Genomic DNA, 57,425 nt, shown 5'->3' on the forward strand with positions numbered 1-57,425 from the left:
CTGGGCGCTGATGCAGCCGGTGCAGGTGGGCGGGGTCACCGTCACCCGCGCCACCCTGCACAACGCCGACCACGTGGCGCGCCTGGACGTGCGCAACGGCGATACGGTGATCGTGCGCCGCGCGGGCGACGTGATCCCGGAAGTGGTGCAGGTCGTGGTCGACCGGCGTCCGCCCGACGCCTCGCCCTGGGCGATGCCGATGGCCTGCCCGGTGTGCGGCTCGGAGGTCGTGCGCGAGGAAGGCGCGGCGGTCTGGCGCTGCTCGGGCGAGCTGACCTGCCCGGCGCAGCTGGTCCAGTCGGTGTTCCATTTCGCCAGCCGGCGGGCCATGGACATCGACGGCCTCGGCGAGCGCTACATCGAGTCGCTGGCCGAGTTCGGCTACCTCAAGGACGTGGCCGACCTGTATGCGCTCACCCTGGACGACCTGCTCGAGATGAAGCGCCGCGCGGACGAGCGCGACGGTTCCACGCCGGCCGCTCTCGCCAAAAGCGGGGTGAAAGCCGGCAAGGTCGCCACCAAGTGGGCCGACAACCTGATCGAGGCGATCGACCGCAGCCGCGATACCACGCTCGCGCGTTTCCTCTACGCGCTGGGGATCGAACATGTCGGCGAGAGCACCGCAAAGGCGCTGGCGCAGTGGTTCGGTGACCTGGAGCTGATCCGTCGGCTGCCGTGGCCGCTGTTCAAGCGGGTGCCGGACATCGGTGGCGAGGTGGCGCGTGCCATCGGCCACTTCCTCGACCAGCCCGGCAACCAGCAGGTGATCGACCGGCTGCTCGAGCGCGGCGTGCGCATCGGCGATGCGCAGGCGCCGAACCCCAAGCTGGGCGAGGGGCTGGACCTGGCCACGCTGCTGGTCGACCTGGAGATCCCGAAGGTCACGCCGGTGCGTGCTGCGCAGCTGGGCTCGGCTTTCGCCGACGCGCAGGCACTGCTGGATGCCCCCGCGCACAACCTGGTGACCGCCGGTTTGCCGCACGAGACTGCGAACGCCCTGGTCGCCTGGCTCGAAGACGAGGCCAATGCCGGACTGCTGCTGCGAAGCGCCGAGGCGCTGGTCGAGCTGCGTGGACGCCTGCCTGCGCGCGGCGCGGCGTCTGCGGGGCCGCTTGAGGGCAAGACGGTGGTCCTGACCGGGACGCTGGTATCGATGGGTCGCGACGAGGCCAAGGACCGGCTGGAAGCGCTCGGCGCGAAAGCCGCAGGCAGCGTATCGAAGAAGACCAGTTTCGTGGTCGCCGGGACCGAGGCCGGCTCCAAGCTGGCCAAGGCCGAGGAACTGGGCATCGAGGTCTGGGACGAAACGCGCCTGCTCGCGTTCCTGGAGCAGCACGCGTGAGCGATGCCGTCGACTGGCGACCTTCTTCCGGTATCGAGGCGCTGCGCCTGCGCGCGCGCGTCTATGCGCTGGTACGCGCGTTCTTCGCGCAGCGCGACGTACTGGAAGTGGAGACCCCGGTGCTGTCGGAGGCCGGCAACACCGAGCCCAACATCGAAAGCTTCACCACCACCTTCAGCGGCCACCGGGACGCCGGCTTGCCGCAGCGCTGGCTGCGCACTTCGCCCGAATATCCGCTCAAGCGCCTGATCGCTGCCGGCATCGGCGACTGCTACGAGTTGGGCCGGGTGTTCCGCAACGGCGAGGCAGGGGGCCGCCACAACCCGGAGTTCACCATGCTGGAGTGGTATCGCGTCGGCTGGGACCACCGGCGCCTGGCCGCGGAGACGGTCGACCTGGTCCAGCAGGCGCTGGCCCTGGTCGGGCGACAGGCGGACGTGGTCTCGCTGACGTATCGCGAGCTGTTCGTGCAGGGAGCCGGCGTGGACCCGTTTACCGGTAGTGACGCGCAACTGCGCGCGCCGCTGGAAGGGGTCGATATCGAGGGCGCCGGCCTGGGCCGGGACGACTGGCTGGACCTGCTGATGACCCATCGCATCCAGCCGCAGTTCCAGAGGGACCGGATCACCGTCGTGCATGACTGGCCAGCCGCGCAATGCGCGCTGGCCAAGGTCCGCGACGGTGATCCCCCGGTGGCCGAGCGCTTCGAGCTTTACCTGGGGCAGTTCGAACTGGCCAACGGCTACCACGAGCTCACGGATGCGAGTGAACAGCGCGCGCGCTTCCGTCGCGATAACCAGGTCCGCGCGGGCCGCGGAACGGCGCAGCCGCCGCTGGACGAACGCCTGCTGGCGGCGCTGCAGGCCGGCATGCCCGACTGCGCGGGCGTGGCGCTGGGCGTCGAGCGGCTGCTGATGGCCCTGTCCGGTACCGGTCGTATCGCCGATGTGCTGGCCTTCGACTTCGGTCGGGCCTGAGCGCGACGACCCGTGCCGCCGGGCGCTTTCACCGTGCCTTCCGCCGCGCGCGTCAGAATCTTTTTTGCGTGAACCAGTCGAGGGGGCGGCACGGATGGAGGCAGGACGCGGTCGAATGACGGGCGGCACGGCGCGGTGGCGCATGGCGGGCATGGCCGCCGGCGCTTGCGCGGCATGGATGGCCTGGGCTGGTACGGCATCGGCGGCCGAAGGCGTCGTGCGCTGCGAATCGGACGACCTGCGCCGCGTGCATTGCCCGATGGATACCGGCGAGGGGGTCGACCTGGTGCGCCAGCTCTCCGGGAACGCCTGCATCCGCGAATCCGACTGGGGCGTGGACGGCCAGGGCGTATGGGTCGCGCGCGGGTGTCGTGCCGAATTCCGTGCGCGCGCGGCGGAAGCGGTGGTGAGCCGGAGCATGATCCGCTGCGAATCCAGCAGTGGTCGCACCCGCAGTTGCGCGGTGATGCTCCGGGGCGCGCCGGTGCGCCTGCTGCGGCAGCTGTCGGCGCTGCCCTGCAAGCGCAACGAGAGCTGGGGAGTCGGCCGCAACGAGATCTGGGCCTCGCGCGGCTGCAAGGGCGAGTTCGAGATCGGTGACCGCGACAGCGGCTTCCCGCCGGGGCGGCGGCTGGTGACCTGCGAGTCGAAGGACCGGCTCAAGCGCAGCTGCGGCACCACCATCGACCACGGCGCGGTGCTGCATCGCCAGCTTTCGGGGATGGATTGCGTGGAAGGCCGCAGCTGGGGTTGGGGCGCGGAGGGCATCTGGGTCGACAAGGGCTGCCGCGCCGAATTCAGCGTCGAGTAGGCCGGGCAACGGCGGCGAAGGTGCCGGCAGCGGCTAGAATCCACGCATGGAAAACGCCTTCGATTTCGACCGCTACGACCACATCCGTCCGATCCTGTGGACCGGCGAAGCGCTGGAACTGCTGGACCAGCGCCGGCTTCCGTTCGCGGTGGAGCATGTCACCTGCCACGACAGCGACGAGGTCGCGCAGGCGATCCGCGACCTGGCCGTGCGCGGTGCGCCAGCGATCGGCATCTCCGCCGCCTGGGGCGTCGTGCTGGCTGCGCGCACGGTCGAGGCCGACGATGGCGCGCAGGCCGCACCGAAGCTGGAGCCGGCGCTGCAGCGACTCAACGCGGCGCGGCCCACGGCGGTCAACCTGGCCTGGGCGCTGGCGCGTATGCGGCGGGCGCTCACTGGCACGGGTGCCGACTGGCGCACCGTCCTCGAGCGCGAGGCCCAGGCCATCGCCGATGAAGACCTCGCGGCGAACCGGCACATGGGGGCGCTGGGCGCCGGGCTGGTGGAGCCGGGCAGCGGCGTGCTGACCCACTGCAACACCGGTTCCCTGGCTACCGCCGGATTCGGTACCGCGCTGGGCGTGGTCCGCGCCGGCGTCGCCGAAGGGCGCATCGCGCGCGTGTTCGCCGGCGAAACCCGGCCCTGGCTGCAGGGCGCGCGCCTGACGGTATGGGAACTGCAGCAGGACGGCATCGATGCGACCCTGATCGCCGATTCGGCCGCATCCCACCTGATGAAGACCGGTGCGGTGCAGTGGGTGGTGGTCGGTGCCGACCGGATCTGTGCCAATGGCGACACCGCCAACAAGATCGGGACGTACCAGCTGGCCATCGCCGCGCGCCACCACGGCGTGCGATTCATGGTCGTGGCGCCGTCCTCGACGGTGGACCTGGACACGCCGGACGGGGATGCGATCGAAATCGAGCAGCGCGATCCCGGCGAGTTGCACGGCGTGGGGGGCGTGCGCACCGTCGCCGAGGGCATCGCGGCCTGGAACCCCGTGTTCGATGTGACCCCGGCTGCGCTGATCGATGCCATCGTCACCGAGAAGGGCGTGGTCGAGCGTCCCGACACGGCGCGCATGCGCGCCGTGTTCGGCGACTGAGCGACTGGCAGGGTTGCGGCGCCGCCGCGATCGCCCGCCCCCCAAGCCGACGCATGGGAGCCGCCGCCGGGCTCGACGGCTGTGTATGTTCCACGATCACCCGCTCGTCCGCCGGCTCGCCGTCGTGGCCATGCACGCGAGATCGCCGGAGGCACCCGTCGCGTCCGCAAAATCGTCCGCAAGTGCTTGTTTCTGCGTGGGAATAAGAGTCCTTGGCGGCGCTCGTTGTGCTAGAATCGACCGGTTGCGCGAAGTCCGCTTGCGCAGCACCGCGTGCAGCCCCCGTGGCGGCCGCCCGGCATGCCCGCCACCGCCCCGCAATCGCCCCCGCTGAAGAGTCCTGATGACCGATCTCGCCAAAGAAATCATCCCGGTCAACCTCGAAGACGAAATGCGCCGCAGCTACCTCGATTACGCGATGAGCGTGATCGTGGGCCGCGCGCTCCCCGACGTGCGGGACGGCCTGAAGCCGGTGCACCGCCGGGTGCTCTTCGCGATGGATGAACTGGGCGCGCACAGCAACAAGCCGTACTACAAGTCCGCGCGAATCGTCGGCGACGTCATCGGCAAGTACCATCCGCACGGCGACCAGTCGGTGTACGACACGCTGGTGCGCATGGCCCAGCCGTTCTCGCTGCGCTACATGCTGGTGGATGGCCAGGGCAACTTCGGTTCGGTCGACGGCGACTCGGCCGCGGCGATGCGATACACCGAGGCGCGCATGTCGCGCCTGACCCACGAACTGATGGCCGACATCGACAAGGAAACCGTCGATTTCCAGCCCAACTACGACGAGAAGGAACAGGAGCCGACGGTCATGCCGACCCGGTTCCCGAACCTGCTGGTGAATGGTTCGGCCGGTATCGCGGTCGGCATGGCCACCAACATCCCGCCGCACAACCTGACCGAGGTGGTGAACGGCCTGCTTGCCCTGATCGACGAGCCCGAGCTCGATATCGACGGGCTGATGCAGTACATCCCGGGTCCGGATTTCCCGACCGCGGGCATCATCAACGGCGTGGGCGGCATCCAGCTGGCATACCGCACCGGCCGCGGCCGCGTGCGCATGCGCGCCAAGGCCGACGTGGAAGTGGCCGACAACGGCCGCGAGTCGATCATCGTCACCGAGATCCCCTACCAGGTGAACAAGGCACGGCTGATCGAGAAGATCGCCGAGCTGGTCAAGGAAAAGAAGATCGAGGGCATCTCGGAGTTGCGCGACGAGTCCGACAAGGACGGCATGCGCATCTACATCGAGATCAAGCGCGGCGAATCGGCCGAGGTGGTACTGAACAACCTGTACCAGCAGACCCAGCTGGAATCGGTGTTCGGCATCAACATGGTGGCGCTGGTCGACGGCCGCCCGCAGCTGGTCAACCTCAAGCAGATCCTCGAGGCGTTCCTGCGCCACCGCCGCGAGGTGGTGACCCGCAGGACCATCTTCGAACTGCGCAAGGCGCGCGCCCGTGCGCACGTGCTGGAAGGCCTGACCGTCGCGCTGGCCAACATCGACGAGATGATCGAACTGATCAAGACCTCCGAGAGCCCGCAGGTGGCCAAGGAGCGCATGCTCGGCCGCAGCTGGGAGCCGGGCCTGGTCGGTGCCTTGCTGGGCGCCGCGGGCGCCGAGGCTTCGCGACCGGACGACCTGCCGGCCGGCGTGGGCTTCATTGATGGCCAGTACCAGCTGACCGAGGTACAGGCCCAGCAGATCCTGGAAATGCGCCTGCACCGCCTGACCGGGCTGGAGCAGGACAAGCTGACCGACGAGTACCGCCAGCTGCTGGAAGCCATCCGCGGCCTGATCGAGATCCTCGAGAACCCGGACGTGCTGCGCCAGGTGATCCGCACCGAGCTGGAGAACCTGAAGGCGGAGTTCGGCGACGAGCGGCGCAGCGAGATCCGTGCCAGCGAGGAAGACCTCGACATCCTCGACCTGATCGCCCCTGAAGACGTGGTGGTCACCCTGTCCCATGCCGGCTACGCCAAGCGCCAGCCGGTCTCGGCGTATCGCGCGCAGAAGCGTGGCGGCCGTGGCCGCAGCGCGGCGGCGACCAAGGAAGAGGATTTCATCGACCAGCTGTGGCTGGTCAACACGCATGACACGCTGCTGACCTTCACCAGCAACGGCAAGGTGTTCTGGTTGCCGGTGCACCAGCTGCCGGAAGCCGGTTCCAATGCCCGCGGGCGGCCGATCATCAACTGGATTCCGCTGGAAGAAGGCGAGAAGGTCCAGGCGGTGCTGCCGGTGCGCGAGTATGCCGAGGGCTACTACGTGTTCTTCGCCACCCGCGACGGCACGGTCAAGAAGACCCCGCTGACCGAATTCGCGTTCCGCCTGGCGCGCGGCAAGATCGCGATCAGCCTGGACGAGGGCGACGCCCTGGTCGGCGTGTCCCTGACCCATGGCGCCAGCGACATCATGCTGTTCGCGTCCAACGGCAAGGCCGTGCGTTTCGACGAGTCCGAAGTGCGTTCGATGGGCCGTACCGCCACTGGCGTGCGCGGCATCCGCCTGGCGCAGGGCGAACAGGTTGTCAGCCTGGTCGTGCCGGAGGACGAGGGCGACATCCTCACCGCCAGCGAGCGCGGCTACGGCAAGCGCACGCCGCTCGACGAATACCCGAAGAAGGGCCGCGGCACCCAGGGCGTGATCGCGATCCAGACCACCGAGCGCAACGGCAAGCTGGTCGGCGCGATCCAGTTGTCCGAGCAGCACGAGGTCCTGCTGATTTCGGACGGCGGCACGCTGGTGCGCACGCGTGCCTCGGAGATCTCGCAGGTCGGCCGCAACACCCAGGGCGTGACCCTGATCCGGCTCGGCGAGGGCGAGTCGCTGCAGGCGGTCGAGCGCGTCGATGCGTCGCTGGACGACGAGGACGAACAGGCCGGCACCCGGACCGGTGGCGATGACGTCGCAGCGGAAGTCGTTCCGCAGGCCTGATCCACGCCAGGTGCTACAAACGCGAACGCCGGCCCAGGGCCGGCGTTCGCGTTTGTGCGGTGGAACCGACGCAAGGCGAGAACGCCTGTGCGTCGATAGTCGCGATCACATGGTCCGGCACTGCCTCCAGCGCACCGCGTCTTCGCTGCCGGGGCGCGGATTGAGCTGCACGCGCACGTTGCGCAGCGGCGGGTAGCGCTCCAGTTCGCTGCAGATCAGCGGCCAGACCATCTGGTCGCTGCCACTGCGGTCGATCACCAGCGTCGCGCGGGTCAGCCAGTAGGCGCGGGTGATCCCGGGCACGACCGAAAGCGTGCGTGCGATATCGCCCTGGTAGCGTGCGAACGTGGCGTCATCGGGATTGTCGAGGATGACGTTTTCATCCACGGCGGGCGCCTCGGTGGCAGCGGGCGCGGCCACGGCTTTCTGCGTCCCGGCCGGGCCCGATGGCGCCGTGGCTGCGGTGACGGCCGGTGTTTCGGTCGCGGCCGATTCAAGGCGCGGCAGCAACACTGCAACGACAAGGCCCAGTGCCAGCGCACCGCCCAGTGCGATCGACGTATGTCGCTTGGCCTGCGCCTTGGCGGCGGTTTCGATCCGGTGGGTCACGTCAGCCGGAAGGAAAGGCTTGAGCAGTGGCCACAGGCGCCGGCCATCGATCACTTCGATTCCGCGCGCGGCGGCGGCGGCGAGGGCGTCGCGTTCGGCATGTCCCTCGGTAAGCAGGATGCCACCCCGAGCGCCGGCCAGGTCCATCGCGCCGGCAAGCTCTTCCACGCTCGCTTCACCGAGGCGATAAGCCATGCCGTGCTTGCACGAAAGCAGCCAGCGGCTGTCGCCATCGGTCATCAGCAGCTGGCTGCTGGTGGAGTCGCCACCCTGGTCCAGCCCCTGGTTGGCGTCGCGCAGGCCGCGCTGCTGCATGGCCTGGCCGATGATCGTTGCGAATTCGCGCCAGCGCAGGTTGGCCAGCGCGCGCAGGCCGGCGGCCGCTTCCGTTTCCGGACGCCGCACCAGCCAGATGTAAAGCACCGCCAGCACGGCTGCGAGCGCAGCCAGGCCCAACCCCAAAATCCAGGAAGACATGCCGATCCCTGTGAAAACCCCTGTACCGGCCGCGATGTTACCCGGTTTCAAGTGGCGGTCGGCTGCGCGCGAATGAAGGCGTCGACAGGCGAAGGTGGCCCGCCAGTCCGGTAGCCGTGAGGGGAGGGGAGCAAACGGCGGTTGGACTGGCGGGCCGGCTCCGATTTTGCCGCGTTGTCTTGTGCTGTGCAACAAAACGGGCGGCAGCGAACCCGCGGCCGATCATCCCGCCGATGGCGTGCTCTCGTTCCCGCTTGCGGGGCTGGAAGTACCTGCGTGCGTGCGCTGGAGTTCGCGGGTCAATGCGTCGATCCGCGCACCGAGTGCGTCGAGGTCGTCCCGGGTGGGAACGTCGAGCTGGCGCAAGGTCTGTTGCACGCGCTGTTCGAATACGCGGCCCATGCTTTCCCAGGCCTCGCCGGCGCGGGTCTGGGCACGGCCCATCGCTGCATCCAGGTTCTGGCGCAGGCCTTCGAGGCGGCCCGCCGCGCTGCTGGCGGGGGTCTCGCCATCTTCCACCTGGCGGCCTTCCTCGGCCAGCTGCTCGAAGAGGCGGCTGCCCTCGCTCTGCGCACGGGCCAGCGCACCGATGCCGGCGAGCCATACCTGGTGCGCGTTGTCGCCCAGTTCGCGGGCCACGCGTCCTGCCTGTGCCTGGAGGTCGGCGACGCTGGTGAAGCCGGGGGTGCGGGGATCGGCGCTCATGGGCGGTCCTTGTAAGTTCGCGTCCGGGCAGTGTGTGGGGCGGGGCGATAAGGAGGCGTGAGCTCGCCGGCTCAGTCCAGCCGTTCGCCCAGCACGCGCCGGATCTCGCCTTCGACCTGGCCGCGCAGCGCCGACAGCAGGAAGCCGAGTTCGGCGCTGACGCGCACCTGCTGCGGCAGGACTTCGACCAGGCCCTGCAGGCCCGGCCCGGACAGGACCACCGCATCGCCCTGCCAGGTGCCCGACAGTCCGTAGCGTTCGCGCAGCTGCGCGGCGATGCCTTCCACGATGGTGCGGGCCTCGTCGGCGCTGCGGGTGTGCGGGTGCAGGATATCGATGCGGGCCATGGCGGAAATCGCGGGGAGGGACGGCAAGGTTAGCCTCGCCCGCGGCACCGGGCCAGCGATGCGGACCTCGGATTTGCTAGGCTTTCGCCGAATGTCCGACCTGCAACTCCATTTCAGCAATCGCCAGCAGGCCGATCACCCGCTGTCCCCCGGGGTGCATCGCGTGGTGCGCCAGTCCAATGGCGTGCTGGGTGTCGGCGACACCCTGCCGGGCGTCCTCCTGGCCCAGCTCTGCCTGGACCGGCGGGGCTTGTGGCTGCAGGTGCCCGGCGGTGCGCGCGCCATCCACGTCAACGGACGACCCGTACTGCGCATGGCGCTGTTGCGTGCCGGCGACGCGGTCTATGTCGATGGCGTCGAGTTGCTGGTGCGCACGCCGTTGCGGGCCGCGCCAAGGCCGCTCGACCCGGGTGAACATGCCGGCGATCCGCGCGTGGTCCTGCGCGGGGTCGGTGGCCAGTACCACGGCCGCAGCTTCACTCTGGGTCCCGAACGGCTGGTCGGCACTTCGCGCGAAGCCGACATCCGCATCGACGCACCCGGCTTCCCGGCGCGGCATGCGTTGCTGGAGCGTCATGGCGACGTGGTCCTGCTGCGCAGCCTCGGCCAGGAGTCGAGCGTGGTCAACGGCGTGACGGTCCGCGACGCGGTGCTGGGCGCTGGCGACCAGGTGGTGTTCGACGGCCAGCATCGCTTCGTGGTCGAGTTTCCCGCCGTGCCGGACTCCCGTCCGGTGGATGCACCCGAGCCGGTGTCGCAGCTCGAGGCGGCGACTCCCCCCGCGCCGGTCCGTCCGGGCACCCGTCTGCCCTGGCTGTTGCTGGCCGCCCTGATGCTGGGGCTGCTCCTCAGCGCGCTGCTGTGGTTCGGCGCACGCTGAGCCGCCGGAACACGCGCCAGCCGAGCAGCACCGCGACGATGCCGGCATAGACCGCCGGCTCGCGCACGTCCGATTTGACCAACCACCAGAAATGCAGCACGGCGAGCACGGCCACTGCGTAGACCAGCCTGTGCAACTGACCCCAGCGCCGGCCAAGCCTGCGCATCCAGCCCAAGGTCGAGGTCACCGCCAGCGGCACCAGCAGCAGCCAGGCGGTGAAGCCCACGGTGATGTAGGGACGCTTGGCGATCTCCTCGAAGATCTGCGCCCAGTAGCCGCCCAGGTCGAAGACCAGGTAGGCGGCCAGGTGCAGGCTCGCGTAGAAAAACGCGTACAAGCCGAGCATGCGCCGGAAACGCAGCAACACTGATTGGCCGGTCAGCTGCCGCACCGGCGTGATCGCCAGGGTGATCAGCAGCAGGCGCAATGCCCACAGGCCGGTGCGATGTTCGATCGCCGCAACCGGGTCTGCGCCGAGGGCGTCGCTGCCGGTTCGCCACACTTCGGCGACCTGCCAGGCCAGGTAGGACGCGGGTGCAAGGGCGGCGGCGTGCACGCCCGCCTTGGCCCAGGCGAGACCTGCGCCCGTCTTCGCGCCCGTCTTCGCGCCCGTCCTGGCACCCGTGTTGGAGGCGGGGCGGCGATTCATGCGTGGCCGGCCGCTGTGCAGGCCGTCAATACCACTTGCGCAGGTCCATGCCGGCATACATCGAGGCGACCTGATCGCCGTAGCCGTTGAACGGTTGCGTCGGGATCCGCTCGGCGAACAGCTTGCTCTTGCTGCCGGCGATGCGTCGCTCGGTCTTCTGGCTCCAGCGCGGATGGTCCACGGCCGGATTGACGTTGGAGAAGAAGCCGTATTCCGATGGCTGCAGCTGGTGCCAGGCGGTCTCGGGCATCTTCTCGGTGAAGCGGATCGCCACGATCGACTTGATCGACTTGAACCCGTACTTCCACGGCACCACCAGTCGCAAGGGCGCACCGTTCTGCTGCGGCAGCGGCTTGCCATACATCCCGGTCGCCAGCAGGGTCAGCGGGTGCATCGCCTCGTCGATGCGCAGGCCCTCCCGATATGGCCAGTCGATCGAACGATAGCGGATGCCGGGCATCTGCTGCGGGTCGGCCAGTGTGGTGAAGGCGACGTACTTCGCCTTCGAGGTCGGTTCGAAGCGCTTGAGCGTTTCGCCAAGCGGCACGCCCATCCACGGGATCACCATCGACCAGCCCTCCACGCAACGCAGCCGGTAGATCCGTTCCTGCGAAGCCTGGCCACGCAACAGGTCTTCCAGGGCGATCCGGCCGGGTTTGGCGCATTCGCCATCCACCGCCACGGTCCACGGCGAGGTGCGCAGTGTCTTGGCGGCGCTCGAGGGGTCGCCCTTGCCGGTGCCGAACTCGTAGAAGTTGTTGTAGGTGGTGGCATCCTCGAAACGGGTCTGCTCCTCGCGGGTGCTGAAACCGGCGTTGGCATCGACGGCGCTGACCGCTGTCTTCGGCGGCGGGGGTTCGGCTTCGGCACATCCCGGGAGTGCGGCGAGCAGCGGGCTTGCGGCGAATGCGGCCAGCAGTCGGCGGCGTTCGCGGTAGACGTTTTCGTCGGTTATCCCGGCGGAGGCGATGTCGGGCAGGCGGAACGTTGGCATCGCATCACTCCCGCGGTGGATGTGGGTTGGACCCCGTGGCGACTATACGGTTCCCGCGTCGCGCATGGCCTGCAGGGGCGGGTCTTGGTTGCGCCCGCAACCGCTGCACTGCGGCATACTACGGGGCCTTTCGTGACGGGTGGTTCATGACGCGCGCCTACAACTTCAGTGCCGGCCCCGCGACGCTGCCGGAGACGGTATTGCGCCAGGCGCAGGCCGAGATGCTGGACTGGAACGGGGTAGGCGCGTCGATCGTCGAACTGAGCCATCGCGGCGCCGAGTTCATGGGCGTCGCCGCGCAGGCGGAAGCGGACCTGAGGAAGCTGCTGTCCGTGCCCGACGACTACGCGGTGCTGTTCCTGGCCGGCGGCGCGACCACCCAGCAGGCGCTGCTGGCGCTGAACTTCGCCGCGCCGGGCCAGGTCGTGGACTACATCGTCACCGGCCATTGGGGCAAGACGGCGATCAAGCAGGTCAAGCCCTATGTCGACGTCCACGTGGCCGCGGACGGCGAGCCCGGGGGTTTCCACGACATCCCGTCGCGCGCCGGCTGGACGCTCAGTCCGGGCGCGGCGTACGTGCACATCACCGCGAACGAAACCATCCACGGCGTCGAGTTCCGCGACACGCCCGACGTGGGCGATGTGCCGTTGTTCGCCGATTTCAGCTCGTCGATCGCATCGGAGCCATTGGATGTATCGAAGTACGGACTGATCTACGCCGGCGCGCAGAAGAACCTCGGCCCGGTCGGCATCTCGGTGCTGCTCGTGCGTCGCGAACTGCTGGAACGCGCGGGCCAGCCGCGCGCCGACATCTTCAACTACGCCTCGCACGCGGCGCGCGATTCGATGCTCAACACGCCGCCGACGTGGAATTGGTACCTGCTCGGCCTGGTGGTGAAGTGGATGCTCGACGAGGGCGGCGTGGAAGAATTCGCGCGCCGCAACGCAGCCAAGGCGGAACTGGTCTACGGTGCGATCGACGGCTCCGGTGGCTTCTACCGCAACCAGGTCGTGCCGGCGGTGCGTTCGCGCATGAACATCCCGTTCTTCCTGCCCGACGAAGCGCTCACCAGCCGCTTCGTCAGTGAGTCCAAGGCCGCGGGGCTGCTGGCATTGAAGGGCCACAAGGCGGTCGGCGGCCTTCGCGCGTCGCTTTACAACGCGGTGCCCGTCGCAGGCGCGCAGGCGCTGGTCGATTTCATGCGCGATTTCCAGCAACGCAATGGCTGAGCACGACGGCTGCATGCTTTTCTAGGAATGCACTCCAGGCGCGACCCACCAGGCTGCTGACGCGGCTGGCCCCAAGCACAACGGAACCCCGCACATGGCAACACCGAAGAAGCCCGCCGCCGGAAAGCCGGCCCGGAAAAAGCCGGCAACGCCCAAGGCCAGCAAGGCGCCGGCAGCCGCGGCGCCTGTACTGGCCGACGTGCGCGCCCAGATCGACGGGATCGATCGCCAGATCCAGGCCCTGATCGCCGAGCGCGCCGGCTTCGCGCTGCAGGTCGGCAAGGCCAAGGGCAAGCTCGCGGCGGCGGTGGACTACTACCGGCCCGAGCGCGAAGCGCAGGTGCTGCGGATGGTGGTCGATCGCAACGAGGGCCCGCTGTCCGACGAAGTCCTGGTGCATGTGTTCCGCGAGATCATGTCGGCCTGCCTGGCCCAGCAGGAGCCACTGAAGATCGGCTACCTCGGACCGGAGGGCACCTTCAGCCAGCAGGCGGTGCTCAAGCATTTCGGCCGATCCGCGCATGGCCTGCCGCTGGGCAGCATCGAGGAAGTGTTCCAGGAGGTCGAGGCCGGCAATGCCGATTTCGGCGTGGTTCCCGTCGAAAATTCCGGGCAGGGCACGATCCAGGTCACCCTCGACATGTTCCTGACCTCGCAGCTGAAGATCTGCGGCGAGGTGGAGCTGATGGTCCACCAGTACCTGCTGTCGCGCAGCGGCCGGATCGAGGATATCGAGCGCATCTATGCGCATCCGCAGGCCTTCGCCCAGACCGCCGGCTGGCTGCGCACCAACCTGCCGAAGGCCGAGAAGGTACCGGTATCGAGCAATGCCGAAGGCGCCCGGCGCGCGCGCAGTGCCGACGACGCGGCCGCCATCGCCGGCGAAAGCGCGGCGCACGTGTACGGCCTGAAGAAGGTCATCATGCGTCCGATCCAGGACGACAAGGACAACACGACCCGCTTCCTGGTGATCGGGCGGCAGATCTTCCCGCCATCGGGCCATGACCGCACCTCGGTGCTGGTGTTCATCCACGACAAGCCCGGTGCGCTGTTCGACGTGCTCAGCCCGTTCGCCAGGCATGGCATCAGCATGAACCGGATCGAATCGCGGCCGTCGCACCAGGCCAAGTGGGAGTACGCGTTCTTCATCGACCTGGCCGGGCACGTGGAGGACCAGGCGATGAAGCAGGCGCTGGCCGAACTGGAGAAGCACGTGGCCCAGGTCAAGGTGCTGGGTTCGTATCCGGTGGCGGTGCCATAACCGCGCACGTGCACCGCAGCGGCACGCAACGGGTTTCGATTGATTGAAAGAGCAGCAGGGATACGGAGCAGAGATGTCGCAGTCGCAGCATTGGGTCGCAACCGCCGGTCAGCCGCTGCGCGGCACGCTGGAGATTCCCGGGGACAAGTCGGTCTCGCACCGCTCGGTGATGTTCGCCGCGCTCGCCGATGGCGTTTCCACCATCGACGGATTCCTCGAAGGCGAGGACACGCGCGCCACCGCGGCGATCTTCTCGCAGCTGGGCGTGCGCATCGAAACGCCGTCGCCCTCGCGTCGCATCGTGCATGGCGTGGGCGTCGATGGCCTGCGCGCGGCGGATGGTCCACTGGATTGCGGCAACGCCGGTACCGGCATGCGCCTGCTGGCCGGGCTGCTGGCGGCGCAATCGTTCGACAGCGTCCTGGTGGGTGACGAGTCGCTGTCGAAGCGGCCGATGCGGCGGGTCACCGCTCCGTTGGCGCAGATGGGCGCGAAGATCGATACGCGCGAGGACGGCACGCCGCCGCTGCACATCCATGGCGCACAGGCGCTCCACGGCATCGAATACACCCTGCCGGTGGCCTCGGCGCAGGTGAAGTCGGCGGTGCTGCTGGCCGGCCTCTATGCACAGGGCGAGACGTCGGTCGCCGAGCCGCATCCGACCCGGGACTACACCGAGCGCATGCTTTCGGCCTTCGGCGTGGAGATCGAGTTCTCGCCCGGCCACGCCCGCCTGCGCGGCGGCCAGCGCCTGCGCGCGACCGATATCGCGGTACCGGCGGATTTCTCCTCGTCGGCCTTCTTCCTCGTCGCGGCCAGCATCGTTCCGGGGTCGGAACTGCGACTGCTCGCGGTCGGCCTCAATCCGCGTCGCACGGGCCTGCTGCAGGCACTGCGCCTGATGGGTGCCGACATCACCGAGGAGAATCCCTCGACCCATGGCGGCGAGCCCGTCGCCGACCTGGTGGTGCGCCATGCGCCTTTGCGCGGGATCGAGGTGCCGGAGGCGCTGGTCCCGGACATGATCGACGAGTTTCCCGCGCTGTTCGTCGCAGCCGCCTGCGCCGAAGGCCCGACCGTCGTGCGCGGCGCTGCCGAACTGCGGGTCAAGGAATCGGACCGCCTCGCTGCGATGGCGGTCGGCTTGCGCACGCTGGGACTGCGGATCGACGAGACGCCCGACGGGGCCACGATCCATCCGGGCCTGCTGGGTGCCGGTACGATCGAAAGCCACGGCGACCATCGGATCGCCATGGCTTTCGCGGTGGCCGCGCAGCGCGCGAGCGGGGAAGTGCGGGTGGACGACGTGGCCAACGTGGCCACGTCGTTCCCGGGCTTCGACCGGCTCGCGCGGGATTGCGGGTTCGGCCTTCGCAGCTAGCTGGCAAGACGCCAGGCGGCCGCGTGTAATCCAGGCTCAGCCGCGGCGGAAATCCACCGGCAACTGCACGGTGGCCGGTACCGCCTTGCCGTCGCGCATCGCCGGCTGGAAGCGCCACTGGCGGGCCGCTTCGATGGCGGCGCGGTCGAAGCTGCGATCGCGCGTGCCGGTGCGTTCCACGACCTGCACGTCGCCGGGCACGCCCTGTGCGTCCACGGCGATGCGTACGACCACCGCCCCTTCCTCGCCGGCGCGCAGCGCGCTCCGCGGATATTCGGGCAGGGGGTTGCCGGCCAGCGGCAGCGGCGCGCGGTCGGCGATCACCGGGCGCGCATGCTCGGCGATCGCCCGGGAGCCGACGACCGGGCGCGCATCCGGTGTGCTGGTCGCGGCCGGCGGCTCGATGGTCGTGACGACGGGGGTTGCGGTCGTGCCGATTCCGCCGTCGTCGCGCTGCGCGTACCACCAGACGCCGGCGGCAACCAGCGCGACGGCCAGGCCGGCCATGAGCACGGGCGAGGTGCGTTCGCGGGTCTCGCCGACCGTATCGCCCTCGACCGGATCGAGATGCGCGTGCTGGGAATGGTTGGTATAGGTCGCCATGTGCGTCTCCTCGGGTGGTTGAACCGTGGCCGAGTTTCCGCACGACGATGTCTGCGCGAGGTCGATATCGGCTGAACCATTCCACAGGCACGGGACGCGGTTCAGCGAGTTGCACGCCGGGTGAGGGGGCCGCTATTCCAGCTTGAAGTCCACTGGAACCGACAGGCCGCCCGGCACCGCGTTGCCCGCGGCATCGAGCGCGGGAGAGAAGCGCCAGCGTGAAACCGCTTCGACCGCTGCGCGATCGAGGTCGCGCGAACCACTGCGCTGGCTCACGTCGATCGATACCGGCTGGCCTTGTGCGTCCACCTGCACCTGCAGGATTACCGTGCCGGTTTCTCCGCGACGCAGCGCGTCCAGCGGATAGCGCGGCGACGGCGACTGCTCGGGCAGTGGCGAGGGCGCCTGCATGGCTTGGCCGGCGACCGGTGCGGCCTCATCGATGCTCGGCGGCAGTGGAGTCGTCTCGACTGGTGCGGGCGCCGGCGCCGGGGCAGGGGCAGGGGCCTGCTCCACCACGCGCGCCTCTTCGGTGGGAGCGGGCAAGGGCGTGGCAGCGTCGCCGGCGGCCATGGGGCGCGGCAGCGGTTCGAAGGCCACCGGCTCGGCCACCGGCTTGGCGGGGCCGGGCGTGGTCGTGTCGTCGCCGCGCCCGGCCAGCCAGACCAGGGCGAACAGCAGCCAGCCCAGCAGGAAGGCCGCACCGACCAGGAGCCAGCGGCCTTGCGGCAGGTAATCGAGCAGGCCGGGACCTGCGGAACGACTGGAGGTGGCCATGAGGGTCCGGCGGTTGGTTCATCCGGATTCTGTCACAGGGTCAGTGAACCGACCGGCGCATCCGGCCGCGATTGGCGATAATGGCCGACCCAATCGCCACGCCTTCTCCCATGCTCGATCCCGCGCTGCTCCGCAACCAGACCGCCGCCCTGGCCGAACGCCTCGCCGTGCGCGGCTATACGCTCGATGCCACCGCGCTGGAAGCGCTGGAAACGGAGCGCAAGGCGATCCAGGTGCGCACCCAGGACCTGCAGAACCTGCGCAACACCCGTTCCAAGGCGATCGGGCAGGCCAAGGCGAAGGGCGAGGACGTGTCGGCACTGATGGCCGAGGTCGCCGGCTTCGGCGACGAGCTGAAAGCTTCCGAGGCGCGCCTGGAGGAAATCCGCGGCCGGATCGAGGCGATCGCGATGGGCATCCCCAACCTGCCGGCCGACGACGTCCCGCAGGGCGACGACGAAGCCGGCAATGTCGAGAAGCATCGCTGGGGTACCCCGCGCGCGTTCGATTTCCCGGTCAGGGACCATGTCGAACTCGGTGCGCGCCACGGCTGGCTCGATGCCGACACCGCGGCCAAGCTGTCGGGCGCGCGCTTCACCGTGCTGCGCGGCCAGTTGGCGCGCCTGCACCGCGCGCTGGCGCAGTTCATGCTTGACCTGCACACCGGCGAGCACGGCTACGAGGAGACCAGCGTGCCGCTGGTCGTCAATGCCGATTCGCTGCGCGGCACCGGCCAGCTGCCGAAGTTCGAGGAAGACCTCTTCGCCACGCAACTGGGCGAGCACACGCGCTACCTGATCCCGACCTCGGAAGTGCCGCTGACCAATATCGTCCGCGACGAAATCCTCGAGGCCGAGCGCCTGCCGTTGCGCATGAGCGCGCATTCGCTGTGCTTCCGTTCCGAGGCCGGCAGCGGTGGCCGCGATACCCGCGGCATGATCCGCCAGCACCAGTTCGAGAAGGTCGAGCTGGTCTCGATCGTCACGCCCGAAGACAGCGACGCCGAACACGAGCGCATGACGCGCGCCGCCGAGACCGTGCTGGAGCGACTGGGTCTGCCGTACCGCAAGGTGCTGCTGTGCACCGGCGACATGGGCTTCTCGGCGCGCCGCACCTACGATCTGGAGGTGTGGCTGCCCTCGCAGGACACCTATCGCGAGATCTCGTCCTGTTCGAGCTGCGGCGATTTCCAGGCCCGGCGCATGCAGGCCCGCTGGCGCAACCCGGCCACCGGCAAGCCCGAGCTGGTGCATACGCTCAACGGTTCGGGCGTGGCCGTGGGCCGCGCGCTGATCGCAGTGATGGAGAACTACCAGAACGCCGACGGCTCGATCACCGTGCCCGACGTGCTGCGTCCATACATGGGCGGCGCGGAACACATCGCCTGACGGCCGCGCTCCCCGAATCGCCTTGGAGCGGGGGAAGCGCGGCTGCGTGTCCGTGTAATGGCGCCGATCGCGGAGCAAGCCCCGCTCTACGAGCGCGGGATGGACGAGCAGCAGCACGCTTCGACGGCTGCCGCTCCCGTTTCCCTCAAGCTGCCTGGAGCAACGGCGCGGCCGGTCGCGGGATCGACGCCTTGGCCGCAGCGATGGCATCGGTGCGGTGCTGGGGCGAATAGGCGACCCCTTCGGCGCGTACGAACTCGACCTCGTCGATGCCGAGGAACGCGAACACCTGGCGCAGGTAAGACTCCTGGAAGTCCGTTGGCGCGCCATGGACGCTGCCGCGGCCGCTGGCCACGATCACCCGCTTGCCGCCGGCCAGGCCCTGCGGTCCGTTCTCGGTGTAGCGGAATGTGCGTCCTGCGACGGCGACGCGGTCGATCCAGGCCTTGAGCGTGGAGGGGATGCTGAAGTTGTACATCGGCGCCCCGATCACCACGACATCGGCATCCAGGAACTGCTGCAGGGTCCGTTCGGCTTCGGCGGCCTCGGCCGGATCGGCCTTGGCCAGGCTTTGGCCGGTCAGGTGGGGCAGGGGTTCACGGTCCAGGTCGCGGTAGTCGACCTGGAGGCCGTCGAGCGAAGACGACCACTGTGCGACGATGGTGGCGCTCAGTTCGCGGGTGACGGAGTTCTGGCCCAGGGCGCTGGAGTCGATATGCAGCAGTTTCATGGCGTGTCCTTGGTTCGGTGCGGCGAGGTCGCCGCGGCAGGGACACTATCCGTCGTTGCATTAATGGGATAAAGGTGGTTAGATGCCACCATCTGTTCCGTACATGGAAATATAGCCATGCAGGACCTCAACGATCTCTATTACTTCGCCATGGTGGTCGAGCACGGCGGATTCGCCGCTGCCGAGCGCGCGCTGGGTATCCCCAAGTCACGCCTGAGCCGGCGCATCAGCCAGCTGGAAACCGACATGGGCGTGCGCCTGTTGCAGCGCTCGACGCGCCGGTTCGCGGTCACCGACGTGGGCATGAGCGTGTACCGCCATGCGCAGACGATGCTCACCGAGGCCCAGGCCGCTCGCGAGGTCGTGGACCGGCTGAGTGCCGAACCGCGCGGTGTGGTGCGGGTCAGCGTCCCGGTCGCGCTGGCCCAGCAGCAACTGCCGAAGCTGCTTCCGCGCTTCCTGGAGCAGTACCCGAAGGTGCGCCTGCAGCTGCACATCGGCAACCGCAGGGTGGACCTGATCAACGAAGGTTTCGACCTGGCCCTGCGCGTGCGTGCGCGCCTGGATGACGACGGCAGCCTGGTGATGCGCAGCTTCGGCCAGATCCAGGAGCTGCTGGTGGCCAGCCCGAAATACCTCGATCGTGCGGGACGTCCGAAGGATCCTTCCGATCTCGCCTCGCACCTGACCCTGAGCATCCACGAGGACGAGGCACACCAGCGCTGGGAGCTGCACGGACCGGGCGGCGAGGTGCGTCGCGTGGACCTGCAGCCGCGCGTGGCCGGTTTCGACTTCCCGTTGCTGCAGTCGATGGTCCGCGACGGTTTCGGCATCACCATGCTGCCGGAGACCGTCTGCGCCGAAGCGGTGCGCCGCGGCGAGCTGGAGGTTGTCCTGCCCGAGTGGTCGCTGCCGCAGGGCATCTGCCATGCGGTGTTCGCATCGCGCCGCGGCCTGCTGCCGGCGGTGCGCGTGTTCATCGACTTCTTGGCCGAGCACCTGCCGCAGCAGATCGAGTCCTCGCGGCTGGACTGCGGCAATTGCGGCAAGGCGGGGGAGAAACCCGTGGAAACGGCAAAGGCCGGCTGATCGCATCGCATATGCGAAAATTCCGCGGCACCCGGCTGCGCGCACCGCAGTACCGTGGCAGGCGGCAGGCCTAGGAGGAATAGCCGGTTAAGAGGCGCTGCTCTGGACCGGGCGCGATCGGCCGTCGAGGGCATCGACGCGACCGGTGCGGGACGCTGGCCGCTGCAGCGGCAGCGTAGAATGCAGACAGCGGAAGTGTGGCCGAGCGGTTGAAGGCACCGGTCTTGAAAACCGGCAATGGGCAACCATTCGTGGGTTCGAATCCCACCGCTTCCGCCACCCTAGTCCGTCGGGGCGGGCGCCGGCTTGGCGTCCAGCGAGCGCAGTCCGTTCTCCAGTACCCGCAGTGCCCGCGGCACGTTGCGGGCATCCAGCTGGTCGATGCCGTCCTGCGGGCTGTGGATGACCTTCATCACCTTCGGCGCCTGCGCCGGCTTCTGTCCGGCGAATACCTGCAGGATGTCGGGGATTTCATCGCCGCCGACCAGCGAGAACGACACCGCGGGCCAGCCTGCCTTGAGGAACGCCAGGTGGTCGGTAGGCGGATACTTGTCGCCGGGCTGGAAGCCGAGCTTCTGCTGCCTGCTCAGCGCTTCGAGGGCGTTGACCAGCGGCGTATCGGACTGTGGCGCCATCATCCACAGCGTGTCGCCCCAGCCGAACACGTCGAAGTTCACGTAGAGCGCCGGCTTCTCCTGTCCTGGCGTGGCGACCCACGCGCGCGAACCGAGCAGGCCCTGCTCCTCGAGGTCCCAGAAGGCGAGCTTGACCCGGTGGGCCTGCAGCGGGCGCGCCTTGAGCGCCTGGGCCAGTTCCAGGACCGTGGCTACGCCGGAAGCGTTGTCGGTCGCACCGTGGCCGACGTCGACGCGGTCGTAGTGCGCGCCGATCAGCAGCAGCGGCGCATCGGCCGGCCCGCCCAGGTCGGCGACGACATTGCGGCCGTGCTTGCCGTCCAGTTCGAACGCCTCCGCGTGCCAGGCGATGCCCAACGCGTCCAGCCGGTCGGTGATCGAGGTGGCGCGCGCGGCGGTGTCGGCACCGGCGCTGGTCTGCGCGACCTGGGCCTGCCAGCGGTCGGGTGGGGCCTTGGCGAGTGCGGTCCCGGACAGGGGGGCAGTGAGCAGCGCAAAGGCGAGCAGGAGTGCAGGTGCAGCGATACGACGACGGGCCCGGAACGACGGGTCAGGCAGGTCCATGAAGGTTTCCCCGGCAACAGGCGTCCAGTATGCACGACCCCGCTTGCCCGCCGGCAGGCGCGGGGATAGTCTGCGCGCGACGGCATACCGAGGGAGCGGCATGACCATCCGCGTTTTTCTGGTGGACGACCATGCGCTGGTCAGGACCGGCCTGCGCATGATCCTGTCGGCTCAGCCCGACATCGAGATCCTCGGCGAAGCCGAGTGCGGCGAGGACGCATTGCCGCTGATCCGCAAGCTCAAGCCCGACGTGGTGCTGTGCGACCTGCACCTGCCCGGTATCAGTGGCCTGGAAGTGACCGAACGCATCATTCGCGGGCGGGTGGGTTGCCGCGTGGTGATCGTATCGGTGCTCGAGGATGGACCCTTGCCCAAGCGCCTGCTCGACGTCGGTGCATCCGGATACGTCGGCAAGGGCGGCGATGCGCTCGAACTGCTCAGCGCGGTGCGGGACGCTGCGCGCGGCAAGCGCTACCTGGGCAGCAGCATCGCCCAGAACATGGCCTTGGCCAGCGTAGGCGGAGAGGTCTCGCCGTTCGACGGGTTGTCGCCCCGTGAGCTGGAAGTGGCGATGCTGCTGGTGCAGGGCATCCGCCAGGACATGATCGCGCAGCGCCTGAGCCTGAGCCCGAAGACGATCAACACGCACAAGTCGCGCCTGTTCGAGAAGGTCGGCGTGCAGGACAACATCGCCCTGGCGCGCCTGGCGGCGCGCTATGGCTTGATGGATCCGGCGACCACGATCTAAGCGCGCGCGGCGCGCGGCGCGCGAATGCCGACATCCTCCCGCGTCTGCGGGAGGATGTTCCAACGATCAGTCAGACCTGCTGGCGGGGCTGCTCGTCGTCGGGTCCAGCAGTGTCGGCATCGGCGGTCGTCATGCCCGGCGCATCCGCTTCGGCATCGACATCCGCCTGTGCGGCGGCATCGGCCACGACCGTCGCGGTCGTCTCCCCGGCGGAAACCTGGTCGAACAGGCCGGCCGTGGTCGGGAACGAAGTGGTCGCCGGGGTCTGCGGCTCGGCCTGCACCACGGGATCGATGGGGCCGGCGACGATGGCCGCGTCCTCTTCGATCGGTGCATGCGCGGGCACGACGGGCACGACGGGCGCGGCGGCTTCGACGGCAACCGCGATCGCAGCGGCTTCGGCGGGGGCAGCGACTTCATCCACCGGCGCCGGTTCCGCTGCGGCGGCGATCGCCGCGGCACTCGCCGGTGCGGCCGCAACGACCTCTTCGGCTTCGTGCGGGACCGCAGAGACTTCGGCCGCGGGCGTTTCCGCACTCGTCGCCACATGGGCAGGTGCGACGGTGCTTGCGTCCTTCACCGCGGTCGCGGGCGCTTCGACGGCAGCAGTCTCGACGACGGGAGCGGGGGCCACCACTGGCGCGGCGGGCGCGACGATATCGTCGAAATCGAACTCGGGCTGGCCGGCATGGGCCACCGTCGCGGCGTTCGCATCGCCGGACCGGGTAGTGTCCTCCCCAGACGCGACGTCGTCCTCGCCGTTGTCGTCGAGGTCGTCACCCGACTCGTTGCCAGCTTCGTCGGCCAGTACGCCGGCGGCCTCGCCACCACGACGGCGACGGCGACCACCCCGGCGACCGCGACGGCGGCGGCTGCCGCCATCGGACGTCGCGGCATCACCGGCCTCGGCATCGATGCCGGTCGTGGCCTCGCCGGCGGCGACCTGCGCGGTCGTCTCGACCGCGGGCACGCCCTCGGCGAGCGCAGCCACGGCGGCCGGTGCGACCACGGCGGTCAATGCGACCTCCGCAGCCGTCTCGGACTGGGCCGGCGTCGTGCGCGGCGCGTCATCGCTGCGCGGACGCGGCGGGTTCTGCTGCGCGGGCTTGCTGGTGTCGACGCTTTCGGTGACCGGCTTCTTCTCACGCGGCGGCTTCTGCTGCTGCGGCTGGCGGTTGCCGGGTTGCTGCGTGGCGGCCTGGCCGCTGGCACCACCCTTCTGCTGCTGCGGCTGGCGTTCCTGGCGCTCCTGCTTCTGCGGCTGCTGGGCATTGCCGCCCTTGGCCTGCGCGTTGCCACGCTGCTTCTGCTGCGGGTTGCCGCGGTTGTCGCGCTGGCCGCCGCCTTCGTTGCGCCCGTCGCGGCGAGCGCGGTCATTGCGATCACCACGGTCGCTGCGGTTGCCACGGCCATCGCCCTGTCGTTCCGGGGAGGGCGCAGTGGCGACATCGCCGCCGCCGAACAGTCGCTTGAAGAAGCCGACGACGCCGCCAGCGGCGGGCGCCGGTGCGGGCGCACGGGGTGCCGGAGCTGCTGCGACCGGGGCCGGTGCTTCTTCGCGCTCTTCGCGAACCGGTGCCGGGCGCGGCGGGGCCACGCGGGTCACCGCCGGCGGTGGCGGGATGTTGAGCTGGGCCTTGGTCAGGGCGTGCACCGGCAGCTTGCGCGGGGTGCCGCGCTGGTAGCTCGGCTTGCCGCTTTCCTCGCCGAGCTCGTTCTCGCGCAGGCGGGTGACTTCGTAGTGCGGGGTGTGCAGCTGCTCGTCGGCGACGATGATGATCGGCGCGTCATGGCGCTGCTCGATCTCACGCAGCGCGCCGCGCTTCTCGTTGAGCAGGAAGTTGGCGATCTCCACCGGGGCCTGGACCAGCACCTGCCCGGTGTTCTCCTTCATCGCGTGCTCTTCGGCGACGCGGATGATCGACAGCGACAGCGATTCGACGCTGCGCATGCGGCCGTGGCCTTCGCAGCGCGGGCAGACGATCTGGCTGGACTCGCCCAGGCTGGCGCGCAGGCGCTGCCGGCTCATCTCCATCAGGCCGAAGCGCGAGATGCGGCCCAGCTGGACGCGGGCGCGGTCGTACTTGAGCGAACCCTGCAGGCGGTCCTCGACCGCGCGCTGGTGCTTGGACGAGGACATGTCGATGAAGTCGATCACCACCAGGCCGCCCAGGTCGCGCAGGCGCAGCTGGCGGGCCACTTCCTCGGCCGCTTCCAGGTTGGTGTGGAACGCGGTCTCCTCGATGTCGCCGCCCTTGGTGGCGCGCGCGGAGTTGACGTCGATCGCCGTCAGCGCTTCGGTCTGGTCGATCACCAGCGCGCCGCCGGAGGGCAGGCGGATGGTGCGCTCGTAGGCGTTCTCGATCTGCGACTCGATCTGGAAGCGGTTGAAGAGCGGGATGTCGTCCTTGTAGTGCTTGAGCTTGCGCAGGGTCTGCGGCATCACCTGTTCCATGAACAGGCGCGCATCCTGGTACATCTCCTCGGTGTCGACCAGGATCTCGCCGACGTCGGCGCGCAGGTAGTCGCGCAGGGCGCGGATGATCAGCCGCGACTCCTGGTAGATCAGGAACGGGGCCGGCTTGCTCAGCGCGGCCTCGGCGATCGCGCGCCAGGCGGCCAGCAGGTAGTCCAGGTCCCACTGCAGCTCTTCGGCATCGCGGCCGACGCCGGCGGTGCGGATGATCACGCCCATGTCGTCGGGGATGTTCAGCGCGTCCATGGCGCGCTTGAGCTCGGCCCGGTCCTCGCCCTCGATCCGGCGCGAGACGCCGCCGGCGGTCGGTGAATTGGGCATCAGCACCATGTAGCGGCCGGCCAGCGAGATGAACGTGGTCAGCGCCGCGCCCTTGTTGCCGCGCTCGTCCTTGTCGATCTGGACGACCACTTCCTGGCCTTCGCGCAGCAGCTCGCGGATGCCGGCCTTGTTCGGGTCGACCCCGGCCTGGAAGTAGTCGCGGGAGATTTCCTTGAGCGGCAGGAAGCCGTGGCGCTCGGCGCCGTATTCGACGAAGGCCGCCTCAAGCGACGGCTCGAGCCGGGTGATGCGGCCCTTGTAGATGTTGGACTTCTTCTGTTCCTTCGACGGCTGTTCGATGTCGATGTCGTACAGGTTCTGGCCGTCGACGATGGCCACGCGCAGTTCTTCGGCCTGCGTGGCGTTGATGAGCATTCGCTTCATGGTGCGTTCCTCGCGCGCTCTACCGCGCGGAACGCCGGGCGTTCGCACTCTGGAATCCCACCTGTCCGCTCGGGGGAGCAGGGGTGGCGGGTTTCGCCGTCCGTCGCGCTGGGCGCGGTCCGGGCGGATCCTGGTTTCCAGCGCTGCAACACCACGGCGGGCCGCGGGAGCGCTTTGCTATTGGGTGTCTTCAATGGGTACAGCGGGCCGGCGGCGCGGACGCCACGCGGGACATGTTCAGCAACCGGTGCTCTGACCCACCGGGCCATGGCCGGGTCTGCCTGCAAGCCGCTAACATGGCCGCCCCTGGGGCGGTGGCCGCGCACTGTGCCGGGATCGCGGGAAGCCCGGGCTTCTGGCCCTGCAACTTCTTCCAGCGGAATCAAACCCTTACATCGCCGGCCGAGTCTAACAGAATTAACAAGTCAATGACCGACCCCCAACCTGCCAAGTCCGCTGCCCGCACCGTGAAGGTTCCGGAGGACCGCGATGGCCAGCGGCTGGACAACTTCCTGCTCGGCCAGCTCAAGGGCGCGCCGCGCAGCCTGGTCTACAAGCTGGTCCGCAGCGGCCAGGTCCGGGTCAACGGCGGGCGGGCCAAGGCCGAGCGCAAGCTCGTGGCCGGCGAAGAGGTCCGCATCCCGCCGCTGCGTCTGGAGGGCGAAGCCGAACGCGGCACGCCCGCGCCGGGCCTGCTGCAGCGGATCGAGGCGGCCATCGTGTTCGAGGACGCACGCCTGCTGGCCCTGGACAAGCCGTCCGGGGTGGCCAGCCATGGCGGCAGCGGCATCTCCTTCGGCGCCATCGAGACCCTGCGTGCGCTGCGCCCGGGCCAGACGCTCGAGCTGGTCCATCGCCTGGACCGGGACACCTCGGGGGTCCTGATCGTGGCCAAGAAGCGCTCGGCGCTGACCGAGATGCAGGCGCTCATGCGTGAAGGCAGCCGCGAGGGCGGGGCGGGCCGCGGCATCCGCAAGCGCTACCTGACCCTGCTCACCGGGCGGATGCCGGATGGGACCCTGAGCGTGGACGCGCCGCTGCACGTGGGCCTGCGCCAGGGCGGGGAGCGGCATGTCCAGGTCGATCCCGACGGCAAGCCTTCGACGAGCCACTTCAAGGTCCTGGAGCGGCGCGGCGGCCAATCCTATTGCGAGGTGCGCATCGACACCGGCCGCACCCACCAGATCCGTGTGCACGCCCAGCACCTGGGACACCCGGTGGCGGGCGACGACAAGTACGGCGATCCGGAGGCCAACAAGCGCCTGCGCGACAAGGCCGGCCTGCGCCGGCTGTTCCTGCACGCCGCCTCGCTGGAGTTCGCCCTCGATGACGGGCGCACACCCTACACGATCAGTGCGCCGATCGCTCCCGAGCTGCGCGAGGTGCTGGACCGGCTGGCCTAGGGCGCGCCCCTTACCACTTGAACAGCACCAGGCTCAGCGCCAGCACGCCCATGCCGCTGACCAGGCCATACACGGTCTCGTGGCCCTTGGCGTAGCGCTTGGCCGCCGGCAACAGTTCGTCGATGGCCAGGAACACCATCACACCGGCGATCAGGCCGAACACCATGCCGAACACCGCATCGGTCAGGTAGTTGGACAGCAGCGCGAAACCGATCACCGCGCCCACCGGCTCGGCCAGCCCCGACAGCAGGCTGGCGATGAAGGCGTATCCCTTTTTGCCGGTGGCGAAATACACCGGGATCGCGATGGCGATGCCTTCGGGAATGTTGTGGATCGCGATGGCCAGGGCCAGCGGCAGGCCGACGGCCGGATTGCCCAGGGTCGCGAAGAACGTCGCCAGGCCCTCGGGGAAATTGTGCGCGGTGATCGCGACCGCGGTCATCAGGCCGACGCGGCGGATGTATTCGCGGTTGTGTTCGCGCAGGGCGGGGTCGTCGCTGGCCAGGGTGTCGTGCGGGTTGGGCACCAGCATGTCGATCACCATGATCAGCAGCAGGCCGGCCAGGAACGCGAACGTGGCAAAGGTAAAGCCCAGCCGCGTGTCGTAGGCCAGGGTGAACGACGCGACCGCCTTGCTGAAGATTTCGGTGAGCGACACGTAGACCATCGCGCCGCCGGCGAAGGCCAGGCCGAAGGCGAGTAGCCGTGGATTGGGCCCGCGCGCGAACACCACCAGCAACCCGCCCAGCCCGGTAGCCAGCCCCGCGGCCAGCGTTACCGCCAGCGCGATCAGGATCGCGGAGGTCGAGGGGTCATGCATGCGCGTGCATCCTCATCCGTGAGTGGCCGCGCTCAGGTCGGCGAGCGGCCGGCGTCCAGTGCGAAGCAGGCGTCGGGGCGCACCGCCGGCGCGGTGAAGTTCACGGGCACCTGGATGGTCTGCGCCACCGGCTGGCCGGCGCGCGTGGCCGGGCGGAATTTCCAGCCCTGTACCGACTCCTTCGCCAGCCGGTCCAGGTCGTCGTTGCCGCTGCCGCGCACCAGGTCGATCCGGGTCGGCGTGCCGGCGGTGCCGACCTCGACCTCCAGCAGGGCCTGGCCGCCGATACCGGCGCAGGCCAGTGCCATCGGGTATTCCGGTGGCGGGGTGTCGATCGCGGCGATCTGGGTCGGCGCCGGCACGGGTTCGGCCGGGGGCGTGCTGCCGCCGCAGCCCGCCAGCAGCGAGGCGAGGAGGAATGCGGACAACAGGAAGATCGGACGGGCCATGGTTCAGTCCTCCAGCAGGGTCGCGGCGCGTGCCGCGCAGATGAAGTCGTTCTCGCTCAGGCCACCTACGTCGTGGGTGGAAAAGCGCACGACACAGCGGTCGTAGTGCACGCCCAGGTCCGGGTGGTGGTCTTCGCGATGCGCGATCCAGGCCAGCGCGTTCACGAAGGCCATCGTGCGGTGATAGTCCTTGAAGCGGAAGGTGCGCAGTAGCGCACGGCCTTCCTCGGCCAGCTCCCAGCCCGGCACCTGCGGCATCAGCTCGGCGATGCGGGCCTGCCCCAGCCGGTGTTCGTGGCCACTGCGGGGCAGGCAGTGCGCCTGCGCGAGCGGGATGAGGTCGGACATGGGGAGCCTCCGTGGTGCCTGTCTGAACGGTCCGCGGGGCCGCTGCGGGCCGCCGCCGGGACTTGGCTAGAATACCCGCATGATCAACATCTCCGACAGCGCGCAGGCGCATTTCCGCAAGCTGGTGGAACGCGAGGCCATCCCCGGCCTGGGCGTGCGCCTGAGTGCCATGGATCCCGGTACGTCGCGTGCCGATGCCCGCCTGGAGTTCGCCGAACCGGCCGAGCTGGCCGGCGACGAGTGGGCGATCGACTGCGATGGCTTCACGCTGTATGTCGCCGCCGACAGCGTCGGCTGGCTCGACGGTGCGGAGATCGACTATGTGTTCCAGGGCACCGGCGCGCAGCTGACGATCCGCGCGCCGAAGATCAAGGGCGAGGCGCCGGCTGATTCGGCCTCCCTGGTCGAACGCGTGCGCTGGGTGATGGAAAACGAGGTCAATCCGCAACTGGCCTCGCATGGCGGCCGTGCCACGGTGCAGGAAGTGTCGGCCGAGGGCGTGGTCCTGTTGCGCTTCGGCGGTGGCTGCCACGGCTGCGGAATGGCCGATGTCACCCTCAAGCAGGGCATCGAGAAGACGCTCATCGCGCGCGTGCCCGGGGTGACCGCGGTGCGCGACGCGACCGACCACGACAGCGGCTCGGCGCCGTACATGCCGCGCGGAAACGCGGCCTGACGCGGTGACGCGCGCGTCTGAAATCATCCAGGCGCTGATCGGGCGCGCACCCCCACATCCCCCCGTCGAACGCCACACGCGCATGCCCTACGGCTGGGCGCTGTGGCTGCGTTCGCTACCGCCGCTGCCGGTGCATCCGCATGCTCGCCCGGCCGAGGTCGTCGACCTTTTGGGGGAGCGCCCGCCTGCAGCGCGCGCGCCGGGCAGGGAACTGTCGCGCTGGCCGGCCTTCTTCTCGCTTTTCCACCAGGGCTGGTTGCCACCGCCGCGCGACGAACGTCCGCTCCGCTGGTTCTCGGGTACCGGCAGCCTGGTGCTGCATGTCCTGTTCATCGCGGCGCTGGCCTGGATGGCCTACCTGCAATCGCTGCTGCCACCGCCGCCGCCCGAGGCCGGGGGTGGCGGCGAGCGGGTGGCGATCGGCTTCATCGGCGCCGGCGATCCGGGGACGCCCCAGTCCGAGGCCCCGGCGGCATCCTCTTCGGCGACGGGTGAACCGGTTTCGGCATCCGAATCGTCCACGCCGGCCTCCACGCCGGCCGAAGCCGCCGACGAAAGCGCGTCATCACCGCCGGTGCCCCAAGAGGTCGCCGTCGAACCTGCCCCGACGCCGCCCGCGCCCACACCGCCGCAGGTGGCGGAGGTCGCCGAGCCGGACGTGGCGGAGGTGCCCGCGGAGCAGCCGGTGCAGGTGACCGAGGTCGAACAGCCCACGATCGACTACGTGTTGCCACCTGCCACGCCGCGCGAGGTCACCGCGCCGGCGATCAGGCAACCTCAATTGCGGGAACGCGAGGTCGCGGTGGTCGAGCTGCCGGCGATCCGCACGCCGCAGGCGCGACCCGTCGACGTGCCGCTGGTCCAGCCGCGCGAGCTGCAGTTGCGCACGCGCGAGGTCAACGAGCCGCTGCCGCAGGTTGCGCTGAAGCCGGTGACGGTCGAGGTGCCGCAGGTCCAGCCCCGGCTGCGGCAGGCGCCGGAATCCACCGTCCGCGAGCGCGAGCTGGCGATGCCATCACCGCCGGCGCCCGCGCCCGCCGCGGCACCCGCATCCGCGCCTGCGACCACTCCAGCCGCAGCGCCTGCGACCGCCGCACAGGCCGGCGGCGCACCGCCGGGCATGCCGACAGGACCGGCCGCCGCGCCGCGTGCGACCTCCGGCGGTGCCTCGCCGGCGGCGTCCCCGCGTCCGGCCCCGGGCAGTGGTTGGGACAGTCCGGTCGCCGGCGACGACTGGGGCCAGGCCCGTTCCGGCCAAGCGCGGCCGGGCGGCGCACCGGGGCTGTTCGATGGCGACGGCCGGGTTCGCCTGCCGGGCGAAGGCGCCGGGCAGGGGCCGGGCCCGGCGGCGGGCGAGGGCATGGCCGAACGTGGCGCGCCGGGCAGCGACAGCGACCGCTGGACCCGCGACCGGATCGACCAGTCGGGAACCTGGCTGAAGCGGCCGCCATACGACTACGAACCCACCAGCTTCGACCGCTTCTGGGTACCCAACGAGTCGCTGTTGGCCGAATGGGTACGCAAGGGCATGAAATCGGTGGCGATCCCGATTCCCGGCACCGGCAAGAAGATCAATTGCATGATCTCGGTGCTGCAACTTGGCGGTGGTTGCGGCATCAGCGATCCCGACCTCAACGAGCAGCCCGCCGACGGCAGGCCGCCACCGGACGTGCCGTTCAAGCCCGAACTCCAGGAAGACAACGGCAGCGTCAGGCCCTGATGCGCATGCTGGCGCGTCGTCGAGCCGCGGCGAAGCTGCGGATGGGCTCCGGTCGAGAGGCGGGCATCCCTGCTAGAATCGGCGGCCGTTTTCAAGCCTGCATGCCGCCATGATCGAGCTCAATCCCGTCCGCCAGCGCATCGCCGACCTGACCGGTCGCGTGATCTCGCTCCGGGGGTATCTTTGACTACGACGCCAAGAAAGAGCGTCTGGAAGAAGTAAACCGCGAGCTCGAACTGCCCAACGTCTGGGACGATCCCGAACGCGCCCAGGCCCTGGGCCGCGAGCGTTCGATGCTCGAGAAGACGGTCGGCGGCATCGCCTCGGTGCTGGAAGGCCTGGAAGGCTCGACCGAGCTGCTGGAGCTGGCCGAGAGCGAGCAGGACGAGGACACCGCCCTGGCCGTGGTCGCCGATGTCGACCGCTTCGAAAAACACATCGAAACGCTGGAATTCCAGCGCATGTTCTCCGGCAAGATGGACTCGGCCAACGCATTCGTCGACATCCAGGCCGGCGCCGGCGGCACCGAGGCGCAGGACTGGGCCGAGATCCTGCTGCGCATGTACCTGCGCTGGTGCGAATCGCGCGGCTGGAAGACCGAGCTGATGGAAGCCAGCGGTGGCGACGTCGCCGGCATCAAGTCGGCCACGCTGCGGGTGGAAGGCGATTTCGCTTACGGCTGGCTCAAGACCGAGACCGGCGTGCACCGCCTGGTGCGCAAGTCGCCGTTCGATTCGGACAACCGCCGGCATACCAGCTTCACTTCGGTGTTCGTGTCGCCTGAAGTCGACGACAACATCGACATCGAGATCAATCCGGCCGATCTCAGGACCGACGTCTACCGGTCCTCCGGCGCGGGCGGCCAGCACGTCAACAAGACCGAATCGGCGGTGCGCATCACCCATATCCCCAGCGGGATCGTGGTGGCCTGCCAGACCGGCCGCAGCCAGCACCAGAACCGCGACAATGCGATGAAGATGCTGGCCGCCAAGCTCTACGAGCTGGAGATCCAGAAGCGCAATGCCGAACGCGACGCGGTCGAGGCGACCAAGTCCGACATCGGCTGGGGCAGCCAGATCCGCAACTACGTGCTCGACCAGAGCCGGATCAAGGACCTGCGCACGGGCATCGAACGCAGCGACACGCAGAAAGTGCTGGATGGCGACCTGGACGAGTTCGTCGAGGCCAGCCTCAAGGCCGGCCTGGAGGCTGGCGCCAAACGTACCGACGCGGCCTGACCGGGCCGCCCGTGCAGGGCGAGCCAGGTACCGCGTCCGCATCCTCCCGACGAGATGCCCGGTGCCGCCGATGCGGACGCCGGGGCCCCTAAATCCCAAGCGCAGTCCGCGCGTCCGATCGACACCATGACCCAGCCCAGCGAATCCGCCCCCCAGGCCGCACCGGTCGACGAGAACCACCTGATCGCCGAACGCCGCGCCAAGCTCACCGCGCTGCGCGCCCAGGGCGTGGCCTTCCCGAACGACTTCAAGCGGGTCGAGTACGCCGGCGATCTGCAGGGCGAGTACGCCGATGCGGACCAGTGGACCGCCGAAGCGCTCGAAGCACTGCCGCGCACGGTCGCCCTGGCCGGACGATTGATGGCCAAGCGGGTGATGGGCAAGGCCAGCTTCGCCCAGGTCATGGACGAGTCCGGGAAAATCCAGCTGTTCCTGCAGGGGAACGTGCTCGGCGAGGCCTACGAGGCGTTCAAGTCGTTCGACGTGGGCGACATCGTCGCGGTCGAGGGCGGGCTGACCCGCACCCGTACCGGTGAACTGTCGGTCAAGGCGACTTCGCTGCGCCTGCTGGTCAAGTCGCTGCGTCCGTTGCCGGACAAGTGGCACGGCCTGAGCGACGTCGAACAGCGCTACCGCCAGCGTTACGTCGACCTGATCGTCACGCCCGAGGCGCGCGAGGTGTTCGTCAAGCGCAGCAAGATCATCCGCGCGATGCGCGAGTGGCTCGACACCCGGCGCTTCCTGGAAGTGGAAACGCCGATGATGCATTACATCCCCGGCGGTGCCACGGCCAAGCCGTTCACCACCCACCACAATGCACTGGACCTGCAGCTGTACCTGCGCGTGGCGCCGGAGCTGTACCTCAAGCGCCTGGTGGTCGGCGGCCTGGAGCGCGTGTACGAGATCAACCGCAACTTCCGCAACGAGGGCGTGTCCACCCGGCACAATCCCGAGTTCACGATGCTCGAGCTGTACGAGGCCTATGCCACGTACCACGAGGTCATGGACCTGACCGAGAACGTGATCCGCGACACTGCGCAATCCGTGCTGGGCACCACCCGGGTCGAGTGGGACGGGCAGGCGATCGACCTGGGGCCGAAGTTCCGCCGCTGGCGGATGGACGAGGCGGTCCGCCACTACAACCCCGAGATCAGCGCCGCCGACTGCACCGATCGCGACGCGCTGCGGGGCCACTGTGAACGGCTGAAGATCCGGACCAAGCCGTCGTACGGCTGGGGCAAGCTGCTGCTGGAGATCTTCGAGGCGACCGTCGAGCACACCCTGGTCCAGCCGACCTTCATCACCGACCACCCGGTGGAGGTCTCGCCGCTGGCCCGCGCCAGCGACACCGAGCCGGGCTATACGGACCGCTTCGAGCTGTTCATCAACGGCAAGGAGATCGCCAACGGCTTCTCCGAGCTCAACGACCCGGAGGACCAGGCGGCGCGTTTCCAGGCCCAGGTCGAGGCCAAGGAGGGCGGCGACGACGAGGCCATGCACTTCGACGCCGACTACATCCGTGCACTCGAGTACGGCTTGGCGCCGACCGGCGGACTGGGGATCGGCATCGACCGCCTGGTCATGCTGCTGACCGGCAGCACCTCGATCCGGGACGTACTGCTGTTCCCGTACATGCGCCCGGAACAGGGCACCTAGGCCAGGCCAGACCCCGCGAGGGGAGCTGGACGCGGCGAATGTCGCGTTTTCCGGCCTCGCGTCACTGTTCTGGCTGCCCGCTGGCCTGCCCGTGGCACGGTTCCTGCGTCCTTTTCAGGTACGGCAGGGCGCATGGGCGCCCCCGGAGGCGGAAGGACGGGAGCGGGCCATGGGTGCGGGCAAGGCCGATACCGCGGTATTCTGCGATGCCAGAGCGGGATGGAACGGGGCGGAGCGGGAATTGGATATCGTCATCGTCGACGATCAGGCATCTGCGCGCACAATGCTGCGCCACATCATCGAGGACATCACCTCGGAGTTGGCCGTGCACGACTTCGGCGACGCGCGCCAGGCGCTGGACTGGTGCGACACCCATCCCACCGACCTCCTTTTGCTCGACTACCGCATGCCGGGCATGGACGGGCTGGAGTTCGCGCGCCGCTTCCGTCGCCTGCCCAAGCATCGCGACATCCCGGTCATCCTGATCACCGTGGTCGGCGACGAGCCGGTCCGCCAGGCTGCGCTTGAGGCCGGGGTGATCGACTTCCTGGTCAAGCCCGTGCGTCCACGCGAACTGCGCGCGCGCTGCCACAACCTGCTGCAGTTGCGCCAGCAGTCGGAGACGGTCAAGCAGCGTGCGCTTTCGCTCGAGCAGCGGCTGCTGTCGAGCATGCATGAGGTCGAGGAGCGCGAGCGCGAGACGCTTTCGCGGCTGGCGCGCGCGATCGAGTTCCGCGACGCCGGTACCAGTGCCTACCTCGAGCGCATGTCGCGGGTCGCCGGCCTGGTCGCCGAAGGCCTGGGCCTGCCCGAGGACGACGTGCGCACCATCGAGATGGCGGCCCCGCTGCACGACATGGGCAAGATCGCCATTCCGGACGCGGTCCTGATGAAGCCCGGCAAGCTCGACGAGGACGAGATGGCGGTGATGCGCCGGCACCCGCGCATCGGCCACGAGCTGCTCAGCGGCAGCCAGAACCGCTTCATCCAGGTGGGGTCGATGATCGCCCTGCGCCACCACGAGCGGTACGACGGCAGCGGCTATCCCGACGGACTGGCTGGCGAGGCGATTCCGCTGGAAGCACGCATCGTGGCCGTGGCCGACGTCTTCGACGCGCTGATTTCGCCGCGGCCATACAAGGAGGCATGGACGGTCGACGCCGCCCTGGCCTACCTGTACGCGCAGCGCGGCCGCCTGTTCGACCCGGAATGCGTCGATGCGCTCATGCGCGGCCGCGAGCGCCTGCAGCAGATATGCGAGCAGTATTCGACCGCTTCCGCGCGTCCGGGGGGGCTGGCCCGTGGCTGAAGCCTACGCCTGGTTCCGCGAGCGCCTTTCCGGCCGCCCCGACAGCGAGCACGGGCAGGCGCTGGTGCGCATCGTCCTGATCCTGCTGATCCTGAGCTACGTGCTGTTGCCGTCTTCGCGAGCGGGGCTCGAGCCGGGCCAGTACCGCACGGTGCTGGCGATCGTGCTGACCGGGCTCACCCTGAGCCTGGGTATCTTCACGGCCTTGCTGGCCCATCCGGGCCGATCCGACGCACGTCGCGTGGTCGGCATGCTGGCCGACTACGGATTGATGGCCGCCGGCATGATCGCGATGGGCGAGCCGCTGGCCTGGGTTTACGTCGTGGTGATGTGGGTGACCGTGGGCAACGGCCTGCGCTACGGCACCCGCTACCTCTACGTGGCCGTGGCGATGGCGCTCGCCAGTTTCGGCACGGTGCTCCTGACCAATGATTTCTGGGCCCAGGTCCGCGGCCTGGGTATCGGCCTGCTGGTCGGCCTGGCGGCGGTGCCGCTGTACCTGTCCAGCCTGCTCAAGCAGCTCACCCGCGCCACCGAGGAAGCGCGGCGCGCCAGCGAGGCCAAGAGCCGGTTCCTGGCCAACATGAGCCACGAGTTCCGCACCCCGCTCAACGGCCTGGGCGGCATGTCCGAGCTGCTGGGGACCACGAGGCTGGATGACGAGCAGCGCGAATGCGTGCGCACCATCCAGGCTTCCACGCGCACGCTGATGGCGCTGGTCGAGGACGTGCTCGACATCTCGGCGATCGAGGCCGGCAAGCTCAAGCTCAACCTGCAGGACTTCTCGCCGCGCGAACTGGTCGGCAGCATCGGCCTGATCCTGCATCCGCAGGCCCGGGTCAAGAACCTCGATTACCTGGTGGTGATCGGCGACGACGTGCCCGAGCAGGTCAACGGCGATGCCGGCCACGTGCGCCAGGTGCTGCTGAACCTGGTCGGCAACGCGGTGAAGTTCACCGACCAGGGCCGGGTCCGGGTCGATGTCGAGGCCGTCCCGGGCGCGGCGGACGACACCCGTACGCGCCTGCGCTTCTCGGTGACCGACACCGGCATCGGCATTCCGGCCGCGATGCGCGGCCGCCTCTTCGAGGCCTTCGAGCAGGCCGATGCGGGCCTGGCGCGGCGCTATGGCGGCACCGGACTGGGCACCACGATCGCCAAGGGCCTGGCCGAGGCGATGGGCGGCCGGATCGGTTTCGAGAGCATCGAGGGACGGGGCAGCCGCTTCTGGGTCGAGATCCCGTTCGCTGCACCGCTGGAGCGCTCGGCGCGCGTGGCCATGGCGCCGGTCGCCGAGGTGGAGAGCGAGACCGCGCTGCGCGACGCCGGCGGCAACGTCATCGCCTTCGCCGACCCGTTCCTGCGCCACCGCGCGCGCGTGCGCAGCATGCAGTTGCTGGTGGCCGACGACTACGAAGCCAATCGGATGGTCCTGCAGCGCCTCCTGCAGAAAGCCGGGCACCGCGTCACCTCGGTCGAGGGTGGCGAGGAAGTGCTCGACGCGATGGCGGCGAGCGAATACGACGCGGTGATCGTCGACCTGCACATGCCCGGGGTGAGCGGGTTGGACCTGCTCAAGCAGGTGCGGGTGATGCAGGCCGGGGGTGGCCCGCGGACGCCGGTGATCGTACTGAGCGCCGATGTGACTCCCGAGTCGATCCAGCGCTGCGAGCAGGCCGGGGCCTACGCCTTCCTGGCCAAGCCCGTCGCCGCTGCCCGCCTGCTGGAAACGCTCTCGGACGTCGCAGCGCAGCGCGGCCGCCGCAATGCGACCCTGGCGCAGCGTCCGGCTGCGGGTGCCGAAGCGCCGGCCGGCGTGCTGGACAGCTCGGTCCTGGACGAACTGGCGGCGATGGGCATGGGCGACGAGTTCGAGCGCGAGTTCATCAGCCACTGCTTGGCCGACGCCGACGGTTGCATCGGAGCGATGTCGCACGCGGCCGAGGCCGCTGACTGGGCCCGGCTGCGTGACCATGCGCATGCGATCAAGGGCGTGGCGGCGAACATGGGCCTGGTGCGGGTCGCCGAGCAGGGCAGCGAGCTGATGCGCCTGGCCGACTGGCAGATCCGCAACGAGTGGCGGCAGCGGATCGCGATGCTCAACGCCGCCTTGACCCAGGGTCGGGATGCGCTGCTGGCGCGCCAGCAGGCACGCGGCAGCGTACGCGACGGCGGCGGCAACGAGTCCGGCTGACAAGCGCGCCTTCTTCTGGCGTTCCGGGCCGACCGGACGATGCGCCAGGAAAAACGTAATCCCCAGAAAAGCGAAGGCCCGGCATCCTGCCGGGCCCGATCTTCCCCCTGACACTGCCGGCCGGAGGGCCGCAGTGATCGATCAGGCGGCTTCCGAACTGGCCCTCCGGGCCTGCGCGCGCACGATGCGTTCCATCGTCCGCAGCGACTTCTCGCCCAGCGCCAGGGCGGTGTCGACCCACACTTCAGTGATGCCCATCAGTTCCTCGTAGCTGACCGGCTGGCCGATCTTGCGCACGGCGTTCATCGCCAGGTGCGAATGCGGAGCCCGCTGGTGCTGGCGGATCAGGTCCTGCACCGCCGATTCGCCCTGGCCCTTGGGAACCAGCACGTCGACCACGCCGAGGCGATACATCTCCTCGCTGCTGTAGACCTCGCCGCTGAGGATCATCTTCTCGGCCTGGCGCGCGGTGACGCGCTTGCACAGGAACGAGTAGGCGCCCATGCCCGGGAACAGGCCGAACAGCACTTCGGGCAGGCCCATGCCGACGCCTTCCTCGGCGACGATCGTGTGGCAGGCCAGCGCCATTTCCAGGCCGCCGCCCAGGGCGTCGCCCTGGATCAGGGCCACGGTATGCATGTCGCCGCCGAAGCCGGTGTGGACGTGGTGAACGCCTTCGACGCAGCGGCGGGCGTAGGCGAGCAGGCGTTCGCGATTGCCCTCGATGATCAGCTTCCTGAACAGATCGAGGTCGCCGCCAAGGTTGTAGGCACTGGCGGCGGAGGCCAGCACGAAATGGCGCAGGCGGCCCTGGTGGCGCTGCGATTCGCGCAGCGTGATGGAGCTCATGTAGCTCCACATGTCCTCGAGCATCTCGAAGCGGCAACACGGACGCACGCCGGCCTGGGCGGCGTCGGCATGCATGTACAGCCAATGGGCGCTGCCATCCGGCGGCGTCTGCACGCGGATGGTGGGGAAGTTGTGGGTGCGCTGCAGTTTCTCGATCGTGCTCATGGCGGTCTCCGGGGGCGGCTTGACCTGCCGGCGTGACGGCAGGCGGGGGATGTTGCCCGGCCATGCTACACCTGAACGAACAATTAAAAGTGGCTGGCCGCTGAGCCCGAAAACCTGCGTGGACGAGTTGTTAAGAGCGCCGGAGAGCGCCCCTGCATGGGGGCGGGCAGAAGCCGGGGGCCGTTGCCACGGCCCGACCCGGAGGCCGGACCAGACCGCACCCGTATGGACGCGCGGGTGGGCCCGGGCCTTGGGCGCCCGGGCCGGGGGCGGCCTCAGTCGGCGCTGGCGCCTGGGGCCGGCGCTGGGCCACGCAGCTCCTTGCGCAGGATCTTGCCGACGTTGGTCTTAGGCAGCTCGGTGCGGAACTCGATTTGGCGCGGCTGCTTGTAGCCGGTCAACGCCTCGCGGCAATGGGCCTTGATCTGTTCGGCGGTCAGCGACGGGTCCTTCTTGACCACGAACAGCTTCACTGCCTCGCCCGAACGCTCGTCCGGCACGCCGATGGCGGCCACTTCCAGCACGCCGGGCATCGCCGCGACCACGTCCTCGACCTCGTTGGGGTACACGTTGAACCCCGAGACCAGGATCATGTCCTTCTTGCGGTCGACGATATAGACGAAGCCGCTGGGTTCGATCCGGGCCATGTCGCCGGTGTGCAGCCAGCCGTCGGCGTCGATCACCTGGGCCGTTTCCTCGGGACGCTGCCAATAGCCCTTCATCACCTGCGGACCCTTGACGCACAGCTCGCCGACTTCGCCGTGGGGCAGGATGTTGCCGTCGTCGTCCTTGACGCACACGTCGGTGGACGGGATCGGCAGGCCGATCGAGCCGTTGAACTCCTTGATGTCCAGCGGGTTGATGCAGGCTGCCGGCGACGTCTCGGTCAGGCCGTAGGCCTCGACCAGGGTGACGCCGGTGACCTGCCTCCAGCGCTCGGCGACCGCGCGCTGCACCGCCATGCCGCCGCCCAGGGTCACCTTCAACGAGGAGAAATCGACCTCGTCGAAGCCCGGGGTATTGAGCAGGCCGTTGAACAGCGTGTTGACGCCGGTGATCGCGGTGAAGCGCGTGCCCTTGAGCTCCTTGACGAAGCCCGGCATGTCGCGTGGATTGGTGATCAGGTGGTTGAGGCCGCCCAGTTCCATGAAGACCAGGCCGTTCGCCGTCAACGCGAAGATGTGGTACAGCGGCAGCGCGGTGATGATCACTTCCTTGCCGCGCTCGAGCTTGTTGGCGCCCAGCCAGGCCGAGGCCTGCTGCATGTTCGCCACCAGGTTGCGATGGGTCAGCATCGCGCCCTTGGCCACGCCGGTGGTGCCGCCGGTGTACTGCAGGAAGGCGATGTCGCCGGGATCGATGTCCACCTGGGGCAGGGTGTGGCGCTTGCCCACCGCCAGCGCCTCGCGGAAACGCACCGAGCCGGGAATGTCGTAGTCCGGCACCATCTTCTTCACGTACTTCAGTACGAAGTTGACGATGGCGCCCTTGGGGAAGCCGATCATGTCGCCCAGGCCGGTGGTGATCACCTGCTTGAGCGGCGTGTCGGCCAGCACTTCCTGCACGGTGTGGCCGAAGTTGTCGACCACGACGATGGCCGCGGCGCCCGCGTCGACCAGCTGGTGCTTGAGTTCGCGCGCGGTGTAGAGCGGATTGACGTTGACCACGGTCATGCCGGCGCGCAGCACGCCGAACGTCGCGATCGGATACTGCAGGCAGTTGGGCATCATGAGCGCGACGCGATCGCCCTTCTTGAGGCCCAGTTCGCCCAGCAGGTACGCGGCGAACTGCGCGCTGAGCACGTCGACTTCGGCGTAGGTCATGACCTTGCCGAAGTTGCTGTAGGCCGGCCGGTCCCCATAGCGGGACACGGAAGAGGCGAACACCGCCGAGATGGAACGGTACTCGTCCGGATCGATTTCGGCAGGCACACCCTGCGGATAGCTCTGCAGCCAAGGACGATCCGGATTCATTGCGCCTCCTCCCGAGGTGATGTGGCGGTCATGCAGTGTCGCTTTCCGCCGCCGTGGATGTGAGCATACCGTCCCGGATGGAAAAGGCGAAGCCATGAAAAGCGGACTGGGTGGGGCGAGGGTCGTTCTCCTTGTCGCGTGTGCGATGGCGATGGCGGTGGCATTGGCCGGCTGCAGTCGAATGCCGCCGGATCAACGCCTGCGCGAGCAGTTGTCGACGATGCAGGACGCCCTCGAGCAGCGACAGGCGGGTGCCTTCATGGACGGCGTCGCGGACGACTTCGGAGGCAATGACGGCATGGATCGTGCTGCGTTGCAGCAGATCGTCCGCGCCCAGATGCTGGCGAACGCGAACATCGGCCTGACCCTGGGGCCGGCCGATGTGGAGGTGCAGGGCGACCGTGCCACGGTCCGCTTCAGTGCGATGGCGACCGGTGGCAGCGGACGTTTCCTGCCCGACCGCGCGCAGGCCTGGGACGTCACCAGCGGCTGGCGCGACGAAGGGGGAGCGTGGCGCCTGTACTACGCGGAGTGGCAACCGAAATAGACGGGTCGATCCTGCGGGAAAGCGCGCATCCGCCACCTCAGCAGGATCGCGCGGTCGTCTTCGACCGGCTGGCACAGCGCATACGGCGGGCTGCCGTGGCGAGTGGGAATGCGCCGGACGCCCACCGGATGCCCCGCACCGTGCATGCGGGGCTTCCGCGACCCGCCCGCTAGGCGGCCTTGCGTGCCGCCAGCTGCCGCAGCACGTACTGCAGCAGGCCGCCATGGCGGAAGTATTCGACTTCCTTGGGCGTCAGCAGCAGGACGTGCGCGGTGAACGCGACCGTGCTGCCATCGGCGCGGCGCGCAGTGACCTGCGCGGTACGGCTGCTGCCGTCGGCCAGGCCGGTGATCGCGTAGGTCTCGGTGCCGTCCAGTCGCAGGACCTGCGCGTTCTGGCCTTCCTGGAACTGCAGTGGCAACACCCCCATGCCGACCAGGTTGGAGCGATGGATGCGCTCGAAGCTCTCCGCGATCACCGCCTTGACCCCGAGCAGGTTGGTGCCCTTGGCGGCCCAGTCGCGCGAGGAGCCGGTGCCGTACTCCTTGCCGGCGATGACCAGCAAAGGCGTGCCGTCGGCCTTGTAGCGCATGGCCGCGTCGTAGATCGACATCTTCGCGGGCTGGCCGCCATCGGTACCCGTTGCGCCGAAGTACAGCGTGTTGCCGCCTTCTTCGCCGCCGAAGAACAGGTTCTTGATGCGGATGTTGGCGAAGGTCCCGCGCACCATCACGTCATCGTTGCCGCGGCGGCTGCCGTAGCTGTTGAAGTCCGCCGGCTGCACGCCGCGCGACTGCAGGAAGCGGCCGGCCGGTGAATCCTTCTTGATGTTGCCGGCCGGGGAAATGTGGTCGGTGGTGATCGAATCGCCGAACAGGCCGAGCACGCGCGCGCCGTGGATGTCGTCGATGGTGCCGACGGCCATGGTCATGCCGTCGAAGTAGGGCGGGTTCTTGATGTAGGTGGACGCGTCGTCCCAGGCGTACAGCTCGCCATCGGGCGAATCGATCGTGTTCCAGCGGTTGTCGCCCTTGAACACGTCGGCATAGTTCTGCTTGAACATCTCCGGGCCGATGGTCGCGGCGATGACGTCGCCGATTTCCTTCGTGGTCGGCCAGATGTCCTTGAGGAAGACCGGCTGTCCGTTACGATCGGTGCCCAGTGGTTCGGTGGTCAGGTCGATGTCGGTGGTGCCGGCCAGTGCGTAGGCGACCACCAGTGGCGGCGAGGCCAGGTAGTTCATCTTCACTTCGGGATGGACCCGGCCTTCGAAATTGCGGTTGCCCGACAGCACCGACGCCACTACCAGGTCGCCGGAGGCGACGCCGGCGCTGACCTCGACAGGCAGCGGTCCGGAATTGCCGATGCAGGTCGTGCAGCCATAGCCGACGATGTAGAAGCCGACCTTTTCAAGCTCCTTCAGCAGTCCCGCTTTTTCGAGGTAGTCGGTGACCACGCGCGAACCCGGGCCGAGGGAGGTCTTCACCCATGGCTTGCGGTCAAGGCCGCGGGCGGCCGCGTTGCGCGCCAGCAGGCCCGCGCCGACCATCACCGCCGGGTTGGACGTGTTGGTGCACGAGGTGATGGCGGCGATGACCACCGCGCCATCCCTGAGCTTCACGGGCTTCCCGTCGATCTCGATGTGCGCCACGCCCTTCTGCAGGGCATCGTTGCCGACCGCGGCCGCGCCGCCCTCGGCGATGAAGTCGGCCACTTCCGGGCTGCGCCGGTCGCGGTTGGCGGTGAGCCCGACCAGCGCATCGCGGTAGTTCTGCTTGACGTCTTCCAGCAGCACGCGGTCCTGCGGGCGCTTGGGCCCGGCCAGCGACGGCCTCACCTCGCCCATGTCCAGGTGCAGGGTGGCGCTGTAGCGCGCAGGCGCCGCGCCGGGCTCGTGCCACAGGCCCTGTGCCTTAGCGTAAGCCTCGACCAGCGCGATCTGCGCCTCGCTGCGACCGGACAGGCGCAGGTAGCTCAACGATTCGGCATCGATCGGGAAGATGCCGCAGGTCGCGCCGTACTCCGGGGCCATGTTGCCGATGGTGGCGCGGTCGGCCAGTGGCAGGTGTTGCAGGCCCTCGCCGTAGAACTCTACGAACTTGCCGACTACCCCGTGCTTGCGCAGCATCTGGGTGACGGTGAGCACCAGGTCGGTGGCGGTGGCGCCCTCGGGCAGCCTGCCGGTGAGCTCGAAGCCGACGACCTGCGGAATCAGCATCGAGGAAGGCTGGCCGAGCATGGCCGCTTCGGCCTCGATGCCGCCCACGCCCCAGCCCAGCACGCCGATACCGTTGATCATCGTGGTGTGGGAGTCGGTGCCGAACACGGTGTCCGGGTAGGCCCAGGCTTCGCCGTTTGCGTCGCCGGTCATCACGACCCGGGCCAGGTTCTCCAGGTTCACCTGGTGGACGATGCCGGTGTTCGGTGGCACCACCCTGAAGTCGGAAAATGCCTTCTGGCCCCAGCGCAGGAACGCGTAACGCTCCTGGTTGCGCTCGAATTCGATGCGGCCGTTGATGTCCAGGGCGTCGGCCCTGCCGAACACATCCACCTGCACGGAATGGTCGATCACCAGTTCGGAGGGAATCAGCGGATTGATCTGCTCCGGCCGGCCGCCGAGCTTGACTACCGCGTCGCGCATGGCGGCCAGGTCGACGACGCAGGGCACGCCGGTGAAGTCCTGCAGCACCACGCGCGCGGGCATGAACGCGATCTCGATATCAGGCTCGGCCTTCGGATCCCACCTGGCCACCGCTTCGATATGGGCAGGCAGCACCGTGACCCCGTCCTCGTGGCGGAGCAGGTTCTCCAGCAGGATCTTCATCGAATAGGGCAGGTGGGCCAGGTCGAAGCGCTGTCCGAGCTTGGGCAGGCTTGCGTAGGCATAGGACTGTCCGCCGACGTCCAGGCGGCTGCGGGTGGCGAAGGAATCGCGCATGGGGCGGGCTCCTGTAGCTGCGCCGCCACGCTCCGGTGGCGACTGAAGGGTTCACGGCATTATCCGGTGCATTGGGTGACGGGTCCGTGGCCGGTGGCAATCCATCGTTGAGGGGAGGCATTGGCCGGGGATCGGACCCGGCCATTGTGCGCCGGTGAAGCGTATGCCGGTTTGAGTATGCATGGAATGGTATGTATCATTGCGTCATACCGATTCCTTCGTGGAGAGGCCCATGGAAGCCATCGTCGCCGAGCGAGGCCAGATCACGCTGCCCAAGGCCGTGCGCGATGCGCTGGGCCTGACCAAGGGCAGCGTACTCAAGGTCGAGCTGGAGGGTAGCCGGATCGTGCTGCGCAAGAGCGTGGACGACGCGATCTCCCGGGTCCGTGGCCGCTTCGCGCTCGACGCGGCCGCACAGGCCGGCGAGGACTGACGGCTGATGATCGCCATCGACGCCCCGGTGCTGGTGGAGTTGCTGACCGACGGCCCGCAGGCCGACGCGGCCGAAGCCTGCCTGCGGCAATGCCTGGTCGGAGGGCGCGTGGTGGTCGCCGATGCGGCGCTGGCGGAGTTGTGCGCGCGCCTGAAGAACGGCGCCGAAGCACTGGGTGCGCTGGAAGAGATGGGCATCCACTTCAATGCGCTGGAGGCCAAGTCGGCGATACGCGCTGGCGAGATGTGGCGCCGCCAGCGCCAGCGCGGCGACGAACCGCGGCCGATGGCCGGATTCCTCGTCGGCGCGCACGCCCTGCTGCAGTGCGATGCGCTGATCACTACCGATGCGGCGTTCTATCGCGAGTATTTCAAGGGCCTGAAACTGGTCGTTCCCCAGGCCTGACCCGTTCCTTTTTTGTTGGATCCCCCGGAGAGTTCCCATGTTGGAAGCCTATCGCCACCACGCCGCCGAACGCGCCGCCCTCGGCATCCCGCCGCTGCCCCTGAGCGCGCCGCAGACCGCCGCCGTCATCGAGCTGCTGAAGAACCCACCGGCCGGCGAGGAGCAGTTCCTCGTCGACCTGATCACCCACCGCGTGCCCGCCGGCGTCGACGACGCCGCCAAGGTCAAGGCTTCGTACCTGGCCGCACTGGCCTTCGGCAGCGAGAAGAACGCGCTGATCCCGCGCGAGCGCGCCACCGAGCTGCTGGGCACCATGCTCGGCGGTTACAACGTCTCGCCGCTGATCGAGCTGCTCGACGATGCCTCTGTTGGGGCCATCGCCGCCGACGGCCTGAAGAAGACCCTGCTGGTGTTCGACCAGTTCCATGACGTCGAAGAGAAGGCCAAGGCCGGCAACGCGAATGCGAAGGCCGTTCTGCAGAGCTGGGCCGACGCGGAATGGTTCACCAGCCGCCCGGAAGTGCCGCAGAGCCTGACGATCACCGTGTTCAAGGTGCCGGGCGAGACCAACACCGACGACCTGTCGCCGGCGCCCGACGCGACCACCCGCCCGGACATCCCGCTGCACGCGCTGGCGATGCTCAAGAACACGCGCGAAGGCGCGCCGTTCGTGCCGGAGGAAGACGGCAAGCGTGGCCCGATCGCTGAAATCCTGTCGCTGAAGGACAAGGGCCACCTGGTCGCCTATGTCGGCGACGTGGTCGGCACCGGTTCGTCGCGCAAGTCGGCGACCAACAGCGTGCTGTGGTTCACCGGCGAGGACATCCCGTTCATCCCGAACAAGCGTTTCGGTGGCGTCTGCCTGGGCAGCAAGATCGCCCCGATCTTCTACAACACCATGGAAGACGCCGGCGCGCTGCCGATCGAGCTGGACGTTTCGCAGATGGGCCACGGCGACGTGGTCGAGCTGCGCCCCTACGACGGCAAGGCGCTCAAGGACGGGCAGGTCATCGCGCAGTTCCAGGTCAAGTCCGAGGTCCTGTTCGACGAAGTGCGCGCCGGTGGCCGCATTCCGCTGATCGTCGGTCGCGGGCTGACCGCCAAGGCGCGCGAGTCGCTGGGCCTGCCGGCCTCGGACCTGTTCCGCCTGCCGCAGCAGCCGGTCGACAGCGGCAAGGGCTTCTCGCTCGCCCAGAAGATGGTCGGCCGTGCCTGCGGCTTGGCCGAAGGGCAGGGCGTGCGCCCGGGCGCCTACTGCGAGCCGAAGATGACCTCGGTCGGTTCGCAGGACACCACCGGCCCGATGACCCGCGACGAACTGAAGGACCTGGCCTGCCTGGGCTTCTCGGCCGACCTGGTGATGCAGTCGTTCTGCCACACCGCCGCGTACCCGAAGCCGGTGGACGTGAAGACCCACCACACCCTGCCGGAGTTCATCTCCACCCGCGGCGGCATCTCGCTGCGTCCGGGCGATGGCGTGATCCACAGCTGGCTCAATCGCATGCTGCTGCCTGACACCGTCGGCACCGGTGGCGACTCGCACACCCGCTTCCCGGTGGGCATCTCGTTCCCGGCCGGTTCCGGCCTGGTTGCGTTTGCCGCGGCCACCGGCGTGATGCCGCTGGACATGCCCGAGAGCGTGCTGGTCCGTTTCAAGGGCCAGATGCAGCCGGGCGTGACCCTGCGCGACCTGGTCAACGCGATTCCGCTTTACGCGATCAAGGCCGGCCTTCTGACCGTGGCAAAGGCCGGCAAGAAGAACATCTTCTCCGGCCGCATCCTGGAAATCGAAGGCCTGCCGCAGCTGAAGGTCGAGCAGGCGTTCGAGCTGTCCGACGCCTCGGCCGAGCGTTCGGCCGCCGGCTGCACGGTGCGCCTGGACAAGGAGCCGATCATCGAATACCTCACCAGCAACATCACGCTGCTGAAGTGGATGATCGCCGAGGGCTATGCCGACGCCCGTTCGCTGGCCCGCCGCATCAAGAAGATGGAAGAGTGGCTTGCCAACCCGCAGCTGCTCGAGCCTGATGCCGACGCCGAGTACGCCGCGGTCATCGAGATCGACCTGGCCGACGTGCATGAGCCGATCGTGGCCTGCCCGAACGACCCGGACGACGTGAAGACCCTGTCCGACGTCGCCGGTGCGGCGATCGACGAGGTGTTCATCGGGTCGTGCATGACCAACATCGGCCACTTCCGCGCCGCGGCCAAGCTGCTGGAAGGCAAGCGCGACATCCCGACCCGCCTGTGGGTCGCGCCCCCGACCAAGATGGACGCGTCGGAGCTGACCAAGGAAGGCCACTACGGCACCTTCGGCACCGCCGGCGCGCGCATGGAGATGCCGGGCTGCTCGCTGTGCATGGGCAACCAGGCGCAGGTGCGCGAGGGCGCGACCGTGTTCTCGACCTCGACCCGCAACTTCCCCAACCGCCTGGGCCGCAACTCCAACGTCTACCTGGGCTCGGCGGAACTGGCGGCGATCTGCTCGCGCCTGGGCCGGATCCCGAGCAAGGCCGAGTACATGGCCGACATCGGCGTGCTGGATGCCAGCGGCAACGAGATCTACCGCTACATGAACTTCGACCAGATCGAGGAGTACCAGGACGTGGCGAAGACCGTCGCGGCCTGACGCATCTGAATCAACGGAAAACTGAAAGGCCCGGCCATGCGCCGGGCTTTTTTGTGCAGCGACGCCAAGATCAGATCCGCAGCACGCCGACGAAGTTCTGCAGCCACTCGCCCAGGTTCGGGGTCAGCGTGGCCGCCAGCATCAGCAGCAGGACCAGCAGCTTGGCCCCGAGGATCCGCATCAGGTCCATCAGCGACACGTGTTGCGCATCCTTGGTGAACATCTGCCCGATCAGCGGTGCGCGTTCCAGCGAGATCGACAGCCAGGCGCTGACCGCGAAGGCCAACGTCATCGAGCCCAGCGCCACCGCGCTCTGTTCCCACTCCAGCGCGAACGGGAACACCTCCTGCATCGCCAGCAACACCACCGGCGCAGCGAACGCGGCCCACAGGCAGCTGCGCACGCAGGTCAGGCCGAACTTCATTTCGGCCGCCGTCTGGTCACGCCAGCGAGCCAGGCGTGCGCGCTGGTCGGTCGATGCGATCGCGGCCTGGACATCGGCCGGATCGGGCACCGGCCAAGGGTCGTCGCCACGCTCCAGCGCCAGCCAGTCCTCGTCGTGGAACACTGCGGCCAGCGGCGAGCGCGGCGACATGCCCAGCCAGTGCGGATTGGGCCAGTCGGCGGGGAGGGCGCCATCGGGCAGGCGTTCGATCACGTGGTCGCGCAGGTCGCGGCCCAGGCGGACCAGTCGGCCGTTCTGCAGCAATGCCTGCGACAGGAAGAACACGCCCAGTCCGAGCAGTGCCAGGGCGAGCGCGCCTGGCATGCGCGCGCCGTCGACCGCTTCGGGCATCCGGCTGCCCCAGTAGGCCAGTGGCGCCAGCACCGCGGCGATGGCCAGCAGGATCGAACTGAAGGTGTAGCGGCGGCTCAGGTAGCGGCCGGCATCGAACTCCGCCGGCGCATGCCGCAGGTGGATCGCGCAGCGCCGGTTCCAGGCGCGCAGCCGGGTCATCACCAGCCCGGCGAACCACAGGTACAGGGCGAACATCGCCCACAGGGTGACCCGGTCGCGGCCGTGGATCAGGTCGAGCGCGCCGCGCATGGCGCCGCGGAACTGCTCGGTCAGCAACAGGTGGCCCCAGCGCACCGCGAACAGCAGCAGAGTGGCCAGCGCGAGCAGCGCCAGCAGCGCGCAGGCCAGCGAGGGGGCGCTGTACGCAGGACGGCCGGCCGCCGATGCCAGTCGCGAAGCGTGGCCCTCGGTGCCGCCCCGCAGCAGCCGGTCCAGCCGCCACCCGGTCTCGCGCAGCGCATAGCGCACCGGCGGCAGCACCGTGCGCCCGGGACGCGAGGACAGCATCAACCACAGGCTGGCGATCAGCGCCAGGCTGGACGCGGCGACCAGCATCGGCAGCACCAGGTTGAGCGAGAGCACGCGGAAGTCGGCGGCGATGAGGGTGCTGCGTGCGCGGGCCCGCCAGGTGCCGGTGTTTTGGGTCGCGCTGGATCCGGGCACCGCAGGCGCATCGTCGAGCCGCATGTAGGTGTCAGGTTCCAGGCCCTGGATTCCGGCCAGCGTGACCACGCTCAGCGGCGAACGATTGCGACCACCGGGGGCCGGCACCATGTCTTCCGTCGCCTGCGTTCCCGTGGCCTGGGGCGCAAGCAGTTCCTGGCTGGCACGGAACAGGTTGGCCGCATAGTCGGTCGGGAAGGCGAAGATGCGCCGGGTTCCGGGCACGATCTCGCGCTCACCGGCGCCCTCGCGCGGGCGCTGGCATTCGGTGCGATAGCGGCGCCTGCCTTCGACCACGTCCACGTAGCAGGCCTGCATGCGGCCGTTGGCGACCATCAGGGTGCCGCGGTTGGCGCGCCGGTACTCGGGATGGGTGAGCAGGTGGTCACCTTCCAGCGCCACCGGTATCGCCCCCGGCACCGAGCGTCGCACCACCGCGAGCATGAACAGCCGGTCGCGCACATCGGTGGCCACCACCATCACCGCGCGCGGCCGCACGTAGACGTTCAAGGCGTCCATCAGCTGTTGCAGGCTCAGTTCGTCCGAGCGCGTGCTCAGCTGCGGCTGGTAGACCGGCGGCAGATCCAGGCTGGCGCCGGCGTCGCGCATGTCCAGCTCGAGGAAACGGCGGGTGACCAGTTGCGGATTCTTCGCTGCCTCGCGATCGAGATTGGCGTGTTCGGCACGGATCGCGGAAATATTCTGCGGGAACTGCAGGTAGGTCGGTTGCGGGCTGCCGGCGCAGGTCGGAGCCTTTTCGCCCATCGCTTCGGCGGCGGCGCGCTCGCCACCCAGCTGGGTGCGGGTCTCCTGGGTGCCCTGGCCGAATGCGGACTCTTCGGTCAGCACCACCACCTCGCCCGGGCAGATGCCATGCACGACTTCCAGGTAGGCGAACAGGTGGGCCATCTGCGCCAGCTGGTCCCACTGGGCGAAGGTGCGGTAACGGACCGAATATCGACCCGCCGGATCATCCTGCTCGATCAGCCGGTTGCTGGCGACCGTCGCCGACGGGCTCATCAGGTCAAGGTGCAGCCCGGCCTGCTGGGCGATGCTTGAAATCGAAGCCAGCGATCCGGAGAAGGTGGGGCCGAGCACCGCCACGCGCGCGGCGTCACCAGGTTCGGCAGGAGCGCCGGTCATGCATGCGGCGCCGCCATCGTGCCTGCGCGGCCGCTCGCCGCCGGCGTTGAGCGCGATGGCCTGGCGCACGGCCCGGCACAATGCCAGCCGCTGCACGCCGAAGGTCGGTGATTCGCCCACCAGGTAGAGGACGAAGTAGCGCGTGCGCGGTCCCGCATTTTCGGGATCGCGCCAGGCATCGTTGCGGAACACGAGGACGCCGGGCGTGCTGCGGAATGGTCGCGGCGGCGGCCCGTCGCTTTTTTCGGCCACGACCGGCCAGGGCATCGCATGGCCCTGCAGCACGTAGCCGCCGAACTGGAAGCTTCGCACCAGCGTGGCCACTTCGATGTCGAACGAACGCCCCAGCCGCGACTCGACCGGGTCGGGCAGGGTGGCCACCGCGGCCTGCCAGTAGGCGCCGGTGCGCGCACTCACGCCGGGGAGCGGATCGAACACGTCGCGCACTGCCGCCGAATCGACCAGTACGCCTTCGCCGCGCGCAGCCGGATCCGGTTCGACCGCCGCTTCCACGCCGGGCGGTGCGGGCGGTGCGGGCAGGGCCACGGTGGCATCGGCGCGCGCGTGCAGGCCCAGTGCCAGCACGGGCACCAGCAGCAGGCCGGCCACTGTGCCTTTCGCGCGCGCGCGGCATGCGGCCCATGCTCGGCCGGCGACGCCGGTCACCGCCTCCATCTCGCCTCTCCTCGTTCCAGCCGGCGGGCGCGAGGCGCCCGCTCAGGCCTTGTGGATCAGGTCGAACACCAGCCGCTGCAGCGCCTTGTCGTCGTCCAGGCTGCCGTGGGTGGTGGCCTCGGTCGAACGGCTGGAACTGCCGTCGATTGCCGTGGCGCTGGGCAACCGGGCGATGTCCGAATGCGGGCTGGCCACCGCCATCATCTGCGCGCCCCACGGCAGGGTGGCGCGAGCCGGCACCAGGTCGCGCTCCAGGCCCAGGATCGGCGTCTCCTTCTTGTCCTCGAACGAGCGCGAGACCAGGTACAGCAGCGAATGGCCGTAGGGCTTGCAGGTCGGGTCGGCGCGCTCGGCCGCATCGGTCAGGTGCGCCACCAACAGCTTGGTCCCGGTCTTCAGTACCGCCTTGCCCAGGGTGCGGTCGAACTCGTCGACCCGCACCGCCGGCGCGATCAGGCTGACCGAGCGCAGGTCGAAACCGGCCTGGATGGCCGCCGCGCCCAGGTGCGAATGGAGGATGCCGCCGGCCGAGTGTCCGATCAGGTGCAGCCGGATCTTCGGCAACCCGTATTCCTTGCCCTTGGCCTTGTACAGGTTGAACAGCATGCGCACGCCCGACCCGGGGTTGCTGCTGATCCGGGCCGCGTTCTCCTTCATTTCGCTCCACAGCGGACGACCCAGCGGGCGGGCGATACCTTCCACGCGCTGGTTCCACCATTCCTTCCAGTTGTCCTTGACCTTCTGCCACGCGCCGGATGCGCGCGCCTCGTCCGGTGCGATCTTGTCCTCGATCATGTTGGTGACGGTCTTGATCGCGCCGGTTTCCCACATCAGGAACACCGGGAAGATCTTCTCGTCATAGAGTTTCGGTACCCACAGCTTGGCCGACTGGGCCGCCGCGTCCTCGTTGTTGAGGCCGCCGTGGGCGTAGATGGCGATGTCCACCGCCTGGTTGGCGCGCATGCCCCACTTGCGGCAGGCCTCCTTGAGGTGGATGCGCAACAGCGCGTCCACGTCCGATTCCTGGGTGCGGAACTGGCCGCGCTGGCTCAGCTTGCCGTTGTTCTCCATGTTGATGATGAACGGGCTCAGCTCGTGCGCGGCCAGGATCGGATTGCTGGAAACCACGCCCTTGCCGCTGGTATCGATGCGCAGCGAGGTCGCATCGGCGATCGCCTCGTGCTCGGCGGTGACCACGCCCAGCTGCGCGACCCAGCAGTCCATCGCGTTCTCCAGCCAGTCGCTGTAGCGCAGCACCGCCAGTCCACTCTTGCCCCAGACATTGCCCCAGGAGTTGTGGACGATGAAACCGTCGCGCGTGTAGCCGACGATGGCGAATGCATGCCCGCCGTCGGGGCTGCCGGTCTTGCGCTTGATCACCGGCAGGTCGGCCGGGTCTTCCGGTCGCGGCACCGGCTGGTCGAGCAGGAGTTCTTCCCAGCCGCCATGGGTGAAGGCGCTGGCGTACAGCGCGCCGACCTGGTCGATGGCCACGTGCATGTCGCGCAGCGAGCGTGGGTCCAGGCGGTAGTACGCGCCGAGCGGGCGCTTGATCGCGTCGGTCCACCAGTCCTCGCTCGCCGCCTGCTTGGGCACCGGCATGTCCATCTTCGGCCACAGCCGCGCGCTGCTGGCGCCATGGCGCAGCCAGCCCTTGAGCGCGCCGCGCAGCGAGGAGCCGGAGTCGGCCTCCGGACCGCCGTCGTCGTTCTCGGCCCACTCGTCGTAGCGGCGCGCCATGCTGTAGAGCATGAACGGCGACATCGACTCGACATGGCGGCCGGCGCGTACCAGCAGGTACTCGATCACCACCGCCAGCGAATAGCCGGTGCAGGCGCTGGTCATGCCCTGGTCGAGCATGGGCCGCACGTCCGGCGGATAGCGCACGTCCTGTGGCGCTGATGAGACCGGCGGCTGGTACTCCCAGTCGCGCAGGTCGACCGAGTCCGGCCGCACGTTGAAGACGCGGCTGGTGCGCTTGCGCGCGGTGCCCACGGCGGTCAGCTCGAGCATTTCCAGCGGCGCCATCTCCGGCCGGCCGGGTGCGACCAGCGAACGGGGCGAGGCTTTCTTCGCGGCGCCCGCGCCAGCGCGGCGCCCGCCGCGCACCGGCGCGGCCGCGTGCCGCGCGTAAGCGGCAGCCATTTTTTCGTCGTAGCGGTTCTGCCGATAACCGGGGCCGTTATAGAGGCTGGCGAACTTGGCCCAGTCCTTGCGGCGCAGCGGCACGATCAGCGGCGAGCCGGGTCGAGCCAGCAGGCTCGCGAACGCTTCCAGTTGTCCGTCGGCGCCACCGGCATTGCACTCCACGAAGCGCCCGACGCTGTCGAAACCGCACAGCGCGTAATTGAAGCCCATGATCTGGAACGCGCCCCAGCTGGCCGACTGCATCGCCGCGGCCGGGTCCAGCGCGGCGGCCTTGTCCAGCCGCTTCCATTCGCCGGCCAGCGAGCCCGAGTACTGGCGCCGGTCCCACTTGGGATAGCTGATGTTCGGATGGCTGGCGCTGTACCGCCCCGCGGTGAGCCTGTGGAAGATGTGGCCCTCGAACAGGATCTTCGGCCGGCGATCGGGTGCGGGCAGGAAGCCGCTGCCGCTGGATTCGACCTCGGCGATGGCTTTCAGGGCGGGCAGTTCGACCTGGAGGCGGGCCGCCAGCTGCTTCCACATCGCATCGCTGACGCTGCGCTTGATATCCGTGTCCATGCGGGCTCCACTCCATGACAGGTGACTACGAGGACAACGCAGGCGGGCCGTGGCTCAGGACACCGGTCGCCGCTTTCGTGAGCGGTTCAGCGCAGGTAGGTCGACAGGTCCTCGGGCAGGCGGATGTCGACCAGGCGCCAGCGCAGGCCCTGGCGCTGCAGGACGAACACAGTGCGGTGCCCGTTGGCGTGCTCGAGGGTGCCGGTGAAACGCGACAGCGATTCGTAGCGCAGGCGCGTGCCCTGCAGCGGGCGCGCCGGTTCGGCCTCCGCCCAGGTGTCGCCACCCACCGTGCGGCCGCCCGTGCGCTGCCACAGCACGTGGCCCTGCAGCAGGGCACCGATGCCAAGCGGCGTGGCCAGGGTGTCGACCGCCACGCCGCTGGCGCTGCCGGCTACCGCCAGGGCCAGGGCGCCGAAGAAGTTGCCTGCCACGTCCTCGCCGGCGGTCCGGACCATGCGATCGTCCAGCTGCGCCTTGAGGTTGACCCGCAGCCGCGGGAAGTCGACATGCCGTTCGAGGGCGGCGGCATCGCGTTGCGCGATCGCGCGTTCGATCCCGCGCACCGCCAGCCAGGGGCCGGCGGCCACCCAGGCGAGCAGCGCCAGCAGCAACAGCACGAGCGCTGCGACGATCCCGCGCAGCGGTGGCGCACGGCGGCCAGGAACGGGAGGCGGCGCGGGTTTCGGATCCATGGCTCAGAACTCCAGGTCCAGTGCAGCGCAAAGGTAGTCGATGAACGGCCCCAACGCAGCCAGGTCGGTTTCGAGGGTCTTCCTCAGGCGCGGACCGGTCATGGCCGCATCATCCAGCGGCCGCGTGAACACCCAGTTGCGGTGCTTGAGGTCGTCGATGAACTCGAAATCGGCCGGGAAGCCGCGCGGTGCGCGCGACAGCACTTCGCTGTCATCCAGTTCGAAGCGCCGCCGCAAAGCCGGCGCGTGCGCGGTCTTCTTCCAGGCGCCGGGGTTGTCGAGGATGAACTGGCGAACGCGACGCTGGGTATCGGGCTCCGGGTGCCACAGGCCGCCACCGACGAAGCTCTCGCCTGGCTGCAGGTGGACGTAGAACGACGGCGCGGGAACCTCGCGGCGACGCTCGTGGAACAGCCGCGCGCCCTGCCACGGCTTGTACGGCGACTTGTCATTGGAGAAGCGCGCGTCGCGGTAGATACGGAACAGCGATCCGCCGATCGTGCGTGGATCGGCGCGGAAGTGCGGACTCACCGCGGCCAGTCCAGGCTGCAGGTCGGTGATCAGGCGCAGGAACGGCTGGCGCACGTGCGCCTCGTAATCCTCGCGGTGGGCTTCGAACCAGGCCTTGTCGTTGTGCCGGGACAGGCCGCGCAGGAACTTGAAACTGGCAGCGCTGAAATACGTGCTCACAGGGTCGCCTGCAGTTCGCGGCCCCAGTGCTCGAGCGGATCGAGCAGGGCCAGCTTGGACGGGTCGCCGGCGTGGGTTGCGCGCAGCGTGGCGATCTCGGCGAAGTAGCCGTCAAGACCGTACTCGGACAGTTCGCTGCCGTCGGCCAGCCGGCGGCGGCGATAGTCATCCCAGCGTCCGCGTTCGGCGGGCGTCAGGGTCTCGGGCCAGTTGCGCGCGCGATAGCGGAACAGCAGTTCAGGCAGGCGCGGGTCGCGGAAGTCGAAGGCGCGCGTGCCGAGCTCGGCCGGCGCGGTGGCGCGCACCTGGGTGCACAGCCGCTTGTCGCCTTCACCGCAGAAACCGGAATACAGCGCGCCGTCCACGTCGCCGTCGGCGTAGTCGCGGCCGGTGGCGTAGACCTGGCGTGCCTTCTCGGCCAGGGCCGGCCCACGCTCGCGCAGGCGCACGGCCTTGGCCTGCAGCGTATCCGGATCCAGCCCCAGGCGCTGGAAATCCTCCGGGCGCAGGTGCGCCCAGGGCACCAGCATCGGCGACCGGTTCAGGTGCACTTCCTTCAGCGGCACGCGGGCTACCCCGGGCGGCAGGTCGGCGACGGGCGTGTAGAGCCGCTCGGCGATGCCAGCGGCGTCCTGTTCGATCAACGCATCGATGTCGCCATCCAGGTCGAACACGATCACCCGGTTGCTGATCGACGGATGCACGCTCAGCGGCAGGACCATCGCCGCGCACAGGCGGCTGGCCGGATAGCGTTGCGATACATGCAGCACCGGCTGCATCGCGAAGGTGTCCACCAGGCCGGCGGCGTGGCGCTTGTCGCGCAGCTTCAGCGCGTAGTCCCACAGCCGGGGCTGCGACTGGCGCAGCAGGCGCGCCAGGCCGATCGTCGCGTACACGTCCGAGAGCGCCTCGTGCGCATCGCCCTCGCGTACACCGTTGGCCAGCGCCAGGTGCTCGAGCCGGAACGAGGTGGCGCCGTCTTCGCGCTTCGGCCAGGTGATTCCTTCGGGGCGCAGCGCGTGCGCCAGGCGCAGCACGTCGAGCAGGTCCCAGCGCGAGTTTCCGTTGCGCCACTCGCGCTCGTAGGGATCGAAGAAGTTGCGGAACAGGGTGTGGCGGACGAACTCGTCGTCGAAGCGCAGCGAGTTGTAGCCGAGCGTGCAGGTGCCGGGACGCGAGAGTTCGTCGACGATGCGCGCGGCGGCTTCGGCCTCGACCACCCCATCGCGCAGGGCCTGTTGCGGCGTGATGCCGGTGATCAGCGTGGCGATGGGCGAGGGCAGCAGGTCTTCGGCGGGCTGCACGAACAGGCTGACCGGGTCCTCGACCACCTGCAGCGCGCTGTCGGTGCGGACCGCGGCGAACTGGGCGATGCGGCTGCGCCGGGGATCGGCGCCGAAGGTTTCCAGGTCGTAGAACAGGAAGCTGTCGGTCATGGGCTGCCTTCGCGCTAGCGCGCGTCCTCCAGGACCGGCAGGCGCTCGTGGACGATGCGGTCCAGCGCGCTCCAGTCGACCGCGGACAGGTCGTCGTGGCCCTGCGTGGCCTGCTCCAGGATCGTGCGCTGGATCTCGCTGCGCTCCAGCGCGACCGCGTAGGGAATGCGCATGAAGGTGACCATGGCGTAGTGCGGCACGAAACGATGCGGGTGGCGCTCCTGCAGGGCGCGCTCCAGGTCGCGTTGCAGCAGGAAGCGCGGGTCGTCGACCCGGTCGCGCATCTCGATGTAGTTTTCCAGCGCCATCGCCTGGATCGCCGCCGCGTTGGGCCGGCGCTCGGCCTCGAACGCGGCGAACGCCTGTGCAAGCGTGGGATGCGCGTCCATGGCGTCGGCCAGCGCCACGCAGTCCTCGAAGGCGCAGTTCATGCCCTGGCCGTGGAACGGCACCATCGCGTGGGCGGCATCCCCGAGGACCACCGCGCGGCCGCCCAGGTGCCAGCGGTCCAGGTACAGCGTGCCGAGCAGGCCTGGCGGGTGCTGTTCCCAGTCCTGTTCCAGGTCCGGGATCAGCGGCAGCGCGTCGGGGAAATCGCGTGCGAACAGCGCACGGACTTCCTGGCCGCTGCGCACGCTGGCGAAGCTGGGGTCGATGCCCGGTGCCCCGTCGCCGCCGGGCCGTCCATGGTTGGGCAGGAACAGCGTGACCGTGAAGGTGCGCTCGTCGTTGGGCAGCGCAATGCACATGTAGTGCCCGCGCGGCCAGATGTGCAGCGCGTTGGGCTCGATCCGGTAGCCGCCGTCGGCGCCGGGTGGGATCGTCAGTTCCTTGTACGAGTGGTCCAGGAACTCGGTGCGCTCGCCGATCCCGGCCTTGCGCACCATCTCGCCACGCAGGGCCGAACCTGCGCCGTCGCTGCCGATCAGGGTGGAGAAGCGGATGTCATGCGGCTGGTCGTCGCGGTCGTCGATCAGGCGCGCCGAACCCGCATCGAAGTCAACCGTGTGCAGGCGCCGGTGGAAATGGATCGTGGCGCCGGCGCGTTCGGCGGCGCGGAGCAGGGCGATGTTGAGGTCGGCACGGTGCACCGACCAGATCACTTCCGAATCGTCGCGTCCATACCGTTGCAGCTGCAAAGACCCGTCCAGGCCGTGGATCAGGCGCCCGCGCATCATCACCGCCTGCGCCATGACCGCGTCCTCGACGCCGGCCGCGCGCAAGGCGTGGCGTCCGCGTTCGGCCAGGGCCAGGTTGATCGAGCGCCCGGACTCGTAGCCCTTGATCCGCGGGTCGCCACGCCGCTCGTATACGGTGACCTTCCAGCCTCGCTGCGAGAGCAGGATGGCCAGCAGCGAGCCGGCCAGGCCGGCGCCGACGAGGGTCAGGCCGCGCTCGCGCGGCGCGGGCTCAGACCCCACGCCAATGCTCCACTTC

General features: G+C 69.0%; 46 protein-coding genes and 1 tRNA gene (2 of these 47 running past the window's edge). 24 read left to right on the plus strand and 23 right to left on the minus strand.

The genetic code is table 11. The annotated features are described in order from the left end of the window. The 5 genes from ligA to gyrA form a co-directional block, all read left to right on the plus strand. Positions 1-1,342, plus strand: the 3' portion of a protein-coding gene (gene ligA / locus CSC65_RS04235) for an NAD-dependent DNA ligase LigA (RefSeq protein WP_162408736.1). It extends 1,019 nt beyond the left edge of the window; 1,342 of the gene's 2,361 nt are visible here — the last part of the coding sequence; its start codon lies beyond the left edge, outside the window; the stop codon is at positions 1,340-1,342. Then, the gene (epmA, locus tag CSC65_RS04240; RefSeq protein ID WP_162408738.1) at positions 1,339-2,319 is read left to right on the plus strand and encodes an EF-P lysine aminoacylase EpmA; all 981 of its coding nucleotides are present in this window, start codon (positions 1,339-1,341) and stop codon (positions 2,317-2,319) included. Before ligA ends, epmA begins: the two co-directional genes overlap by 4 nt. A gap of 151 nt (positions 2,320-2,470) precedes the next feature. Beyond that, positions 2,471-3,130 (plus strand): DUF3011 domain-containing protein, encoded by a 660-nt coding sequence (locus tag CSC65_RS04245; RefSeq protein WP_425501307.1) that lies wholly within the window; start codon positions 2,471-2,473, stop codon positions 3,128-3,130. A gap of 46 nt (positions 3,131-3,176) precedes the next feature. Further along, on the plus strand, positions 3,177-4,235 hold the full coding sequence (gene mtnA / locus CSC65_RS04250; RefSeq protein ID WP_162408740.1) for an S-methyl-5-thioribose-1-phosphate isomerase: 1,059 nt from the start codon (positions 3,177-3,179) through the stop codon (positions 4,233-4,235). Between the two features lie 343 nt (positions 4,236-4,578). Continuing rightward, the gene (gene gyrA, locus CSC65_RS04255; RefSeq protein WP_162408742.1) at positions 4,579-7,179 is read left to right on the plus strand and encodes a DNA gyrase subunit A; all 2,601 of its coding nucleotides are present in this window, start codon (positions 4,579-4,581) and stop codon (positions 7,177-7,179) included. 105 nt (positions 7,180-7,284) lie between these two features. On the opposite strand, the gene CSC65_RS04260 is transcribed toward gyrA, so the two are convergent. The 3 genes from CSC65_RS04260 to CSC65_RS04270 form a co-directional block, all read right to left on the minus strand. Further along, entirely contained in the window at positions 7,285-8,265 is a 981-nt protein-coding gene (locus CSC65_RS04260; protein ID WP_202922826.1) for a restriction endonuclease, read from the minus strand. 222 nt (positions 8,266-8,487) lie between these two features. Beyond that, on the minus strand, positions 8,488-8,970 hold the full coding sequence (locus CSC65_RS04265; protein ID WP_162408744.1) for a phasin family protein: 483 nt from the start codon (positions 8,968-8,970) through the stop codon (positions 8,488-8,490). Positions 8,971-9,041: 71 nt separating this feature from the next. Beyond that, the gene (locus CSC65_RS04270) at positions 9,042-9,317 is read right to left on the minus strand and encodes a polyhydroxyalkanoic acid system family protein (RefSeq protein WP_162408746.1); all 276 of its coding nucleotides are present in this window, start codon (positions 9,315-9,317) and stop codon (positions 9,042-9,044) included. Positions 9,318-9,408: 91 nt separating this feature from the next. Between CSC65_RS04270 and CSC65_RS04275 the strand changes: the two genes are divergently transcribed. Further along, positions 9,409-10,197, plus strand: a complete 789-nt coding sequence (locus tag CSC65_RS04275) for an FHA domain-containing protein (RefSeq protein ID WP_162408748.1) — start codon at positions 9,409-9,411, stop codon at positions 10,195-10,197. Here the strand turns inward: CSC65_RS04275 and msrQ are convergent. Both msrQ and msrP read right to left on the minus strand, forming a co-directional pair. Beyond that, a complete protein-coding gene (msrQ, locus tag CSC65_RS04280; RefSeq protein WP_425501308.1) occupies positions 10,166-10,753 on the minus strand; it encodes a protein-methionine-sulfoxide reductase heme-binding subunit MsrQ in 588 nt (195 codons plus the stop codon). The two genes, CSC65_RS04275 and msrQ, sit on opposite strands and share 32 nt — an antisense overlap. A 118-nt stretch (positions 10,754-10,871) precedes the next feature. Beyond that, positions 10,872-11,840 (minus strand): protein-methionine-sulfoxide reductase catalytic subunit MsrP, encoded by a 969-nt coding sequence (gene msrP, locus CSC65_RS04285; protein ID WP_162408752.1) that lies wholly within the window; start codon positions 11,838-11,840, stop codon positions 10,872-10,874. Between the two features lie 146 nt (positions 11,841-11,986). Between msrP and serC the strand changes: the two genes are divergently transcribed. The 3 genes from serC to aroA all read left to right on the plus strand — a co-directional run bounded on the left by serC (position 11,987) and on the right by aroA (position 15,714). After that, positions 11,987-13,072, plus strand: a complete 1,086-nt coding sequence (gene serC, locus CSC65_RS04290; RefSeq protein WP_162408754.1) for a phosphoserine transaminase — start codon at positions 11,987-11,989, stop codon at positions 13,070-13,072. A gap of 94 nt (positions 13,073-13,166) precedes the next feature. Continuing rightward, entirely contained in the window at positions 13,167-14,333 is a 1,167-nt protein-coding gene (pheA, locus tag CSC65_RS04295) for a prephenate dehydratase (protein ID WP_162408756.1), read from the plus strand. A 73-nt stretch (positions 14,334-14,406) separates the two neighbouring features. Then, entirely contained in the window at positions 14,407-15,714 is a 1,308-nt protein-coding gene (aroA, locus tag CSC65_RS04300) for a 3-phosphoshikimate 1-carboxyvinyltransferase (RefSeq protein WP_162408758.1), read from the plus strand. Positions 15,715-15,750: 36 nt separating this feature from the next. Here the strand turns inward: aroA and CSC65_RS04305 are convergent, their stop codons facing one another. Together CSC65_RS04305 and CSC65_RS04310 are read right to left on the minus strand one after the other, a co-directional pair. Beyond that, positions 15,751-16,317 carry an energy transducer TonB gene (locus tag CSC65_RS04305; RefSeq protein ID WP_162408760.1) on the minus strand — a complete coding sequence of 189 codons (567 nt, stop codon included), beginning with the start codon at positions 16,315-16,317 and terminating at the stop codon, positions 15,751-15,753. Positions 16,318-16,449: 132 nt separating this feature from the next. Then, on the minus strand, positions 16,450-17,094 hold the full coding sequence (locus CSC65_RS04310; protein WP_162408762.1) for an energy transducer TonB: 645 nt from the start codon (positions 17,092-17,094) through the stop codon (positions 16,450-16,452). 110 nt (positions 17,095-17,204) lie between these two features. On the opposite strand from CSC65_RS04310, the gene serS reads away from it, so the two are divergent. Continuing rightward, positions 17,205-18,482 (plus strand): serine--tRNA ligase, encoded by a 1,278-nt coding sequence (serS, locus tag CSC65_RS04315; protein ID WP_162408987.1) that lies wholly within the window; start codon positions 17,205-17,207, stop codon positions 18,480-18,482. A gap of 145 nt (positions 18,483-18,627) precedes the next feature. On the opposite strand, the gene CSC65_RS04320 is transcribed toward serS, so the two are convergent. Continuing rightward, positions 18,628-19,212 (minus strand): FMN-dependent NADH-azoreductase, encoded by a 585-nt coding sequence (locus tag CSC65_RS04320; protein ID WP_162408764.1) that lies wholly within the window; start codon positions 19,210-19,212, stop codon positions 18,628-18,630. 117 nt (positions 19,213-19,329) lie between these two features. Here CSC65_RS04320 and CSC65_RS04325 point away from each other — a divergent pair, with 117 nt between their 5' ends. Both CSC65_RS04325 and CSC65_RS04330 read left to right on the plus strand, forming a co-directional pair. After that, positions 19,330-20,301: a LysR family transcriptional regulator gene (locus tag CSC65_RS04325; protein WP_162408766.1), complete on the plus strand. Its 972-nt coding sequence runs from the start codon at positions 19,330-19,332 to the stop codon at positions 20,299-20,301. 191 nt (positions 20,302-20,492) lie between these two features. After that, positions 20,493-20,580 (plus strand) — tRNA-Ser (locus tag CSC65_RS04330). 2 nt (positions 20,581-20,582) lie between these two features. Here the strand turns inward: CSC65_RS04330 and CSC65_RS04335 are convergent. Then, entirely contained in the window at positions 20,583-21,500 is a 918-nt protein-coding gene (locus CSC65_RS04335) for a M28 family metallopeptidase (protein WP_162408768.1), read from the minus strand. Positions 21,501-21,600: 100 nt separating this feature from the next. Between CSC65_RS04335 and CSC65_RS04340 the strand changes: the two genes are divergently transcribed. Then, positions 21,601-22,248 carry a response regulator gene (locus tag CSC65_RS04340; protein WP_162408770.1) on the plus strand — a complete coding sequence of 216 codons (648 nt, stop codon included), beginning with the start codon at positions 21,601-21,603 and terminating at the stop codon, positions 22,246-22,248. Positions 22,249-22,318: 70 nt separating this feature from the next. On the opposite strand, the gene CSC65_RS04345 is transcribed toward CSC65_RS04340, so the two are convergent. Beyond that, a complete protein-coding gene (locus CSC65_RS04345) occupies positions 22,319-25,429 on the minus strand; it encodes an Rne/Rng family ribonuclease (protein ID WP_162408772.1) in 3,111 nt (1,036 codons plus the stop codon). Positions 25,430-25,857: 428 nt separating this feature from the next. Between CSC65_RS04345 and CSC65_RS04350 the strand changes: the two genes are divergently transcribed. After that, positions 25,858-26,832 (plus strand): RluA family pseudouridine synthase, encoded by a 975-nt coding sequence (locus CSC65_RS04350; protein ID WP_162408774.1) that lies wholly within the window; start codon positions 25,858-25,860, stop codon positions 26,830-26,832. Positions 26,833-26,842: 10 nt separating this feature from the next. Here the strand turns inward: CSC65_RS04350 and zupT are convergent, their stop codons facing one another. The 3 genes from zupT to CSC65_RS04365 are packed head-to-tail and all read right to left on the minus strand — an operon-like array spanning position 26,843 to position 28,449. Next, positions 26,843-27,652 carry a zinc transporter ZupT gene (gene zupT / locus CSC65_RS04355; RefSeq protein ID WP_162408776.1) on the minus strand — a complete coding sequence of 270 codons (810 nt, stop codon included), beginning with the start codon at positions 27,650-27,652 and terminating at the stop codon, positions 26,843-26,845. Between the two features lie 32 nt (positions 27,653-27,684). Further along, complete coding sequence (locus CSC65_RS04360) at positions 27,685-28,101, minus strand: energy transducer TonB (protein WP_162408778.1); 417 nt, start codon at positions 28,099-28,101, stop codon at positions 27,685-27,687. A gap of 3 nt (positions 28,102-28,104) precedes the next feature. Beyond that, the gene (locus tag CSC65_RS04365) at positions 28,105-28,449 is read right to left on the minus strand and encodes a 4a-hydroxytetrahydrobiopterin dehydratase (protein ID WP_162408780.1); all 345 of its coding nucleotides are present in this window, start codon (positions 28,447-28,449) and stop codon (positions 28,105-28,107) included. Between the two features lie 79 nt (positions 28,450-28,528). Here CSC65_RS04365 and CSC65_RS04370 point away from each other — a divergent pair, with 79 nt between their 5' ends. The 6 genes from CSC65_RS04370 (at position 28,529) to CSC65_RS04395 (ending at position 37,242) form a co-directional block, all read left to right on the plus strand. Continuing rightward, on the plus strand, positions 28,529-29,125 hold the full coding sequence (locus CSC65_RS04370; RefSeq protein WP_162408782.1) for an NfuA family Fe-S biogenesis protein: 597 nt from the start codon (positions 28,529-28,531) through the stop codon (positions 29,123-29,125). An 82-nt stretch (positions 29,126-29,207) separates the two neighbouring features. Continuing rightward, the gene (locus CSC65_RS04375) at positions 29,208-30,845 is read left to right on the plus strand and encodes a hypothetical protein (RefSeq protein WP_238390269.1); all 1,638 of its coding nucleotides are present in this window, start codon (positions 29,208-29,210) and stop codon (positions 30,843-30,845) included. 109 nt (positions 30,846-30,954) lie between these two features. After that, positions 30,955-32,083, plus strand: a protein-coding gene (prfB, locus tag CSC65_RS04380; RefSeq protein WP_162408786.1) for a peptide chain release factor 2 whose coding sequence is annotated in 2 segments (ribosomal slippage) — positions 30,955-31,029 and positions 31,031-32,083 — 1,128 coding nt in all. Because the reading frame shifts where the segments join, the coding sequence is not laid out codon by codon here. A 126-nt stretch (positions 32,084-32,209) separates the two neighbouring features. Continuing rightward, complete coding sequence (lysS, locus tag CSC65_RS04385; RefSeq protein WP_162408788.1) at positions 32,210-33,739, plus strand: lysine--tRNA ligase; 1,530 nt, start codon at positions 32,210-32,212, stop codon at positions 33,737-33,739. A 169-nt stretch (positions 33,740-33,908) separates the two neighbouring features. Next, a complete protein-coding gene (rpfG, locus tag CSC65_RS04390) occupies positions 33,909-35,048 on the plus strand; it encodes a cyclic di-GMP phosphodiesterase response regulator RpfG (protein WP_162408790.1) in 1,140 nt (379 codons plus the stop codon). Then, positions 35,041-37,242 (plus strand): ATP-binding protein, encoded by a 2,202-nt coding sequence (locus CSC65_RS04395; RefSeq protein ID WP_238390270.1) that lies wholly within the window; start codon positions 35,041-35,043, stop codon positions 37,240-37,242. Before rpfG ends, CSC65_RS04395 begins: the two co-directional genes overlap by 8 nt. A gap of 141 nt (positions 37,243-37,383) precedes the next feature. On the opposite strand, the gene CSC65_RS04400 is transcribed toward CSC65_RS04395, so the two are convergent. Beyond that, entirely contained in the window at positions 37,384-38,256 is an 873-nt protein-coding gene (locus CSC65_RS04400) for a crotonase/enoyl-CoA hydratase family protein (RefSeq protein WP_162408794.1), read from the minus strand. A 275-nt stretch (positions 38,257-38,531) separates the two neighbouring features. Further along, the gene (locus tag CSC65_RS04405; RefSeq protein WP_162408796.1) at positions 38,532-40,229 is read right to left on the minus strand and encodes a long-chain fatty acid--CoA ligase; all 1,698 of its coding nucleotides are present in this window, start codon (positions 40,227-40,229) and stop codon (positions 38,532-38,534) included. A gap of 181 nt (positions 40,230-40,410) precedes the next feature. On the opposite strand from CSC65_RS04405, the gene CSC65_RS04410 reads away from it, so the two are divergent. Next, positions 40,411-40,776 (plus strand): nuclear transport factor 2 family protein, encoded by a 366-nt coding sequence (locus CSC65_RS04410; protein WP_238390271.1) that lies wholly within the window; start codon positions 40,411-40,413, stop codon positions 40,774-40,776. A 169-nt stretch (positions 40,777-40,945) separates the two neighbouring features. Here the strand turns inward: CSC65_RS04410 and acnA are convergent, their stop codons facing one another. Beyond that, the gene (gene acnA, locus CSC65_RS04415; protein ID WP_162408798.1) at positions 40,946-43,714 is read right to left on the minus strand and encodes an aconitate hydratase AcnA; all 2,769 of its coding nucleotides are present in this window, start codon (positions 43,712-43,714) and stop codon (positions 40,946-40,948) included. Between the two features lie 232 nt (positions 43,715-43,946). On the opposite strand from acnA, the gene CSC65_RS04420 reads away from it, so the two are divergent. Genes CSC65_RS04420 through acnB form a run of 3 tightly spaced genes read left to right on the plus strand, consistent with a single transcriptional unit; the run spans position 43,947 to position 47,181 of the window. Continuing rightward, entirely contained in the window at positions 43,947-44,147 is a 201-nt protein-coding gene (locus tag CSC65_RS04420; protein ID WP_162408800.1) for an AbrB/MazE/SpoVT family DNA-binding domain-containing protein, read from the plus strand. Between the two features lie 6 nt (positions 44,148-44,153). Then, positions 44,154-44,552, plus strand: a complete 399-nt coding sequence (locus CSC65_RS04425; RefSeq protein ID WP_162408802.1) for a type II toxin-antitoxin system VapC family toxin — start codon at positions 44,154-44,156, stop codon at positions 44,550-44,552. Between the two features lie 37 nt (positions 44,553-44,589). Next, positions 44,590-47,181, plus strand: a complete 2,592-nt coding sequence (gene acnB, locus CSC65_RS04430) for a bifunctional aconitate hydratase 2/2-methylisocitrate dehydratase (protein WP_162408804.1) — start codon at positions 44,590-44,592, stop codon at positions 47,179-47,181. 70 nt (positions 47,182-47,251) lie between these two features. On the opposite strand, the gene CSC65_RS04435 is transcribed toward acnB, so the two are convergent. The 7 genes from CSC65_RS04435 to kynU form a co-directional block, all read right to left on the minus strand. Next, positions 47,252-50,395, minus strand: coding sequence for a hypothetical protein (locus CSC65_RS04435; protein ID WP_162408806.1), 3,144 nt, complete (start codon positions 50,393-50,395; stop codon positions 47,252-47,254). Between the two features lie 108 nt (positions 50,396-50,503). Beyond that, complete coding sequence (locus CSC65_RS04440) at positions 50,504-53,167, minus strand: N-acetylmuramidase domain-containing protein (protein WP_162408808.1); 2,664 nt, start codon at positions 53,165-53,167, stop codon at positions 50,504-50,506. Positions 53,168-53,253: 86 nt separating this feature from the next. Next, positions 53,254-53,862 carry a DUF2939 domain-containing protein gene (locus tag CSC65_RS04445; RefSeq protein WP_202922827.1) on the minus strand — a complete coding sequence of 203 codons (609 nt, stop codon included), beginning with the start codon at positions 53,860-53,862 and terminating at the stop codon, positions 53,254-53,256. A gap of 3 nt (positions 53,863-53,865) precedes the next feature. Then, positions 53,866-54,552 carry a DUF2461 domain-containing protein gene (locus CSC65_RS04450; protein ID WP_162408810.1) on the minus strand — a complete coding sequence of 229 codons (687 nt, stop codon included), beginning with the start codon at positions 54,550-54,552 and terminating at the stop codon, positions 53,866-53,868. Continuing rightward, positions 54,549-55,988: an exodeoxyribonuclease I gene (sbcB, locus tag CSC65_RS04455; protein ID WP_162408812.1), complete on the minus strand. Its 1,440-nt coding sequence runs from the start codon at positions 55,986-55,988 to the stop codon at positions 54,549-54,551. Before sbcB ends, CSC65_RS04450 begins: the two co-directional genes overlap by 4 nt. A gap of 14 nt (positions 55,989-56,002) precedes the next feature. Further along, entirely contained in the window at positions 56,003-57,409 is a 1,407-nt protein-coding gene (locus CSC65_RS04460; protein WP_162408814.1) for an FAD-dependent oxidoreductase, read from the minus strand. Continuing rightward, positions 57,399-57,425, minus strand: partial view of a kynureninase gene (gene kynU / locus CSC65_RS04465; protein ID WP_162408816.1) — the final stretch only. It continues 1,254 nt past the right edge of the window; only the last 27 of its 1,281 coding nucleotides appear in the window; its start codon lies beyond the right edge, outside the window — the gene reads right to left on this strand; the stop codon is at positions 57,399-57,401. Before kynU ends, CSC65_RS04460 begins: the two co-directional genes overlap by 11 nt.

The organism is Pseudoxanthomonas daejeonensis, from assembly GCF_010093205.1.
GTDB classification, from domain to species: domain Bacteria; phylum Pseudomonadota; class Gammaproteobacteria; order Xanthomonadales; family Xanthomonadaceae; genus Pseudoxanthomonas; species Pseudoxanthomonas daejeonensis.

Excerpts from the sequence above, each read along its gene's own strand:
- CSC65_RS04245 (WP_425501307.1), top strand. The coding sequence starts at position 2,471 with ATGGCCGCCGGCGCTTGCGCGGCATGGATGGCCTGGGCTGGTACGGCA.
- mtnA (WP_162408740.1), top strand. The coding sequence starts at position 3,177 with ATGGAAAACGCCTTCGATTTCGACCGCTACGACCACATCCGTCCGATC.
- gyrA (WP_162408742.1), top strand. The coding sequence starts at position 4,579 with ATGACCGATCTCGCCAAAGAAATCATCCCGGTCAACCTCGAAGACGAA.
- CSC65_RS04260 (WP_202922826.1), bottom strand. The coding sequence starts at position 8,265 with ATGTCTTCCTGGATTTTGGGGTTGGGCCTGGCTGCGCTCGCAGCCGTG.
- CSC65_RS04265 (WP_162408744.1), bottom strand. The coding sequence starts at position 8,970 with ATGAGCGCCGATCCCCGCACCCCCGGCTTCACCAGCGTCGCCGACCTC.
- CSC65_RS04270 (WP_162408746.1), bottom strand. The coding sequence starts at position 9,317 with ATGGCCCGCATCGATATCCTGCACCCGCACACCCGCAGCGCCGACGAG.
- CSC65_RS04275 (WP_162408748.1), top strand. The coding sequence starts at position 9,409 with ATGTCCGACCTGCAACTCCATTTCAGCAATCGCCAGCAGGCCGATCAC.
- msrP (WP_162408752.1), bottom strand. The coding sequence starts at position 11,840 with ATGCCAACGTTCCGCCTGCCCGACATCGCCTCCGCCGGGATAACCGAC.
- serC (WP_162408754.1), top strand. The coding sequence starts at position 11,987 with ATGACGCGCGCCTACAACTTCAGTGCCGGCCCCGCGACGCTGCCGGAG.
- pheA (WP_162408756.1), top strand. The coding sequence starts at position 13,167 with ATGGCAACACCGAAGAAGCCCGCCGCCGGAAAGCCGGCCCGGAAAAAG.
- aroA (WP_162408758.1), top strand. The coding sequence starts at position 14,407 with ATGTCGCAGTCGCAGCATTGGGTCGCAACCGCCGGTCAGCCGCTGCGC.
- CSC65_RS04305 (WP_162408760.1), bottom strand. The coding sequence starts at position 16,317 with ATGGCGACCTATACCAACCATTCCCAGCACGCGCATCTCGATCCGGTC.
- CSC65_RS04310 (WP_162408762.1), bottom strand. The coding sequence starts at position 17,094 with ATGGCCACCTCCAGTCGTTCCGCAGGTCCCGGCCTGCTCGATTACCTG.
- serS (WP_162408987.1), top strand. The coding sequence starts at position 17,205 with ATGCTCGATCCCGCGCTGCTCCGCAACCAGACCGCCGCCCTGGCCGAA.
- CSC65_RS04320 (WP_162408764.1), bottom strand. The coding sequence starts at position 19,212 with ATGAAACTGCTGCATATCGACTCCAGCGCCCTGGGCCAGAACTCCGTC.
- CSC65_RS04325 (WP_162408766.1), top strand. The coding sequence starts at position 19,330 with ATGCAGGACCTCAACGATCTCTATTACTTCGCCATGGTGGTCGAGCAC.
- CSC65_RS04335 (WP_162408768.1), bottom strand. The coding sequence starts at position 21,500 with ATGGACCTGCCTGACCCGTCGTTCCGGGCCCGTCGTCGTATCGCTGCA.
- CSC65_RS04340 (WP_162408770.1), top strand. The coding sequence starts at position 21,601 with ATGACCATCCGCGTTTTTCTGGTGGACGACCATGCGCTGGTCAGGACC.
- CSC65_RS04345 (WP_162408772.1), bottom strand. The coding sequence starts at position 25,429 with ATGAAGCGAATGCTCATCAACGCCACGCAGGCCGAAGAACTGCGCGTG.
- CSC65_RS04350 (WP_162408774.1), top strand. The coding sequence starts at position 25,858 with ATGACCGACCCCCAACCTGCCAAGTCCGCTGCCCGCACCGTGAAGGTT.
- zupT (WP_162408776.1), bottom strand. The coding sequence starts at position 27,652 with ATGCATGACCCCTCGACCTCCGCGATCCTGATCGCGCTGGCGGTAACG.
- CSC65_RS04360 (WP_162408778.1), bottom strand. The coding sequence starts at position 28,101 with ATGGCCCGTCCGATCTTCCTGTTGTCCGCATTCCTCCTCGCCTCGCTG.
- CSC65_RS04365 (WP_162408780.1), bottom strand. The coding sequence starts at position 28,449 with ATGTCCGACCTCATCCCGCTCGCGCAGGCGCACTGCCTGCCCCGCAGT.
- CSC65_RS04370 (WP_162408782.1), top strand. The coding sequence starts at position 28,529 with ATGATCAACATCTCCGACAGCGCGCAGGCGCATTTCCGCAAGCTGGTG.
- CSC65_RS04375 (WP_238390269.1), top strand. The coding sequence starts at position 29,208 with ATGCCCTACGGCTGGGCGCTGTGGCTGCGTTCGCTACCGCCGCTGCCG.
- lysS (WP_162408788.1), top strand. The coding sequence starts at position 32,210 with ATGACCCAGCCCAGCGAATCCGCCCCCCAGGCCGCACCGGTCGACGAG.
- rpfG (WP_162408790.1), top strand. The coding sequence starts at position 33,909 with ATGGGTGCGGGCAAGGCCGATACCGCGGTATTCTGCGATGCCAGAGCG.
- CSC65_RS04400 (WP_162408794.1), bottom strand. The coding sequence starts at position 38,256 with ATGAGCACGATCGAGAAACTGCAGCGCACCCACAACTTCCCCACCATC.
- CSC65_RS04405 (WP_162408796.1), bottom strand. The coding sequence starts at position 40,229 with ATGAATCCGGATCGTCCTTGGCTGCAGAGCTATCCGCAGGGTGTGCCT.
- CSC65_RS04410 (WP_238390271.1), top strand. The coding sequence starts at position 40,411 with ATGCCGCCGGATCAACGCCTGCGCGAGCAGTTGTCGACGATGCAGGAC.
- acnA (WP_162408798.1), bottom strand. The coding sequence starts at position 43,714 with ATGCGCGATTCCTTCGCCACCCGCAGCCGCCTGGACGTCGGCGGACAG.
- CSC65_RS04420 (WP_162408800.1), top strand. The coding sequence starts at position 43,947 with ATGGAAGCCATCGTCGCCGAGCGAGGCCAGATCACGCTGCCCAAGGCC.
- CSC65_RS04425 (WP_162408802.1), top strand. The coding sequence starts at position 44,154 with ATGATCGCCATCGACGCCCCGGTGCTGGTGGAGTTGCTGACCGACGGC.
- acnB (WP_162408804.1), top strand. The coding sequence starts at position 44,590 with ATGTTGGAAGCCTATCGCCACCACGCCGCCGAACGCGCCGCCCTCGGC.
- CSC65_RS04440 (WP_162408808.1), bottom strand. The coding sequence starts at position 53,167 with ATGGACACGGATATCAAGCGCAGCGTCAGCGATGCGATGTGGAAGCAG.
- CSC65_RS04445 (WP_202922827.1), bottom strand. The coding sequence starts at position 53,862 with ATGGATCCGAAACCCGCGCCGCCTCCCGTTCCTGGCCGCCGTGCGCCA.
- sbcB (WP_162408812.1), bottom strand. The coding sequence starts at position 55,988 with ATGACCGACAGCTTCCTGTTCTACGACCTGGAAACCTTCGGCGCCGAT.